General features: G+C 69.9%; 48 protein-coding genes and 1 pseudogene. 23 read left to right on the top strand and 26 right to left on the bottom strand.

Annotated features, from left to right (window positions below):
• Window positions 1–315: 315 nt before the first annotated feature.
• From rpmE to ACFQPD_RS06975, 16 genes and pseudogenes are all read left to right on the top strand, one after another.
• On the top strand, window positions 316–528 hold the full coding sequence (gene rpmE, locus ACFQPD_RS06900) for a 50S ribosomal protein L31 (protein WP_068751283.1): 213 nt from the start codon (window positions 316–318) through the stop codon (window positions 526–528).
• Window positions 529–607: 79 nt separating this feature from the next.
• Window positions 608–1675, top strand: a complete 1068-nt coding sequence (gene prfA, locus ACFQPD_RS06905; protein ID WP_385899663.1) for a peptide chain release factor 1 — start codon at window positions 608–610, stop codon at window positions 1673–1675.
• Window positions 1672–2529, top strand: coding sequence for a peptide chain release factor N(5)-glutamine methyltransferase (gene prmC, locus ACFQPD_RS06910; RefSeq protein ID WP_385899665.1), 858 nt, complete (start codon window positions 1672–1674; stop codon window positions 2527–2529). The genes prfA and prmC overlap by 4 nt, the downstream gene beginning before the upstream one ends.
• A gap of 35 nt (window positions 2530–2564) precedes the next feature.
• Window positions 2565–3155: pseudogene (locus tag ACFQPD_RS06915) on the top strand (L-threonylcarbamoyladenylate synthase); the annotation flags it as partial.
• Between the two features lie 22 nt (window positions 3156–3177).
• Window positions 3178–4317: an MraY family glycosyltransferase gene (locus ACFQPD_RS06920; protein WP_385899667.1), complete on the top strand. Its 1140-nt coding sequence runs from the start codon at window positions 3178–3180 to the stop codon at window positions 4315–4317.
• Window positions 4310–4762 carry a hypothetical protein gene (locus ACFQPD_RS06925; protein ID WP_141680050.1) on the top strand — a complete coding sequence of 151 codons (453 nt, stop codon included), beginning with the start codon at window positions 4310–4312 and terminating at the stop codon, window positions 4760–4762. The genes ACFQPD_RS06920 and ACFQPD_RS06925 overlap by 8 nt, the downstream gene beginning before the upstream one ends.
• A 51-nt stretch (window positions 4763–4813) precedes the next feature.
• Window positions 4814–5035, top strand: a complete 222-nt coding sequence (locus ACFQPD_RS06930) for a hypothetical protein (protein WP_385899668.1) — start codon at window positions 4814–4816, stop codon at window positions 5033–5035.
• 17 nt (window positions 5036–5052) lie between these two features.
• Window positions 5053–5838 carry a F0F1 ATP synthase subunit A gene (atpB, locus tag ACFQPD_RS06935; RefSeq protein ID WP_068751290.1) on the top strand — a complete coding sequence of 262 codons (786 nt, stop codon included), beginning with the start codon at window positions 5053–5055 and terminating at the stop codon, window positions 5836–5838.
• A 55-nt stretch (window positions 5839–5893) separates the two neighbouring features.
• Window positions 5894–6112 carry a F0F1 ATP synthase subunit C gene (locus tag ACFQPD_RS06940; protein ID WP_385899670.1) on the top strand — a complete coding sequence of 73 codons (219 nt, stop codon included), beginning with the start codon at window positions 5894–5896 and terminating at the stop codon, window positions 6110–6112.
• A gap of 8 nt (window positions 6113–6120) precedes the next feature.
• The gene (locus tag ACFQPD_RS06945; protein WP_068751292.1) at window positions 6121–6666 is read left to right on the top strand and encodes a F0F1 ATP synthase subunit B; all 546 of its coding nucleotides are present in this window, start codon (window positions 6121–6123) and stop codon (window positions 6664–6666) included.
• A gap of 38 nt (window positions 6667–6704) precedes the next feature.
• Window positions 6705–7460: a F0F1 ATP synthase subunit delta gene (locus ACFQPD_RS06950; RefSeq protein WP_385899671.1), complete on the top strand. Its 756-nt coding sequence runs from the start codon at window positions 6705–6707 to the stop codon at window positions 7458–7460.
• A 17-nt stretch (window positions 7461–7477) separates the two neighbouring features.
• The gene (atpA, locus tag ACFQPD_RS06955) at window positions 7478–9115 is read left to right on the top strand and encodes a F0F1 ATP synthase subunit alpha (RefSeq protein ID WP_068751294.1); all 1638 of its coding nucleotides are present in this window, start codon (window positions 7478–7480) and stop codon (window positions 9113–9115) included.
• A gap of 4 nt (window positions 9116–9119) precedes the next feature.
• Complete coding sequence (locus ACFQPD_RS06960; protein WP_068751295.1) at window positions 9120–10019, top strand: F0F1 ATP synthase subunit gamma; 900 nt, start codon at window positions 9120–9122, stop codon at window positions 10017–10019.
• 23 nt (window positions 10020–10042) lie between these two features.
• Window positions 10043–11494 carry a F0F1 ATP synthase subunit beta gene (gene atpD / locus ACFQPD_RS06965; RefSeq protein ID WP_068751296.1) on the top strand — a complete coding sequence of 484 codons (1452 nt, stop codon included), beginning with the start codon at window positions 10043–10045 and terminating at the stop codon, window positions 11492–11494.
• Between the two features lie 2 nt (window positions 11495–11496).
• On the top strand, window positions 11497–11904 hold the full coding sequence (locus tag ACFQPD_RS06970) for a F0F1 ATP synthase subunit epsilon (RefSeq protein ID WP_385899672.1): 408 nt from the start codon (window positions 11497–11499) through the stop codon (window positions 11902–11904).
• 84 nt (window positions 11905–11988) lie between these two features.
• Entirely contained in the window at window positions 11989–12450 is a 462-nt protein-coding gene (locus ACFQPD_RS06975) for a DUF2550 domain-containing protein (protein ID WP_385899674.1), read from the top strand.
• On the opposite strand, the gene ACFQPD_RS06980 is transcribed toward ACFQPD_RS06975, so the two are convergent.
• Window positions 12447–13052, bottom strand: a complete 606-nt coding sequence (locus tag ACFQPD_RS06980; protein ID WP_385899676.1) for a cob(I)yrinic acid a,c-diamide adenosyltransferase — start codon at window positions 13050–13052, stop codon at window positions 12447–12449. The genes ACFQPD_RS06975 and ACFQPD_RS06980 overlap by 4 nt on opposite strands.
• Here ACFQPD_RS06980 and ACFQPD_RS06985 point away from each other — a divergent pair.
• Window positions 13051–13737 (top strand): peptidylprolyl isomerase, encoded by a 687-nt coding sequence (locus ACFQPD_RS06985; RefSeq protein ID WP_385899678.1) that lies wholly within the window; start codon window positions 13051–13053, stop codon window positions 13735–13737. The genes ACFQPD_RS06980 and ACFQPD_RS06985 overlap by 2 nt on opposite strands.
• Before the next feature lie 12 nt (window positions 13738–13749).
• On the opposite strand, the gene ACFQPD_RS06990 is transcribed toward ACFQPD_RS06985, so the two are convergent.
• From ACFQPD_RS06990 to mce, 5 genes are all read right to left on the bottom strand, one after another.
• Window positions 13750–14523, bottom strand: a complete 774-nt coding sequence (locus ACFQPD_RS06990) for an alpha/beta fold hydrolase (protein ID WP_385899680.1) — start codon at window positions 14521–14523, stop codon at window positions 13750–13752.
• A gap of 271 nt (window positions 14524–14794) precedes the next feature.
• The gene (gene nucS / locus ACFQPD_RS06995; protein ID WP_068751303.1) at window positions 14795–15490 is read right to left on the bottom strand and encodes an endonuclease NucS; all 696 of its coding nucleotides are present in this window, start codon (window positions 15488–15490) and stop codon (window positions 14795–14797) included.
• Between the two features lie 23 nt (window positions 15491–15513).
• Entirely contained in the window at window positions 15514–16716 is a 1203-nt protein-coding gene (locus tag ACFQPD_RS07000) for an AI-2E family transporter (RefSeq protein ID WP_385899682.1), read from the bottom strand.
• Complete coding sequence (locus tag ACFQPD_RS07005) at window positions 16713–17774, bottom strand: DivIVA domain-containing protein (RefSeq protein WP_385899684.1); 1062 nt, start codon at window positions 17772–17774, stop codon at window positions 16713–16715. The genes ACFQPD_RS07000 and ACFQPD_RS07005 overlap by 4 nt, the downstream gene beginning before the upstream one ends.
• A 97-nt stretch (window positions 17775–17871) precedes the next feature.
• Window positions 17872–18321 carry a methylmalonyl-CoA epimerase gene (gene mce / locus ACFQPD_RS07010; RefSeq protein WP_068751306.1) on the bottom strand — a complete coding sequence of 150 codons (450 nt, stop codon included), beginning with the start codon at window positions 18319–18321 and terminating at the stop codon, window positions 17872–17874.
• Window positions 18322–18458: 137 nt separating this feature from the next.
• Here mce and ACFQPD_RS07015 point away from each other — a divergent pair, with 137 nt between their 5' ends.
• Entirely contained in the window at window positions 18459–18614 is a 156-nt protein-coding gene (locus ACFQPD_RS07015; protein WP_176715194.1) for a hypothetical protein, read from the top strand.
• A gap of 1 nt (window position 18615) precedes the next feature.
• On the top strand, window positions 18616–19176 hold the full coding sequence (locus ACFQPD_RS07020; RefSeq protein WP_068751307.1) for a PH domain-containing protein: 561 nt from the start codon (window positions 18616–18618) through the stop codon (window positions 19174–19176).
• A 3-nt stretch (window positions 19177–19179) separates the two neighbouring features.
• Here ACFQPD_RS07020 and pgm read toward each other — a convergent pair whose 3' ends face one another.
• The 10 genes from pgm to glgX form a co-directional block, all read right to left on the bottom strand.
• On the bottom strand, window positions 19180–20799 hold the full coding sequence (pgm, locus tag ACFQPD_RS07025) for a phosphoglucomutase (alpha-D-glucose-1,6-bisphosphate-dependent) (protein ID WP_385899686.1): 1620 nt from the start codon (window positions 20797–20799) through the stop codon (window positions 19180–19182).
• A 46-nt stretch (window positions 20800–20845) separates the two neighbouring features.
• Window positions 20846–21739: a co-chaperone YbbN gene (locus tag ACFQPD_RS07030; protein WP_385899688.1), complete on the bottom strand. Its 894-nt coding sequence runs from the start codon at window positions 21737–21739 to the stop codon at window positions 20846–20848.
• A 32-nt stretch (window positions 21740–21771) separates the two neighbouring features.
• Window positions 21772–23493 (bottom strand): malto-oligosyltrehalose trehalohydrolase, encoded by a 1722-nt coding sequence (treZ, locus tag ACFQPD_RS07035; protein ID WP_385899689.1) that lies wholly within the window; start codon window positions 23491–23493, stop codon window positions 21772–21774.
• Window positions 23490–26024 (bottom strand): malto-oligosyltrehalose synthase, encoded by a 2535-nt coding sequence (gene treY, locus ACFQPD_RS07040; RefSeq protein WP_385899691.1) that lies wholly within the window; start codon window positions 26022–26024, stop codon window positions 23490–23492. Before treY ends, treZ begins: the two co-directional genes overlap by 4 nt.
• 9 nt (window positions 26025–26033) lie before the next feature.
• Window positions 26034–28856, bottom strand: a complete 2823-nt coding sequence (locus ACFQPD_RS07045; RefSeq protein WP_385899692.1) for a cation-translocating P-type ATPase — start codon at window positions 28854–28856, stop codon at window positions 26034–26036.
• Between the two features lie 23 nt (window positions 28857–28879).
• Window positions 28880–29653: an NUDIX domain-containing protein gene (locus ACFQPD_RS07050; protein WP_385899694.1), complete on the bottom strand. Its 774-nt coding sequence runs from the start codon at window positions 29651–29653 to the stop codon at window positions 28880–28882.
• A 49-nt stretch (window positions 29654–29702) separates the two neighbouring features.
• Window positions 29703–31598 carry a 1,4-alpha-glucan branching protein GlgB gene (gene glgB / locus ACFQPD_RS07055; RefSeq protein WP_385899696.1) on the bottom strand — a complete coding sequence of 632 codons (1896 nt, stop codon included), beginning with the start codon at window positions 31596–31598 and terminating at the stop codon, window positions 29703–29705.
• A gap of 101 nt (window positions 31599–31699) precedes the next feature.
• Window positions 31700–32851, bottom strand: a complete 1152-nt coding sequence (locus tag ACFQPD_RS07060) for a phosphotransferase (RefSeq protein WP_385899698.1) — start codon at window positions 32849–32851, stop codon at window positions 31700–31702.
• On the bottom strand, window positions 32848–34827 hold the full coding sequence (locus tag ACFQPD_RS07065; protein ID WP_385899699.1) for an alpha-1,4-glucan--maltose-1-phosphate maltosyltransferase: 1980 nt from the start codon (window positions 34825–34827) through the stop codon (window positions 32848–32850). The genes ACFQPD_RS07060 and ACFQPD_RS07065 overlap by 4 nt, the downstream gene beginning before the upstream one ends.
• Window positions 34828–34887: 60 nt before the next feature.
• Window positions 34888–37038: a glycogen debranching protein GlgX gene (gene glgX / locus ACFQPD_RS07070; RefSeq protein ID WP_385899701.1), complete on the bottom strand. Its 2151-nt coding sequence runs from the start codon at window positions 37036–37038 to the stop codon at window positions 34888–34890.
• A gap of 212 nt (window positions 37039–37250) precedes the next feature.
• Between glgX and ACFQPD_RS07075 the strand changes: the two genes are divergently transcribed.
• Window positions 37251–38369 (top strand): cysteine desulfurase family protein, encoded by a 1119-nt coding sequence (locus tag ACFQPD_RS07075; RefSeq protein WP_385899703.1) that lies wholly within the window; start codon window positions 37251–37253, stop codon window positions 38367–38369.
• An 87-nt stretch (window positions 38370–38456) separates the two neighbouring features.
• Here ACFQPD_RS07075 and ACFQPD_RS07080 read toward each other — a convergent pair whose 3' ends face one another.
• Window positions 38457–39731 carry a DUF222 domain-containing protein gene (locus ACFQPD_RS07080; RefSeq protein WP_385899705.1) on the bottom strand — a complete coding sequence of 425 codons (1275 nt, stop codon included), beginning with the start codon at window positions 39729–39731 and terminating at the stop codon, window positions 38457–38459.
• Window positions 39732–39830: 99 nt separating this feature from the next.
• On the opposite strand from ACFQPD_RS07080, the gene mnmA reads away from it, so the two are divergent.
• Genes mnmA through ACFQPD_RS07095 form a run of 3 tightly spaced genes read left to right on the top strand, consistent with a single transcriptional unit; the run spans window position 39831 to window position 42078 of the window.
• A complete protein-coding gene (mnmA, locus tag ACFQPD_RS07085; protein WP_385899707.1) occupies window positions 39831–40904 on the top strand; it encodes a tRNA 2-thiouridine(34) synthase MnmA in 1074 nt (357 codons plus the stop codon).
• On the top strand, window positions 40901–41854 hold the full coding sequence (locus ACFQPD_RS07090; protein WP_385899709.1) for a methionine synthase: 954 nt from the start codon (window positions 40901–40903) through the stop codon (window positions 41852–41854). Before mnmA ends, ACFQPD_RS07090 begins: the two co-directional genes overlap by 4 nt.
• A gap of 20 nt (window positions 41855–41874) precedes the next feature.
• Window positions 41875–42078 carry a hypothetical protein gene (locus tag ACFQPD_RS07095; protein ID WP_385899710.1) on the top strand — a complete coding sequence of 68 codons (204 nt, stop codon included), beginning with the start codon at window positions 41875–41877 and terminating at the stop codon, window positions 42076–42078.
• Window positions 42079–42081: 3 nt separating this feature from the next.
• Here ACFQPD_RS07095 and ACFQPD_RS07100 read toward each other — a convergent pair whose 3' ends face one another.
• From ACFQPD_RS07100 to ACFQPD_RS07140, 9 genes are all read right to left on the bottom strand, one after another.
• Entirely contained in the window at window positions 42082–42705 is a 624-nt protein-coding gene (locus ACFQPD_RS07100; protein ID WP_385899711.1) for a prepilin peptidase, read from the bottom strand.
• A gap of 2 nt (window positions 42706–42707) precedes the next feature.
• Entirely contained in the window at window positions 42708–43595 is an 888-nt protein-coding gene (locus ACFQPD_RS07105; RefSeq protein ID WP_385899713.1) for a type II secretion system F family protein, read from the bottom strand.
• A gap of 2 nt (window positions 43596–43597) precedes the next feature.
• Entirely contained in the window at window positions 43598–44542 is a 945-nt protein-coding gene (locus tag ACFQPD_RS07110; protein WP_385899715.1) for a type II secretion system F family protein, read from the bottom strand.
• Window positions 44542–45870: a CpaF family protein gene (locus ACFQPD_RS07115; protein WP_385899717.1), complete on the bottom strand. Its 1329-nt coding sequence runs from the start codon at window positions 45868–45870 to the stop codon at window positions 44542–44544. Before ACFQPD_RS07115 ends, ACFQPD_RS07110 begins: the two co-directional genes overlap by 1 nt.
• A gap of 163 nt (window positions 45871–46033) precedes the next feature.
• Window positions 46034–47200 (bottom strand): CpaE family protein, encoded by a 1167-nt coding sequence (locus ACFQPD_RS07120; RefSeq protein ID WP_385899719.1) that lies wholly within the window; start codon window positions 47198–47200, stop codon window positions 46034–46036.
• Window positions 47197–47937 (bottom strand): Flp pilus assembly protein CpaB, encoded by a 741-nt coding sequence (locus ACFQPD_RS07125; RefSeq protein WP_385899721.1) that lies wholly within the window; start codon window positions 47935–47937, stop codon window positions 47197–47199. Before ACFQPD_RS07125 ends, ACFQPD_RS07120 begins: the two co-directional genes overlap by 4 nt.
• A gap of 25 nt (window positions 47938–47962) precedes the next feature.
• Window positions 47963–48865, bottom strand: coding sequence for a pilus assembly protein TadG-related protein (locus ACFQPD_RS07130; RefSeq protein WP_385899723.1), 903 nt, complete (start codon window positions 48863–48865; stop codon window positions 47963–47965).
• A complete protein-coding gene (locus ACFQPD_RS07135) occupies window positions 48862–49233 on the bottom strand; it encodes a TadE/TadG family type IV pilus assembly protein (protein ID WP_385899725.1) in 372 nt (123 codons plus the stop codon). Before ACFQPD_RS07135 ends, ACFQPD_RS07130 begins: the two co-directional genes overlap by 4 nt.
• Window positions 49234–49309: 76 nt before the next feature.
• On the bottom strand, window positions 49310–49513 hold the full coding sequence (locus tag ACFQPD_RS07140; RefSeq protein WP_385899727.1) for a Flp family type IVb pilin: 204 nt from the start codon (window positions 49511–49513) through the stop codon (window positions 49310–49312).
• Between the last annotated feature and the right edge of the window lie 249 nt (window positions 49514–49762).

Here is a 49762-nt window from a genome sequence, read left to right on the forward strand (position 1 = left end):
ATGACTCCCGTTCCGCAGCGTGGAGGAGGACTCCCAGCGATCTAATGGAGCGAGTGCTCACCCGGACAGCACGACTCGGGGGCACGACATCCCAGCAGCGATCTGCCTCCCCACGACCAGCGGGCGCACGGTCTGCCGCAAGACCTCAAACAGCGATCAGAAGAGGAGAGTGCTGACCCGCCAGCCGCTACAGGACCGAGCCTGCCAGAAGCTCGGCTGGAACCCACTAGAATAGGTAGCTGCGCCGGTTCACGCGTACCTCCAGGCCCGTCTCAGGGCCGGCGACCCGGCCACCTTCACCCGAGGAGATCCATCATGAAGCAGGGCATCCACCCTGATTACGTCGAGACCCAGGTCCACTGCACCTGCGGCAACACGTTCACCACGAAGAGCACCAGCACGAAGGGCACCCTGAGCGCCGACGTCTGCTCCGAGTGCCACCCGTTCTACACCGGCAAGCAGAAGATCCTCGACACCGGTGGCCGCGTGGCCCGCTTCGAGCGCCGCTACGCCAAGAAGTCCAGCTAGCGTCATCCTCGGGCGCCGGGACGGGTTCGCACCCGCCCGGCGCCCGATGCTTTTTCCGCCTCGCCACCGAAGGATCCCCGTGTTCGACAACGCCCAGCCCCTCGTCGACGAGTACCGCGACCTGGAGCGCCAGCTGGCCGACCCTGAGCTGCACGCCGACGTGGCGCGCTCGCGCAAGGTGGGGCGCCGGTATGCCGCGTTACGGCCGGTGGTGGAGGGCCTGGACCAGTTCCGCAGGCTGAGCGAGGACCGGGCGGCGGCCGCCGAACTGGCCGCCGACGATCCGTCGTTCGCCGACGAGCTGGCCGAACTCGACGTCCAGCTCGAGGCCGCCACCGCGCGACTGACCCGGCTCCTCGCGCCGCGCGACCCGAACGACGACGCCGACGCGCTGGTGGAGATCAAGTCGGGGGAGGGCGGCGACGAGTCGGCCCTGTTCGCCGGCGACCTGCTGAAGATGTACACCCGCTACGCCGAACAGGTGGGCTGGAAGATCGAGCTGCTCGATTCCCAGGAGACGGACCTCGGCGGCTACAAGTCGGTGACGGTCGCGGTCAAGGCCGCCTCCGGTCACGAGCACGGGCCGTACGGCCGCCTGAAGTTCGAAGGCGGCGTCCATCGGGTGCAGCGCGTCCCCGTCACCGAGTCCCAGGGCCGCATCCACACGTCGGCCGCCGGCGTGCTGGTGATGCCCGATGTCGAGGCGGACGAGGTCGAGATCAACGACGACGACCTCCGCATCGACGTCTACCGCTCCTCGGGCCCCGGCGGCCAGGGCGTCAACACCACCGACTCGGCGGTCCGGATCACCCACCTGCCCACCGGCACCGTGGTGTCGTGCCAGAACGAGCGCTCCCAGCTGCAGAACCGCGAGTCCGCCATGCGCATGCTGCGCGCCCGCCTGATCGCTCTCGCGGAGGCCGAGGCGGCCTCGGCGGCGTCGCAGGCGCGCAAGTCCCAGGTGCGCACCGTCGACCGCTCCGAGCGCATCCGCACCTACAACTTTCCGGAGAACCGGATCACGGACCATCGCATCGGCTACAAGGCGCATAACCTGGACCAGGTGCTCGACGGCGCGCTGACGCCGCTGCTCGACGCCCTGGCGGAGCAGGATCTCGCCGAGCGCCTCGCCGGGGTCGGCGGGTGACGGAGGCCGCGTTCGAGGTCGCCGCCGTGCTCGCCCGATCCGGCTCCCCGAGCCCCGGCCCCGAGGCACGGCAGCTCGTCGCGCACGTCCTGGGCGTCGACGTCGCGTCGCTGATCCGCATCGACGGCGTCACTCCCGCGCAGCGCGCGGCCATCGACGCTCTGGTGGAACGTCGCGCCGCGGGCGAGCCGCTGCAGCATCTGACTGGCGAGGCGCACTTCCGCTACGAGACCGTCGCCGTCGGGCCGGGCGTGTTCATCCCGCGCCCCGAGACCGAGGTCATGGTCGGGTGGGCGCTCGACCAGCTGGCCGCCCGCCCCGCCGACCGGCGCCGCGTCGTCGAGCTGTGCGCCGGCTCCGGCGCGATCACGGCGTCCCTGGCGCACGAGCTCGGCGGACTGGAGCTGCACGCCGTCGAACTGTCCGACGCCGCGCTGCCCTACCTGCGGCACAACCTCGCCGGCACGGGCGCCGACGTCGTCCACGGCGACATGGCCGACGCGCTGCCCCAGCTGGACGGCCGGGTGGATCTCGTCATCGTCAACCCGCCCTACATCCCGGAGACGCACCGGGCCCTGCTGCCCAGCGACGTCGTGGACCACGACCCCGGGCTCGCGCTGTTCTCAGGACCCGACGGCCTCGACGCCATCCGCACCGTCGTCCGCGTGGCCGGGCGCCTGCTGCGCGCCGGGGGCCTGCTGGCCACCGAGCACGACGACAGCCATGCGGCCGACGTCGTGGAGCTTGTCGCCGGGGCCGGCTTCCAGGGCGTGAGCTCGCACTACGACCTCACGGGGCGCCCCCGGTTCGTGACGGGCGTCCGCGGCGCCGATGGTGGCAGGATTGCCCCGTGACCAACACCTTCGACCTCAGAACCGACGACGCCGCCGCCCTCGAGGCCGCCGCCGAGGCCGTCCGTGCCGGACAGTGCATCGTGCTGCCGACCGACACGGTCTACGGCATCGGCGCCAACGCGTTCAGCGCCGACGCGGTCCAAGGCCTCCTGGACGCCAAGGAGCGCGGCCGTGACATGCCGCCGCCCGTCCTCATCGCCGAGCCCTCGATGCTCAGGGCGATCGCCGACGACGTACCCCCCGCGGCCGCCGCGGTCGCAAAGGCGTTCTGGCCCGGCGGTCTCACGCTCATCGTCAAGGCGCAGGCGCGCTCGGGCATGTCGCTGGGCGAGACGGGCGGCACCGTCGCCGTGCGCGTCCCGGACCACGACGGCGCCCGCGCCCTGCTCCGGCGCACCGGGCCGCTCGCGGTCAGCTCCGCCAACGTGTCGGGGCGTCCGGCGGCCCTCGACTGCGCGGAGGCCCGCGACCAGCTGGGGGACCGGGTCGCGGTGTACCTCGACGGCGGTCCCGTGACCGGGGGAGTGGCCTCCACGATCGTCGACTTCGCCGCCACCCCCGAGGGCCGCGTCCTGCGGCGCGGGGCCGTCTCGCTCGAGGCCCTGCGCGAGGTGGCGCCGGGCGTCGAGGACCTGAGCTAGCCGCCCGATGCGCGAGTACCTGCTGGTCCTGCTGGTCGCGATCGGCACGACCCACCTGCTGGCGGGCCTGTGCCGCAACATCGCGGTCCGCACCGGCGCGCTCGCCAGCGTCCGCAGCCGCGACGTCCACACCCAGCCCATCCCGTACTTCGGTGGTGTCGCCATGTTCGGCGGCCTGGCGATGGCCTTCCTCCTGGCGGTCCAGCTACCCTTCCTGGGCCGGTATACGGCCGTCGAGCACGACGCGTCGGCGGTCCTGTGGGCCGGGCTCGTCATCACCGTCATCGGCGTGCTCGACGACAAGTACGACATGCCCGCGATGGTGAAGCTCGGCGGGCAGGTGCTCGCCGCTGGCGTCGCGGTGCTGCAGGGGGTGCGGATCTACTGGATCCCCCTGCCGAACCGGATCGTCGCGCTCGACGACGCCACCAGCATCCTGGTCACCGTCTTCTTCATCGCGCTGTGCGTCAACGCCGTCAACTTCGTCGACGGGCTCGACGGGCTCGCGGGCGGCATCGTGGCCATCGGATCGGGCGCCTTCTTCAGCTACACCTACGTCCTGGCCTACGAGCAGGAGCTGATCCGGGCCACGACGGCGAGCCTCATCACCGTCGCCACCTGCGGGATCGCGATCGGATTCCTGCTCCACAACGTGCACCCCGCCAAGATGTTCATGGGCGACTCCGGGGCCATGCTCCTGGGCCTGCTCATGGCCATGAGCACGATCTCGTTCACGGGCCAGCTCGACCCCGGCGCCCTGGCCCAGGGGGAGAACCTGCTCCCTGCCCTGCTGCCGATCCTTCTCCCGCTGGCCGCCTTGTCGCTGCCCTTCCTCGACCTCGTCCTCGCTTGGGTGCGGCGGACGTGGAACGGCCAGCACGTCTTCCACCCCGACAAGCAGCACCTGCACCACCGGCTGCTGGCCCGCGGACACTCGCACTGGGGTGCGGTTCTCCTCATGTACGGGTGGACCGCCGTGGTCACGGTCGGGCTGGTGGTCGTCACGCTGTTACCGGGGACGCCGACGCTCTGGGCGCTGGGCCTCGCCCTGGTCGTCGTGGTCGTGCTGACCCTGCGTCCCGTCCGGTCCGCGCCGCCGGAACTGCCTGCGGACACCGACGTCGTCGATCCAGCCCGCCGTGGCTGAGCGGGGGATGGGGCCCGCGAGCCGTCGCGCCCGCGAGATGATGGTCGGCGGGCTCGTCGGCGGGCACCTGGCCGGGCTGCTCGTGATCGGCGGCGCGCTCGGCTTCGGGGGCCGGGGTGCGGCCGTGACCGCGGCCCTCGGTTTCGCCGCGGTCGTCATCTTCTACTCGGTGGGCCAGGCCATCGAGGTGATCGCCGCGGAACTGCCCGACCTGCAAGGCATGGGCCTGGTCCTGGTGAGCTACGCGGTCCGGGTCGTCGGCATCGCCGCCGGGCTGTGGTTCATCCTCGACCTGCCCGCGATCAGGCCCGTCCTGCGCGAGGGCTGGCTCCTCCTCAGCGTGGTCGCGACGGTGCTCGCCTGGGTCACCGGCGTGGTCGTCGTGGCGTCCCGTCAGCGCTATCCGGTGTACGACTCGGAGTACCACCCCCCTGTCGCGGACTGAGTGCCGTGGAATATGATTCGCCGCCCCGTTTCCGCTAGGCTCACTCACGAGATGGGCAACGCACCGACGGGTAATGCGCCAGAAGGACCTAGGCGCGCCGACGACGGCATGCTCGTCCTCAGTTATCTGCTCAGCGGGCTCATCTTCTACGGTGGTCTCGGCTGGGTCGGGGACTACTTCTTGCAGACCTCGTGGTTGTTGCCACTCGGCCTGATCCTGGGTCTGGTGAGCAGCATCTACATCATCATCAAGCGATACGGGAGCGGTACGTGACACTGGGGCTACTTCCGATGGAGACCACCGGCGGAGGCGAATACCATCCGCCGGGCACCGAGGACTTCCTGTGGTACTCGGTCTGGCCGGGCGTCTTTCCGGACTGGGTCAACAAGCCGCTCATCCAGGCCATCATCGGCGCCCTGATCGTCATGGGCCTGTGGTGGTGGGCGTCGCGAAACCTGAAGGTCCAGCCGACCAAGGGCCAGTTCCTCGCCGAGTATGTCTACGAGTTCGTGCGCAACGGCATCGCGCGCGACATCCTGCACCACGACTTCAAGAAGTTCCTGCCCTACCTGCTCGGCCTCTTCTCGTTCCTGCTGGTCAACAACTGGTTCGGCGAGATGTTCTTCTTCATGTACCCGACCTTCTCCAACGTCGGCTACGCCTACGGCCTGGCCATCCTGTCCTGGCTGATCTACGTCGGGGCGGGGTTCAAGAAGTGGGGTGTGGGGGGATTCCTCAAGAAGTCGCTGGTGCCCGAGGGCGTCCCCGGCTACCTGCTCCCACTGGTCGTGCCGCTGGAGTTCCTGGCCACCTTCATCACGCGCCCCATCACGCTGGCCCTGCGTCTCTTCGCCAACCTCTTCGCCGGCCACCTCGTCGTGCTGGTGTTCGTCGTCGGCGGTGGGTACCTGGTGTCGCAGGCCGACAACCTCTTCTACAACGTGTCCGGCGTGGTCTCGATCGCGTTCAGCATCATCATCCTGTGCCTGGAGCTGTTCATCGGCGCCCTGCAGGCCTACATCTTCACCGTCCTCACCGCCCAGTACGTGTCGTCCTCGATCGCCGAGGCGCACTGAGTCCACCGACTCCTCGTCAGTAACCGCTGACGGGCAGCCATCCGAAAGGAAAGCAATGTCCCTCCTGGAAATCTCCGGCTCGCTGAACATGATCGGCTACGCGATCGCCACGATCGCCCCCGCCCTCGGCGTCGCCTGGATCTTCGCGTCGGTCATCAATGGCACGGCGCGGCAGCCTGAGGCCCGCAGCGCCATGATGGGCACCGCCTTCATCGGCTTCGCCGTGGTCGAGGCGCTCGCCATCATCGCCATCGCCCTCGCGTTCGTCCTCTGAGCCCCGCCATGTTCCCCTTCACCGGGGCGCTTCTCGAGATCGATCTGGGGCCCCTGATGCCCCACTATCTCTCGGAGATCATCGCCGGCATCCTGCTGATGCTCGTGATCTTCCTCCTCATGTGGAAGGTCGTCGTTCCGGCCTTCGAGAAGATGTACGAGGAGCGCACGAACAAGATCGAGGGCGGCATGCGTCGGGCGGCCGCGGCGGAAGCCAAGGCGGCGGCAGCGCTGGCCGAGTACAACGACCAGCTCAGCGCAGCCCGCGAAGAGGCCGCGCGCATCCGCGAGGACGCCAAGAACCAGTCGGCCGCCCTCGTGGCGGAGGCTCGGGAGAAGGCGGCCAAGGAGTCGCAGCGGATTCTCGACGCCGGGCGCCAGCAGCTCGAGGCCGAGCGGTCCCAGCTTGTGCACGACCTGCGCGGTGAGGTCGGCGGCATCGCCACGACGCTCGCCGGCAAGATCGTGGGCGAGTCCCTGACCGACGACGAGCGCGCCATGCGCACCGTCGACCGGTTCCTGGCTGAGCTCGAGTCGGCGGGTCAGGCCCGATGATGGCCGTCGGCGCCGCACCCGCTGGACTCGACGCGACCGTGGACGGCATCCCCACCGATGCCACCACGGCCGCAGAGCTGTTCGCCGTCGTCGACCTCCTCGACGGCCAGCCGATGCTGCGTCGCTCGCTGTCGGACCCGTCGGCCTCCGTGGAGGACCGGTCGGGGCTCGCCACGCGCCTGCTGGGGGGTCGCGTGTCGGCCGCCACGCTGGCGGTGCTGACCGAGGCCGTCAAGGCGTCCTGGAACAGTGGCGCGGACATGGTTGCGGGCTTGGAGCGGCAGGCCGTCCGGTTGTCGCTGCTCGACGCCCAGCGCACCGGCGACATCGACCGCGTGTCGGACGAACTGCACACGCTCGGCCTGACCATCGACTCCAACCCGGAGCTCGCGGGCACCCTGCGCAACCAGACGTACCCCGTCGACGCCAAGCAGGAGCTGATCGACCGGCTCATCGCCGACAAGGTGCATCCCGTGACCCGCGCGCTCGCCGCGCGGACCGTGCGGACCCGGCGGCGCAACTACGCCCGCACCGTCGGCGAGATCCTCGAGATGGCGGCCGACCTGGCCGGCGAGAAGATCGCCAAGGTCACCGTCGCCCGGCCCCTCGACGAGGCGCGCCTCGCACGGCTCAGGCGGGCATTGGAAGCCCAGGCCGGCGGCCCCGTGGCGCTGCAGGTCGAGGTCGATCCCTCCGTGCTCGGCGGCATCAACGTCGCGCTCGGAGACGACGTAATCGAAGCAACCGTTGCCGCGCGGCTCGACCAGGTCCGCCGTCAACTCATCACCTCGTAGACGAAAGTAGAAACGCAATGGCTGAACTGACCATCAGTCCGGACGAGATCCGCAGTGCGCTGGACGACTTCGTCCAGTCTTACCAGCCCCAGGCCGCATCCCGGACCGAGGTCGGCTCCGTCGTGACCTCGGGCGACGGCATCGCCCGTGTGGAGGGCCTGCCCTCCGCGATGGCGAACGAGCTGTTGCGCTTCGAGAACGGCACCCTGGGCATCGCCCTCAACCTCGACGAGCGCGAGATCGGCGTCGTCGTCCTCGGCGACTCCGAGGGCATCGACGAGGGGTCCGTCGTGCACGGCACCGGAGACGTGCTGTCGGTGCCCGTCGGCGACGGCTACCTCGGCCGCGTCGTGGACGCCATGGGCAACCCGATCGACGGCCTCGGTGAGATCACCGACCTCGACGGCCGTCGCGCCCTCGAGTTGCAGGCCGCCGGCGTCATGGACCGCCAGGAGGTCCGCGAGCCGCTGCAGACCGGGCTCAAGGCCATCGACGCGATGATCCCGATCGGCCGCGGCCAGCGCCAGCTGATCATCGGCGACCGCAAGACCGGCAAGACCGCCATCGCGATCGACACGATCATCAACCAGAAGGCCAACTGGGAATCGGGTGACCCCAAGAAGCAGGTCCGCTGCATCTACGTGGCCATCGGCCAGAAGGGCTCGACGATCGCCGAGGTGCGCAGCACGCTCGAAGCGGCCGGTGCGCTCGACTACACCACGATCGTGCACTCGCCCGCCTCAGACCCCGCAGGCTTCAAGTACATCGCCCCCTACTCGGGTTCGGCCATCGGCCAGCACTGGATGTATCAGGGTAAGCACGTCCTCATCGTGTTCGACGACCTGACCAAGCAGGCCGAGGCCTACCGCGCCATGTCGCTGCTGCTGCGCCGGCCCCCGGGCCGCGAGGCGTACCCCGGTGACGTGTTCTACCTCCACTCCCGCCTGCTGGAGCGCTGCGCCAAGCTCTCCGACGAGCTGGGCGGCGGATCGATGACCGGCCTGCCGATCATCGAGACGAAGGCCAACGACGTGTCGGCCTACATCCCGACCAACGTGATCTCGATCACCGACGGCCAGATCTTCCTGCAGTCGGACCTGTTCAACGCGAACCAGCGCCCCGCCGTGGACGTCGGCGTGTCGGTGTCGCGTGTCGGTGGCGCCGCGCAGATCAAGGCCATGAAGTCGGTCGCCGGCTCGCTGAAGATCAACCTCGCGCAGTACCGCGACATGCAGGCGTTCGCGATGTTCGCCTCGGACCTCGATGCCGCGACGCGGCGCCAGCTGGACCGCGGCGCCCGGCTCACCGAGCTGCTGCGCCAGGGCCAGTACGCGCCGTACCCGGTCGAGGACCAGGTCGTCAGCGTGTGGGCCGGCATCGAGGGCCACTTCGACGACGTCCCCGTCGACGACGTGCTGCGCTTCGAGCAGGAGTTCCTCGATCACCTGCGCCACAACGCGACCGTGCTGCAGTCGATCGCCGAGACCAACGTCTTCGGCGACGAGGCGAAGGAGTCCACCGCCAAGGCGCTGGCCGACTTCAAGCGGGTCTTCCGCACCTCCGAGGGCAAGCTTCTGGTCGGTCACGAGGAGCACAAGCCTCTCGCGGACGAGCAGATCGGCCAGGAGACGATCGTCCGCCAGAAGCGGGGCTGAGTCCATGGGTAGCAGTCTGCGGGAGCTCCGCGAGCGTCGACGGTCGGTGAGCACGACCAAGAAGATCACGCGCGCCATGGAGCTCATCGCCGCGTCGCGCATCATCAAGGCGCAGAACGCGGCGCGGGCGGCCCTGCCGTACACGCGGGAACTCGTCCGGGCCGTGTCGGCGCTGGCGAGCGTCCACGACATCGAGCACCCGCTGCTCGTCGACGTGGAGCAGCCAAAGCGGTCGGCGATCCTGCTCGTGACCTCGGACCGCGGCCTCGCCGGCGCCTATTCGGCCAACGTCATCAAGGCGGCCGAGCAGCTGCACGCGAAGCTGACGGCCGAGGGCCAGGAAGTCGTGATGTACATCACGGGCCAGAAGGGCGTCGCGTACTACGACTTCCGCCGCCGTCCCGTCCAGCAGAGCTGGACCGGCTTCTCGGACCGCCCGACGTACGACAACGCCCGCGAGATCTCGAAGGTGCTGCTCGACCAGTTCCTCCGGCCGACGGAGGACGGCGGGGTGGACCAGCTCCACGTCGTGTACACGAGGTTCGTCTCCATGCTGACCCAGACGGCGGCGGCCGTGCGCCTCCTGCCGCTCGTGGTGGAGGACGCGCCTGCCGGCCCGGACCGGGGCAGCGAGGAGCTGAACCCGTTCTACGACTTCGAGCCGGACGCCGAGACGGTGCTGGATGCGTTGCTGCCGCTGTTCGTGGCCAACCGCATCCACAGCGCGCTGCTGCAGTCGGCCGCGTCGGAGCTTGCCAGCAGGCAGCGGGCGATGAAGTCCGCGACCGACAACGCGCAGTCGCTCATCGAGCAACTGACGCGCGAGGCGAACCAGGCCCGCCAGGCCGAGATCACCCAAGAAATCACTGAAATCGTCGGCGGCGCCTCGGCGCTGTCCGAATGAGCCTTCGAACGAATGAGGAACTCATGACTGCCACTGTCAATCAGACTCCGCCGGCCGCCACCGGTGGTGTCGGTCGTGTCGCCCGCGTCATCGGCCCAGTCGTCGACGTCGAGTTCGCAGCGGACCAGATCCCCGAGATCGGCAACGCGCTGCTCGTGGACACCGAGGTGATGGGCGAGAAGCGCACCATGACCATGGAGACGGCCCTGCACATCGGCGACAACCTCGTGCGCGCGATCGCTCTGAAGCCCACCGACGGCATGCGCCGCGGTTCCGAGGTGCGCGACACCGGCGCCCCCATCTCCGTGCCCGTCGGCGACATCACCAAGGGCCACGTCTGGAACGTGACCGGCGACGTCCTCAACGTGGACCCGTCGACGATCGAGATCACCGAGCGCTGGCCCATCCACCGCCCGGCGCCGAAGTTCGACACGCTCGAGCCGCGCACCGAGATGCTGGAGACCGGCATCAAGGTCCTCGACCTGCTGACCCCCTACGTGAAGGGCGGCAAGATCGGCCTGTTCGGCGGCGCCGGCGTCGGGAAGACGGTGCTCATCCAGGAGATGATCTACCGCATCGCCCACAACTTCGGCGGCACCTCGGTGTTCGCGGGAGTGGGGGAGCGCACCCGCGAGGGCAACGACCTCATCAACGAGATGGAGGAGGCCGGCGTCCTCAAGGACACCGCGCTCGTCTTCGGACAGATGGATGAGCCCCCGGGCACCCGTCTGCGGGTCGCGCTGTCGGCGCTGACCATGGCCGAGTACTTCCGCGACGTCCAGAACCAGGACGTGCTGCTGTTCATCGACAACATCTTCCGCTTCACGCAGGCGGGTTCCGAGGTGTCGACGCTGCTGGGCCGTATGCCGTCGGCCGTGGGCTACCAGCCGAACCTGGCGGACGAGATGGGTCAGCTGCAGGAGCGGATCACGTCGACCCGGGGACACTCGATCACCTCGATGCAGGCGATCTACGTGCCCGCCGACGACTACACCGACCCGGCCCCGGCCACCACGTTCGCCCACCTGGACGCGACCACGGAGCTGTCGCGAGAGATCGCGTCGCGCGGCCTGTACCCGGCCGTCGACCCGCTGTCGTCGTCGAGCCGCATCCTCGACCCGCAGTACATCGGTCAGGAGCACTACGACACCGCGGTGCGCGTCAAGCAGATCCTGCAGCGCAACAAGGAACTCCAGGACATCATCGCCATCCTCGGCGTCGACGAGCTGTCCGAGGAGGACAAGATCGTCGTCAACCGGGCGCGGCGCATCCAGCAGTTCCTGTCGCAGAACACCTACATGGCGGAGAAGTTCACCAACATCCCCGGCTCGACGGTGCCGCTGGCCGACACCATCGAGGCGTTCCAGATGATCACCCGCGGCGACGTGGACCACATCGCGGAGCAGGCGTTCTTCAACGTGGGCGGCATGGACGACGTCATGGCCAACTGGTCGAAGATCCAGAAGGAAAACTGATCGTGTCGCGACCCCCGCTGCAAGTCGAGGTCGTCGCGGCGGACCGGCTCGTCTGGTCCGGCGAGTCGGTCAACATCATCGCGCGCACCGTCGAGGGCGACATCGGCATCCTGCCCGGCCATGAGCCGCTGCTCGCGGTCCTCGTCCCGTGCGTGGTGGAGATCGTCACCGCCGACGGACGCAGCGAGTCGCTGGCCGTCGACGAGGGGTTCATCTCCGTCGCCCACAACCGCGTCTCGGTGCTCGCCCAGGTGGCGACGCTCGGGCACGAGGTGGGGCTGGAGGAGGCGCGGCGTGAGGCGTCCACCCTGGAGGCCAAGGCCATGCAGGGCGACGCGGACGACGACGAACTCCATCACCTGAGGATCCTCCAGGCGCAGATCCGCGCCGGCGAGAGGGCCACGACCTAGCACGACACCGTTCAGGGCGGCCCCCATGGGGGGCCGCCCTGAACGCATAGTGGGGCAGTGCCCCAGGAGGAGGATCGGGGCAGCATGCCGTGGCAGTTCATCGTCACGACGGTCGTCATCGTCGCGCTGATTCTGCTGCCGTTCGCCCTGCTCTACCTCCGCCGCCGCTGGCTCACCGGCCAGGGCGGACTGTTCGACTGCGCCCACCGGGTGCGCGACGACACGCCCGGCCACGGTTGGGCACTGGGCGTCGCCCGCTACCGTGGCGAGAACCTCGAGTGGTTCCGGTCCTTCTCCCTCGGACTGACCCCCAAGCTGGTTCTGCAGCGGGCGGGGACCACGTATGTGCATCAGCGCAAGCCGGAGGGCCTCGAGGCGATCGCGCTGTTCGCCGACTCCGTCATCGTCACGGTCAAGGACCGGGTGACGGGGCACCTGCACACCCTGGCGATGTCGCGCGACGAGGTCCTGGCCCTGATGAGCTGGCTGGAGTCCGCCCCGCCCGGCAGCCACTATCTCCCGGGCAGCGCGGACTCGCCCCGCTAGCGGGCCCCTTCCGGCTTCTGGCGGTCGGTGCCGGGCACCCAGAGGATCTCCCCGTCGGTGCCGTTGGCGGCGCGCGACATGATGAACAGCAGGTCCGACAGCCGGTTCAGGTAGGTGACGGCGGCCATGTTGACGCCCCCCTCGGGGTCCGTGCCGTGCTCCTCGACGCAGCGCCAGGCTGCCCGCTCCGCGCGGCGCGTCACGGTGCGGGCCACGTGCAGCTGGGCGCCCGCGTGGGTGCCCCCGGGCAGGATGAAGCTGCGCAGGACCGGCAGGCCCTCCTGCAGCTCGTCGCAGAACCCCTCCAGGCGCTCGACGGAGGGCTGCTCGATCCGCAGCGGCGGCCAGGCGGGCGCCGGATGCAGGGGTGTCGAGAGGTCGGCGCCGACGTCGAAGAGCTCGTTGCTGATCAGTTGCAGCATCTCCACGACCCGCGGCGGCAGGCCGCCGATGGCCAGGGCCACGCCGATCGTGGCGTTCGCCTCGTCCACCTGGCCGTACGCCTCGACGCGGAGGTCCGTCTTGCGCACCTCGGAGTTGTCCGAGAGCCTCGTGGAGCCGGCGTCGCCGGTGCGGGTGTAGATCTTCGACAGTGTGACCATGGCCTCAATCTATGCCAAGCTGGACGCCGTGCGCATCCGACCCCTGGCCCTCCTCGCCACCCTGGCCCTGCTCGCGACGGGCTGTCAGAACGCCAACGACTCGGCGGGCGGCGCGGTGGCCGGCGGCGCCGGCGTGACGTGTGAGTACCCGCCCGAGGGGGAGCCAGCGCGGCCGGTGGACCCGCCGCGCAGCGAGAACGTGTCCGACCAGGGGACCGTCGGGGTCACGCTGCACCTCACCGCCGGGGACGTCTCCCTGACGCTCGACCGGGCCACGGCGCCGTGCACCGTCAACTCGTTCGTCTCGCTGGCCGAGCAGGGGTTCTACGACGACACCGAGTGCCACCGCCTCGTTGACTACGGCATCTTCATCCTGCAGTGCGGGGACCCGACGGCCACCGGCACCGGCGGGCCCGGCTACACCATCCCTGATGAGCTGAACCCGCCGCCGACCTACCCGGCAGGGACGGTCGCCATGGCGAAGCGGCAGCCGCCGAACACCGGCGGCTCCCAGTTCTTCCTGGTATGGGCGGACACGCCGCTACCACCGGAGTACACGGTGTTCGGCACCATGGATCAGGCCGGCCTCGACGTGGTGGCCGGGATCGCGGCGCAGGGCGTCGACGGGACGGACCAGACATCGCCCAACGCCGAGGCCCGCATCGAGTCGGTGTCCCTGGGCTGACGGCGGCCCGCCTCAGGCGTCCGTGAGGAGGTGCCGCACCACCGCGACGAAGCCGTCGGGGTCGTCGGCGTGCACCCAGTGCCCCGCCCTCTTGAGCGTCACCTGCAGCACGCGCGGGAACAGCCGGCGCATCGGTTCCAGGTGCTCGGGCTGCACGTAGGGGGAGCGCCCGCCGTTGACCCAGAGCACGGGGCCGTCGAAGTGGCCGTCGATGGCGGGCCAGCCGCCGACGGCGTGCAGGGAGTCGCCCATCAGGTCGAGGTTGGCCTGCCAGAACCAGGTGTCGCCCTTGCGCCGCAGGTTCTGCAGCAGGAAGCGCCGCACGACGTCGTCGGGGATGAGTTCGGAGAGTTCCTCGTCGGCCTGCGTGCGGCTGGTCAGCGAGTCGAGATCCAGCGTCCGCAGCGCCGCGACCAGGTTGACGAACTGCGCGGCCGCGACGTTGCGGGCGGGCGAGATGTCGACCACCATGAGCCGGTCCACGAGTTCGGGCCGCCGCAGCGCCAGCCGCATCGCGACCTTGCCGCCCAGCGAGTGACCGATCAGCGCCACCGGATGGCCGAACCGCTGCTCGAGCCAGTCGCCCACGACGTCGGCCTGGTTGTCCAGCGTGAACGTCTCGGTCCACGACGACCGGCCGTGGTTCGGCAGGTCGACGAGGTGACAGGTGGCCACATCGCCGAGCCGTGCCGCGACGGTGCCGAAGTTCTTGCCCTGCCCGAAAAGCCCGTGGAGGAACACGGCGTGCGCGGGGCCGGAGCCGACGACCATCTCGTGCAGCGTCATCGCGGCAGCCGCCAGCAGTGTGGGTGCCAGTGGCGCCGGACTTCCAGCCCGGACTCCGCACCGAGTGGCGGCGTGTCGGGCCACGCGACCAGGTGCGGGGTCCCCGGAGCAACGCGCTGGTCGCAGCCCGGACACCGGTACTCCTTGACCGCCCGGTGCGCGGGGACGTCGCGGACGATCCAGGTGCGGCCGCCTCGGCTCTCCCGCCGCTGCGAGCCGCCCGAGAGGAGGGGGCGCGGCGCACGGAGGTGCTTGGACGGACGGCGGGCCACTAGAAGAGCCGCTCGTCGGCGTTGTCGAGCCCGCGCAGGGCGTCGTAGTCGATGAGCCGCCACTCGATGCCGCGGTCGCTGGCAAGGGTGCGCGCCTGCGGCTTGATCTGCTGGCCGGCGAAGATGCCGCGGACGGGGGCGAGGTGGGGGTCGCGGTTCATGAGCTCGAGATAGCGGGTCAGCTGCTCGACACCGTCGATCTCGCCGCGGCGTTTGACCTCCACCGCGACGTAGGAGCCCCGGTCGTCGCGCAGGAGCAGATCGACCGGGCCGATGGGGGTGAGGTACTCGCGCTGCACGAGGCTCAGCCCGTCGCCGAGCGTGGCGGGGTGATCGGCGAGCAGCGCCTGGAGGTGGGCCTCCACGCCGTCCTTCTGCAGGCCCGGATCGACACCCAGCTCGTGGGCGGAGTCGTGGAACACGTCGGCCACCGAGATGCGGAGGGTGTCGCCGTCCTTGGCGCGCACCTGCCAGACCTCCGTGACCCCCATGCTCGCGGCGGCGTCCGGGTCAGGTGCCTCCACCTGCAGTGTGCACGGGGGGCTCATCCAGTTCAGCGGCTTGTACGCGCGGTCGTCCGCGTGGACCGAGACCGACCCGTCGGCCTTGACCAGGATGAGGCGCGTGGCCATCGGCAGGTGCGCCGTCAGCCGGCCGACGTAATCGACCTGACACTTCGCAACCACGAGACGCACGCCGCCACCCTACCAAGAGCGGGTCAGGCGGCGTCCAACGCGGGCTGCACGATCTCCCGGTGGAGCAGCAACAGCGCGGCCGTGGTGGGGATGGCGATGACGGCGCCGATGACGCCGAAGAGCATGCCGCCGATGATGGCCGACAGCACGACGAGGGCCCCCGGCACCTTGACGGTGCGCTTCAGCACGGTCGGATAGAGCACGTACGCATCGAACTGCTGGTAGATCAGGAAGTAGATGACGGTGGCGATACCGATGGTGGGGTCGACGGCGAAGCCGACGATCGCGACGCTCGCCATCGCCAGCGAGGAGCCGACGAGTGGGATGAAGCAGAACATCGCCACGACGAAGGCCAGCGCCAGGGAGTAGCTGCCGAGGCCGGCGATGTTCATGAAGATGAACGCGCTCACGGACGCGACCGAGACGATGACGAACATCCCGGTGATGTAGCCGGAGACCCCGCGGAAGATCTCCTCGGCCAGGTAGCGGGTGCGGGGCCGCCGGCTGGCCGGGGCCAGCGAGTAGATCGTCTCCTTGATCGTGGGCAGGGAGGCGAGGAAGTAGATGGTGAGCACCAGGGTGACGATGACCGAGAACACCAGGTTGGCGACCAGCCGGCCGGCGCCCCACAGGCCCCCGAACAGGTTCTCCAACAGGGCGCCCGAGGAGAAGAACTCCGTGATGGTGCTGGTGATCTGGTACTGCTCCTCCCACTGCGCGATCTGGGGCTGCCGCGCCAGGTTCTGAAGCATGCCGGGCAGGTTGCGCATGAGGGTGGCGGTCTGCTCAGTGAGGATGGGCACCAGCGCCGTCACGCCGAGGGCGATGACCGCGAGCAGCGTCACCGCCACGATGGTGACGGCGAACCCGCGGGGGACCCGCCGACGCCGCAGGAACTCGACGGCGGGGCTGAGCCCGAGAGCCAGGAACAGAGCCAGCACGACGAGGATGAGGACGCTCTGGACGGTCAGGACGGCCTGGGCCAGAGCCACGGCCATGAGGACGCCGAGCGCACCCATGAAGCCGAAGAGGAACGGTGACGGCCAGCGCGGTTTCTCCTCGGGTGGGGGCGGCGTGAAGGGGACAGGGACGATCACCGGCTCCGGCGTCGGTGTCATGAGTGTGCGCGCCCCGCGCCGGAGCTTCGTCGCGGCGCGCCCGAGGAGGGAACGGTGTGGCCTCGGCGCCGGCTCGGGGACCGCGGCTGGGGCGCTGGGGTCGGTCACTGGGGTGTGTCATCCTTCCGGATCACGGTGGTGGGGGAGTCCTCGAACTCCGCGCTGGACTCCTCCGCGAGCGCGCGGAGATTTCCGAGCTGGGCCAGGGCGGCGCGACGGCGTCCCTCGAGCGTGCCGATCTCGCGCTCGAGCTGCTCCTTGCGCCACGCGATGCGCTCCTCCAGCGCAGCCTCGGCGTCGCGGGTGCGGGTGCGCAGGATCGCCAGGGTCTCCTCGCTCTCCCGCATGGCGGCGAGCCTGATCTCCTCGGCCGCTGCCACGGCCTCGGCACGGATCCGCTGGGCTTCCTCCCGCGCCGCGGCCACCCGTGCCTCGACGTCTGCGGCGTCCTGCTCGGTGCGCGCGAGGCGCTCCGTGACGACGCGCTCGGCTTCGGCGGCCGCCTGTGCGGTGGCGGCGGCCTGCTCCTCGGCGGCGCGCTCGGCGGCGAGCCGGAGCTCGCTGGCTGTGCGCTGGGCCTCGAGCCGGATGCGCTCCGCTTCAGCGGTGGCGGCATCGACGATGGCCGATGCGCGGGTCGTGGCCGCCTCCACGATGCTGTCGGCCTTGATGCGCGCGTCGGCGACGATGAGATCGGCGTCCCGCCGGGCGGTCTCCAGGGCCTCCTTGCCGGCCTGGGCCTGCTGTTGCCGCAGCTCGCGCAGCCCGGCGAGCCCGGTGAGCCTCACGTCGTCAGCCTCCTGCTGGGCGGACTCACGCAGCGACGCCGCGGTCCGGCGGGCCTCCGTCTTGATCCGCTCGCCCTCGTTCTCGGCCTGGACGACGATGTCGGCCGCCTGCGCCTCGGCCGCGCGGAGCAGCCCGGTGGCGTGGGCGCCGAGGCGCGTGAAGTCGGTCGTTCCCTGCTCGGCGCGGACGAACTCGAGCTCGCGGGTCCGCTCCCGCACCTGAAGCTTCAGCTGGCTGACCTTCGATTCCACTTCACGCACGTAGGTGTCGACGGCGTGGCGGTCGTAGCCCAGCATCGAGTGGGGGAAGCTGCCCGCGGCCGTGGCTCGGTCGTCGAACAGGTTCAGCCCGGTCTCTTCGCTGTCGAACTCAGGCATCGGATGCTCCTTCGGTCAGATCCAGGACGAGCCTAGCCCCTCCCGCAGACACGGCACGGGGCGGAACGCCGCGCGTTCCGCCCCGTGATCGTCAGCCTCAGTGGGCAGCCGGCTCCTTGGGGAGCTCGACGAGCTCCAGCAGCACGCCGCGGGCATCCTTCGGGTGGACGAAGTTGATCCGGGAGCCGCCGGTGCCGCGCTTGGCCTCGGGGTACAGCAGACGCAGGCCCCGCTCGCGGAGCACGGCGCTGACGTGGTCGAGGTCGGCGACGCGGTAGGCCAGCTGCTGGATGCCGGGGCCGTTCTTGGCCAGGAACTTGCCGATGGCCGAGTCCTCACGCAGGGGGGCCAGGAGCTGGATCTTCGCGTTCTCCTCGCCCTGTTCGCCGGTGCCCAGCATCGCCTCGGCGACGCCCTGCTCCTCGTTGACCTCGCGGTGGAGTTCACGCCAGCCGAACGCCTCGGCGTGGAACTTGACGGCCTCGTCGAGGTCCGGGACGGCCAGGCCGACGTGATCGATGCAGATGAAAAGATCAGAGTTGTCCATGGGCACGAGTCTTCCACACGGGGTGCCGCACGAGGACGGCGGGGTGGGATCTCGTGGGCGTCGGTCGGCGCGTCGTCCCGGAGAGTCTGCGCACGTCGGGCAGACTTGCCCGAGACCCTGTGAGGAGGAGGCCGCTCGTGATCGGTTGGGTGAAGAAGGCCCTGTTGCTGCTCATCGCCGCATTCGTGCTGTTCTACCTGTTCACACGCCCTGAGGCCGCCGCGGAGGCCGTGCGCGCGTTCTTCGGGGCCTTCGAGGCGATCGGACGGTTCTTCACCACGCTGGCTGCGTGAGGTGAACGTCTGGCGCGGCCTGGTCGAGCCCGACGTCCAGGGCCACCTGCTGGTGGACGAGGGCGAGGTCATCATCGACGAGGTGCGCAAGCACTGGGCGGCGACGTTCTGGTGGTACGCCCTGGCCGCTCTCAGCATCCCGCTGTTCTGGACGGCCGTGTGGGCCGGCGACTACTACGCGGTGCCGTTGGTCTTGGGCGTCGCCGCGCTCGTCGTGGGCCTGTGGAAGGTGCACGTGCAGCGCATGGACCGGTTCGTGATCACCAACATGCGCGTCTTCCGGGTGCACGGCGTCTTCGACCGGTCGTTGGCGACCATGCCCATGACGCGGATCCTCGACATCTCGATGTACCGCTCGCTCATGGGCCAGGTGCTGGGCTACGGGCACTTCGTGTTCGAGTCGGCCGCGCAGGGGCAGGGACTGCGCGAGATCCGCTACGTCGGTGACCCGGACCGCCGCGACCTCACCATTCAGCGGGTCATCCAGCGGTCCGGGCTGCGTCAGGTCATGCGGATGGATCCCATCGTGCTGGACGACCCGAACGACGCCGACGGCCTCTGAGGCTCAGGCTCCCAGCGCCCGGTCCACGAGGTCCCTGGCGGCCGACTGCACGGCGGCCAGGTGGTCGGCGCCCTTGAGGGACTCCGCGTAGATCTTGTACTTGTCCTCGGTGCCGGAGGGGCGGGCGGCGAACCATGCGCTGGGCGTGGTGACCTTGATCCCGCCGATGGCGGCGCCGTTGCCCGGCGCATGGGACAAGACGGCGGTGATCTGCTCGCCGGCGAGCTCGGTGACGGTGACGTCGTCGGCGCCGAGGCGGCTGAGCCGGGCCTTCTGCTCGCGGCTGGCGTCGGCGTCCACCCGGGCGTAGTAGGAGCGGCCGAACTCGGCTTCCAGCTCCGCGTACAGCCGCGACGGCGTCTTGCCGGTCACCGCGATGATCTCGGAGGCGAGCAGGGCCAGCAGGATGCCGTCCTTGTCGGTGGTCCACGTCGAGCCGTCGCGCGCCAGGAAGGAGGCGCCGGCCGATTCCTCGCCGCCGAAGCCGATGGAGCCGTCGGTCAGGCCGGGCACGAACCACTTGAAGCCGACGGGCACCTCGACGAGGCGGCGCCCGAGCTTCGCCGCGACCTTGTCGATGATCGACGACGACACGAGCGTCTTGCCGATGCCCGCGTCGGCCGCCCACCCCGGGCGGTGGGAGAAGAGGTAGCTGATCGCCACGGCCAGGTAGGCGTTGGGGTTCATCAGGCCGTGGTCCGGTGTGACGATCCCGTGCCGGTCGGCGTCCGCGTCGTTGCCGGTGGACACGGAGAAGGCATCGCGCTTGCCCACGAGCGAGGCCATCGCGTCGGGCGACGAGCAGTCCATGCGGATCTTGCCGTCGGTGTCGAGCGTCATGAAGCGCCACGTCGGGTCGACGGCTGGGTTGACGACCGTGATCGGTAGCCCGAGTTCGGCCAGGTGCTCCCAGTACTGCACCGACGCGCCGCCCATCGGGTCGGCGCCGTGCACGAGCCCCGAGGCCTTGATGGCGTCGAGGTCGATCGCGGTGGCCAGCTCCTGGCAGTACGGCGTGCGGTAGTCGTAGCGGTTGACCTCGGCCGAGGCGTAGGAGATGCGCCGGATGGCGGACGGGTCGGCCATCAGCTCGTTGGCGCGGGCCGCGATGACGGTCGTCGCGTCCGAGTCGGCGGGCCCGCCGTTGGGCGGGTTGTACTTGAACCCGCCGTCACGGGGCGGGTTGTGCGACGGCGTCACGACGATGCCGTCGGCCTGCGCCGAGTGCTCGCGGTTGTAGCGGATGATCGCCCGCGACACCGCCGGGGTCGGGGTGTACTCGTCCTCGCGCTCGGCGCAGATCTCCACCCCGTTGGCCGCCAGGACCTCGATGGCCGTGGTCCAGGCGGGCAGCGAGAGCGCGTGTGTGTCCTTGCCGATGAACAGAGGCCCGCTGGTGCCCTGGGCGCGGCGGTACTCGACGATGGCCTGCGTGGTGGCGGCGATGTGCAGGTCGTTGAACGCCGTGTCCAGCGACGAGCCGCGGTGCCCCGACGTGCCGAAGACCACCATCTGGTCCGGGTTGGCCGGGTCCGGTGTGCGGTCGTGATAGGCGGCGAGAAGCTCGTCGACGTTGATCAGGTCCTGGTCCTGGGCCGGCTGCCCGGCGCGCTCGTGTGCCATGCCGCCATCGTAGTGGCGGGGGCCGGCGCCGGGGAGCCCCCGCCGATCAGAACAGGACGCTGGCCAGCCGGCGGCGCGCCTTGAGGACGACGGGCTCGGCGCGCCCGACGACCTCGAAAAGCTCCAGCAGGCGCACGCGGATGGGGTCGCGCTCGTCGGACGGCAGCTGCCCGGCGAGGCCCAGCAGCCGGTCGAAGGCCTCCTCGTAGCGGCCCTGGATGATCTCGAGGTCGGCCGCGTCCAGCTGGGCCGCGACGTCGGTGGGCCCGGCCTCAGCGCGAGCGACGATCGTCGCGGGGTCGAAGCCGGCGCTGCGCACCAGCAGCGCGGCCTGTGCGCGGCGGGCGAGGGCCTCGGCGTCGCCGGGGGTCTCCTTGAGCAGGGCATCGAACTCCGCGACGGCGGCCTCGAAATCGCCGGCCTCGAGGGCAGCGTCGGCCTTGGCGAACCGCGGGTTGCCGGCGGGGGCCTCCGCAGCCTCGGGGGAGCCGGCTGTTGCGACGGGCTGTGCGCGTCCCGTCATGCCGTTGGCGATGGCCAGCTGGGCGATCTGGTCGAGGATCGCGGAGATCTCCTCGCGGGACTTGGTGCCCTGGAAGAGCGGGGCCAGCTGGCCGCCCACGACGGCGACGACGGTGGGCACGGCCTGGACCCCCAGCGCCTGGGCCACGCGCGGCTCGGCGTCGACGTCGACCCGGCCGAGCAGGAACTTACCGCCGGCCGCGTTGACCAGCTCGGCCAGCGTGTCGGACACGGCCCTCCCGTTGGGGTCGCGCGGCGAGTGGAACTCGAGGATGACGGGGTACTGCGAGGACTTGGCGGCCACCGCCTGGAAGTCGGCCTCCGCCACGTCCATGACGTAGCCGCCCGACGCGGGGGCGGGCTGGGACAGGGACGAGAGGTCGACGGCGCCGGGGCGCGAGAACGCAGCAGAAGTCATGGGTCCCATCTTGGCCCCACACCTGGGCCCGATCAACCGACGACGACAGCTCCGGGCCCGCCGAGCCGGTATCGGCCGCCCCCGAGGTCGGCGACATCGCCCCACGCGGCGAGGATCCGGCCCTCCCCGAGGTCGACCTGCGCGCCGTCACCCCGCGTGGCCGCGACGCGCACGCGCCCGCCACGCGTCATCACCACGGTGTCGGCGTCGACGACCCGCACGTCGACGGAGGTCAGGGCCGGGTCCCGCAGCTCGGGCCGCTCGCGCCGGAGCGCGATGAGCCGGCGGTACCAGGCGAGCATCTCCGCGTGGGCGGACTCGCCGATTTCCTGCCACGGCAGCACGGCCGAGCGCCAGGTCTCGCGATCCTGCGGATCGGGGGTCGGGTCGCTCCACCCCATGGCGGCGAACTCGCGCGCGCGCCCCGCCGTGACGTGCGGGCCGAGGTCGGGTCCCAGGTCGCTGAAGTACGGGAATGGGCTGGAGGCCGCCCACTCCTCGCCCTGGAACAGCATCGGCGTGTAGGGAGAGAGCAGGTACAACGCGGCGGCCGCGGCCTGCAGGTCGGGGGAGGCGTGCCGGTCGAAGCGGTCGCCGAGTGCGCGGTTTCCGACCTGGTCGTGGTTCTGGAGGAACACGACGAACGAGTGCCCGTCGTACAGGTGGCTGGCGGGGTCCACCGGCGCGCCCCACTCCGTGCCCCGGAAGGTGGACGGCCCGCCGTCGTGCACGAAGACGCGGGTCAGCGCGTGGGTGAGGACCTCGGCGGTGCCGAAGTCGACGTAGTAGCCCTGCGTCTCGCGAGAGAAGAAGCTGTGCAGCGCGTGGTGGACGTCGTCGGCCCACTGCGCCGCCATCCCGCGCGCGTGGGGCACCGAGCCCAGCGGCGACACCATGGCCGGCTGGTTGAGGTCCGACTCCGCGATGAGCGTCAGGGGGCGGCCCACCTCGTCCGCCCACGCCGCGACCTCGTCCGCCAGCTCGGCAAGGAAGTGCCGGTCGGAGTCGTCGCGCAGCGCGTGGACCGCGTCGAGGCGTAGAGCGTCCGCGCCGACGTCGACCAGCCAGTGCCGCGCCGAGCCGAGCAGGAAGGCCCGCACCTCGTGCGCGTCGGGGCCGTCGAGGTTCACCGCGTCCCCCCAGGGGGTGGAGTGGCGCGACGTGAAGTACGGCCCGAACTGGCCGAGGTAGTTGCCCTCGGGGCCGAGGTGGTTGTGCACGACGTCGACGACGACGCCGAGGCCCCGCTCGTGGCAGGCGTCGACCAGGCGGGTCAGGCCCGCGACCCCGCCGTAGGCCGGATGGGCCGCGTAGAGCGCCACGCCGTCGTAGCCCCAGCCGCGCTCGCCGGGGAAGGCCGCCACGGGCATGAGCTCGATCGCCTCGACGCCGAGGTCGACGAGGTGGTCGAGTCGGGCGACGGCCGCGTCGAAGGTGCCCTCCTCGGTGAACGTGCCGATGTGCAGCTCGTACAGCACGGCCCCGCGCAGGTCCCGGCCGCGCCAGCCGGTGTCGCGGCGCAACAGCGCGGGGTCGACGACCTCGCTGGGCGCGTGGACGCCGTCGGGCTGCGCCAGCGAGCGGGGATCGGGCCGCGGGTCGCCGCCGTCGAGCCGGAACGCGTAGCGGGCGCCGGGGGCGAGGTCCACATCGGCCTCGAACCAGCCGCCGCCCCGCTGCCGCATGTCCTGCGGATCTCCCGCGACGTCCAGCGCGACGGCGTGGGCGTTAGGCGCCCAGACGGCGGGCCTCATCGGGCGGCCACCAGGAGGGCCACGGGGAGGTCGGCCAGCACGTCGGCCAACGCGACGGCGCCCCCGGTCACCTCGCGTCCGGTGAGGGCGTCGGTGTAGTGCCCGTCGGGGAGGATGAGTTGGTGCTCGCTCCAGCCGCCGCGCTCTGCCAGGGCGGTGGGTAGCCGGGTGGCGACCGCGACGGCCGTGACGCCGTCGTCCCGGATGCCGCGTGCGAAGGCCACCGCGTGGCCGCTGGTGCTCGGCACGGGGGCGTACGTGGCGGTCTCGCCGCGGAACGCGTCGGGGTGGTCGCGGCGGAGCCGTAGCGCGCGGCTGGTGACCAGCAGCTTCTCGGCGTCCAGGCTCTGTTGGCGCGACGCGTCGACGGCGGCGAGCAGGTCGGCCCGGTGCACGTAGTCCACCGGGCGCCGGTTGTCGGGGTCCACCAGCGACAGGTCGACGACCTCGCAGCCCTGGTACACGTCGGGCACGCCCGGCATGGTGAGCTGCAGCAGTTTGGCGCCCAGGACCGCGCAGCGCACGGACTCCTGCGTCACGGCCGTGAAGGCGTCCAGCGCCGCGACGCACCGCTCGTCGGTGAGCGCGAGGTGCGCGAGGTCCAGCACCGCCTGCTCGTAGGCCTGGTCCGGCGCGGTCCAGGTCGTGTGCTGTTTGGCCTCGCGCATGGCCTTGGTGAGGTAGGCGTCGAGCCGCTCGGCGGTGATGGGGGCGGCGCCGGCCAGCGTCCCCGGCAGGCGCCAGGTGGCGGCGAGCGTCTGCCACAGCAGCAGCTCGGTGGGGCCGTCGACGGCGTGGCGCTGGCCGTCGGTCGCCGCGCGCAGCTCGGTGACGCAGGCGTCCCAGTCCTTGGCGTGCTCCAGCAGCGCGGCGAGCCGGGCGCGGACGTCCTCGGAGCGCTTGGTGTCGTGGGTCGACAGCGTGGTCATGGTCGCCGGCCAGTCCGTGGTGAGCTGCTCGCCGAAGCTGTGGAAGTCGTCGACGGAGACGCCGACCAGCGTCGGCTCGCTGCCGACCTCGTTCACGCCGATGAAGCGGGACCACCGGTAGAAGGCGGTGTCCTCCTTCGACTTGGCCATGACGGGGCCGCAGGTCTGGGCGAAGCGAACCATGAACTCGGCGCGCAGTTCGGCGATGTCCTGCTGCGCGTCGGGGAGTTCGGTGGTGACGGGGTGCGTGGCCACGGGCGGCAGCGATTCCGCGCCGCCGGTGCCCGCGACGCCGGTGTCGCCGCAGGCGAGCGCGACGATGAGGTCCAACGTGGCCTGCTCGTCCTCGTCGAGGTCCGCCCGGGCGCGGTCCGCGGCGTCGACGATGACCTGACGCTCCGCGTCGGGGGCCGGCAGGCCGGGCTCGACGTAGGCGCGGTAGCGGTCCATGTGGATGAGCAGGGCGCGGATGGCGCGGTCGAGCTGGCGCCGGGTGTGGTCGCGGAGCCGGACGTCGGAGTCGCAGATGGCCACCGCGATGGACACCAGGCGGTTGACCTCCGCGAACAGCATGGTGCGCACGACCTCCTCCTTCGCGCGCAGCAGGGAGGCGGTGAACCAGCCCTCGCCGGGCGCGACGCGCTCCCACAGCTCGTCGAGGCGGGGCAGCTGCGCCGGGTCGTGGAACAGGCCGGCCACCCGCAGCAGCGCGTCGTAGCCGGTGGTGCCGGCGCAGCGGGAGCCGGCCGGCAGGGTCTCGTGCGGCTCGAGGATCTTCTCGACCACCACCCAGCAGCCGCCGGTGGCGCGCTGCAGCTTCTGCAGGTAGCCGCGCGGCGTGGCGAGGCCGTCGGGGTGGTCGATCCGGAACCCGTCGATCAGCCCCTCCTCGTAGAGGCGGATGAGCAGCGCGTGGCTGGCGTCGAACACGTCCTGATCCTCAACGCGGATCGCGGCGAGGGTGTCGACGTCGAAGAAGCGTCGATAGTTGAGCTCGTCGTTGCCGACCTTCCAGTACGCCAGGCGGTACCACTGCTGGTCCAGCAGCTCGTCGAGCGGCAGGTCCTCGGTGCCGGGGCGGATCGGGAACACGTGGTCGTGGTAGGCGACGACGTGCTGCGGCGTTCCCGCGATGTCGCGCTCCTCGACGACGATGGAGCCGTCGGCCAGTTCGTCGCCGATGCGGCGGCCCAGCACCGGCATGAGGATGGCCCGGGAGCGGCTGAGGTCGATGTCGAACCAGCCGGCGAACTCGGACTCCGGGCCGGCGCGCAGGACGTCCCAGAGGGCGCGGTTGAGCCACAGCGGCGTCGGCACCGCCATGTGGTTCGGCACGACATCGACCACCAGGCCCAACCCGTGCTCGCGGGCGGCGGCGGCCAGCCGGCGGAAGCCGTCCTCCCCGCCGCACTCCGCCGAGATGGCCGCATGGTCGACGACGTCGTAGCCGTGCATGGAGCCCGGGGCCGCCTGCAGGATGGGGGAGCAGAACAGGTGCGACACCCCCAGCGAGGCCAGGTAGGGGACCTGCGCCACGGCGTCGTCGAACGTGAACGCGGCGTTGAGCTGGAGGCGGTACGTGGAGCTGGGAGTCGTCGGCACAGCCCCAGACTAGGTGCGGTCGGCCCTGCGCGTCGACCGTTCGCCGGCCCGCCGGGCGGCCTTGACCGCCTCCTCGACGAGGATCACGACGACGCCCGCGCTGACCGCCACCGCCCAATGCGACCAGGTCAGGGGCGCGGTACCGAACGCGCGTTGCAGCGTAGGTACGTAGACGACGGCGACCTGCAGCGCGGCCGCGCCTGCCAACGACACCCACAGCCAGCGGTTGGTGAACAGGTGGTCCAGCACGCTCGCGCGGTCGGAGCGGCTGTTGAGGGCGTTGGCCAGTTGCATGATCACGAGCGCGGTGAACACGGTGGTGCGGGCGGTGTCGAGCTCGGCGCCCTCGGGGGCGACCCGGTCCAGCCCGCCGAGCAGACCGCCGGGCAGCGTCAGGTCGTAGACGACCAGACTGAGCAGCCCCATGAGGGCGCCGATGCCGAGGATGCGCTGCCACATGTGCCGGTCGATGATGCGGTCGTCGGCGCGGCGCGGGGGCCGGGCCATGACGTCGTCGATCTCGGGGTCGACGCCCATGGCCAGGGCCGGGCCGGAGTCGGTGACGAGGTTGATCCAGAGGATCTGGGTGGCCAGCAGCGGCACCACCGCGGCGCCGGGGTTGGCGGGGTCGGCGAGCCCGATGACGGTGCCGAGCGTCACGCCCAGGAACACGGTGGCGATCTCGCCCATGTTGGAGCTCAGCAGGTAGCGCATGAACTTCTTGATGTTGTCGAAAATCACCCGGCCCTGCCGCACGGCGGCGACGATCGTGGCGTAGTTGTCGTCGCCGAGGATCATCGCCCCGGCCTCCTTGGTCACCTCCGTGCCCGTGATCCCCATCGCGACCCCGATGTCGGCCGACTTCAGCGCCGGGGCGTCGTTGACGCCGTCGCCGGTCATCGCGACGACCTGCCGGTCGGCCTGTAGCGCGTCGACCACCCGCAGCTTGTGCTCCGGCGCCACGCGCGCGTAGACGTTCGCGGTGCGGGCGGCCTCCGCGAGCTCCGCCGGTTCGACCTCGGCGAGGTCGCGGCCGGTGATGACGGCCGTGTCGCCCGGCCGGGTGATCCCCAGGTCGGCGGCGATGCGGGCCGCGGTCACGGGGTGGTCTCCCGTGATCATGACCGTGCGGATTCCCGCCCGCTGGGCCTCGCGGATGGCGGCGGCGGCCTCCTCGCGCGGCGGGTCGAGCAGGGCCACGAGGCCGCCGAAGATGAGGTCGCGCTCCGCGGGCTCGTCGAAGGTGCCGGCCTCGGCCGCGGTCGCGGGCCGCCAGGCGACGCCGAGCGTGCGGTAACCCTGGCTGCTCAACTCCTCGACCATTGCGGCCAGCTCGCGCCGCCTCCCGGGGGTGAGGGGGCGCGCACCGTCGGCGACCTGTTCCGACACGCAGCGCTCCAGCAGCACATCGGCGGCGCCCTTGGCGAACACCGAGTGGCCCCGGGCGGGATGCCGGCTGAGCACCGACATCATCCGGCGCTCGGAGCTGAACGGCACCTCGGCCGCCCGGTCGTGTCCGCTGCTGAGCTCGTGCGCGCCGTCGAGCTTGCGCGCCGCCACGAGGAAGGCCGCCTCGGTGGGGTCGCCCTGGATCTCCCACGATCCGTCCTGCTGCGACAGCTGCGCGTCGTTGGCGATCGAGCCGGCGACCAGGGCCCGGCGGGCCTCGTCGAGCGTGGCCTCGACGTCCCCGTCGACCCGGACCTCGCCCACGGGCGTGTACCCTGTGCCGCCGAGGACGACCCGACCCGACGCGGTGACGATCTCGCGCAGGGTCATCTCGTTCTTCGTGAGCGTTCCGGTCTTGTCCGAGCAGATGACGGAGACCGAACCCAGGGTCTCCACCGAGTGCAGGTCCTTCATCACCGCGTTGCGGCGGGCCATGGCCTGGACGCCGATGGCCAGGACGAGGGAGAGGATGGCGGGCAGCCCCTCGGGCACGGCCGCCACGGCCAGCGAGACGCCCATGAGCAGGACGTCGACGGCGCCCTCGAGCGTGCGGACGCTGTTGACGAGCGCGGTGGTGACCATGACGACGACGGCGATGACGACCACCAGCAGCCCCAGCGTGGTGGAGATGCGGGCGATCTCGCGCTGCAGGGGCGTCGGCTCGGACTCGGTCTCGTCGAGCAGGGTGGCGATGCGCCCCATCTCGGTGTCCATGCCGGTCGCGGTGACGACCGCGCGGCCCACGCCCCGCGCCACGGCGGTGCCCTTGAAGACCATGTTCGCGCGGTCGCCGAGCGCGCCCGGCTCGTCCAGCGGCTGCGGGGACTTCTCAGCGGCCTCGGACTCGCCGGTCAGCGACGCCTCCTGCACGCGCAGCGCCGTGGCGGTGAGGAGGCGGGCGTCGGCGCCGACGGCGTCGCCCTCGGCCAGGACGAGGATGTCCCCGGGCACCAGGTCGGTGGACGCGACGGTGGTGAGCAGCCCGTCGCGCAGGACGGTGGAGCGGGTCGCGGTGAGGTCCGCGAGCGCCGCGACGGCCCGCTCGGCGCGGTTCTCCTGCACGTAGCCGATGACGGCGTTGGCCGCGACGATCAGGGCGATGACGGTCGCGTCGACCGGGAGTCCGACGCCGCCGTCGACGGCCCACGCGATGATCGAGATGACGATGGCCGCCAGCAGGAGGTAGATGAGCGGGTCGGCGAACTGCCGCAGGAAGCGCCGCCAGGCAGGGTCGGGGGGCGTCGCGCGCAGCTCGTTGGGCCCGTGGATCTCGCGGCGGGCGGCCACCTCGGCCAGGGACAGGCCCTCGGCCGGGTCGACGGCGAGGGCGAGGGTGACATCGGCGGGGGGAAGGAGAGTGACGTCGCGCGTCGCGTCGGCCATGTCTCCCATTGTGGACCGCTGGATCAGACGGGGTAGCCGTTCTCGGTCAGACCGCGGTACCCGTCGAGCATCAGCGCGATCCGCCGCGCCGACAGCTCGGTGACGTGCCGGGGCACGTCGTCGGGCTCGACCCAGTGGATCGCGCGGATCTCGCGGTCGTCGGTGCCGAGCTCGGCCGCCACCTCTGGCGGCAGCACGCCGCCGTCGAAGATGAACTCCACGGCGTCCGACCAACCCAGATAGGGCGGCATCCAGTCGATGAGCAGCGGCTGTCCGAACTCGACGGCGATGCCCAGCTCTTCCAGCGTCTCGCGGGCACCGCCGTGCCGCGGCGGCTCACCGGGCTCGACGATGCCGCCGGGCAGTTCCCAGTCCTGCTTGTAGGAGGTTTCCAGCAGCAGGACGCGCCCCCGCTGGTCGCGGAACAGGGCGTGCGCGATGGTGCGCTTGGTGGGCAAGATCGAATCCAGCACGCCCGAGAACCCGGTGGGGCCGTACACGGCGTCCACGGCCAGCCGGGAGTAGACGAGGATGTCGCGGAAGACGCCCGGCTCCGGCTCGATGGCCGAGCGCAGGCGCCCCTCCAGGCGGAACCCGCAGCGGTGCAGCGCCACGCGGGCGGCGGTGTCCCACTCTGGCAGTTCCACCTGGAGGCGCCGCAGGTCGTGGGCGAGGATCGCGTCGTCGGAGGCGAGCGACAGCGCGCGCTGCAGCGTCTCGACGTCGACCTCCTGCTCGTCCCAGCGCAGGGTGCCGACCCCCGAGGCGATGTCCACCGACACCTTGAAGTCGCTCACGCCGTCGACCGTACCCGGCGGCGCCGCGCCGGGCGACACCGGGGCGGGATCACTCCGCGGTGCGACGCAGCCAGATCGAGCCCAGCGGCGGCACCGTGACGCGGGCGCGCGCCGGGAAGTGGCCCCACGGTTCCTCGTGGGCCGTCACCTCGCCGAGGTTGCCGAACTCGCCGGAGCCGTCGTAGATCGGGGCGTCGGTGTTGAGGATCTCCTCCCACGCCCCGGCCTCGGGCAGGCCGATCTCGTAGTCCCGCAGCGGGTCCGGGGAGAAGTTGGTCACGCACGCGATGTGGTTGCCCGACGCGTCGTGGCGCACCCACGACAGGGTGTTGTGCCCGTTGTCGTCGGCGTTGATCCAGGTGAAGCCCTCGGGCGAGTTGTCCAGCTCGTACAGCGGCGAGTTGGCGCGGTAGAGGTGGTTGAGGTCGCGGAACAGGCGCTGCAGACCGCCGTGGCCCCACAGCTCGCTGACCCACCACTCCAGCGACACTGACTCGTTGAACTCCGGCCGCTGCCCGAACTCGCAGCCCATGAAGACCAGCTGCTTGCCGGGGAAGCTCCACATGTAGGAGTAGAAGGCGCGCAGCGTGGCGAACTTGCGCCAATCGTCCTGCGGGACCTTGTTGATCATGGAGCCCTTGCCGTGCACGACCTCGTCGTGGCTGATCGGCAGCACGAAGTTCTCCGAGTACGCGTAGACCATCGCGAAGGTGAGCAGGTTGTGCTCGTACTGCCGGTACACGGGATCCAGCTGCAGGTAGCGCAGCGAGTCGTTCATCCAGCCCATGTTCCACTTGAAGCCGAAGCCCAGGCCGCCCTCGTGCACCGGCTTGGTGACGCCGGCGAAGCTGGTCGACTCCTCGGCGATCATCACGACGCCCGGCTCGCGCTCATACAGGTGGCGGTTGCAGTAGCGCAGGAAATCCATCGCCTCGAGGTTCTCGCGGCCGCCGAACTGGTTGGGCACCCACTGCCCGTCTTCACGGGAGTAGTCGAGGTACAGCATGGAGGCGACGGCGTCCACGCGCAGGCCGTCGATGTGGAACTCCTGCACCCAGTACAGCGCGTTGGACACGAGGAAGCTCTTCACCTCGTTGCGGCCGTAGTTGAAGATGTAGGTGCCCCAGTCCTGGTGCTCACCCTGGCGGGGGTCGGCGTGCTCGTAGAGCGCGGTGCCGTCGAAGCGGCCCAGCGCCCACGCGTCCTTGGGGAAGTGTCCCGGCACCCAGTCCATGATCACGCCGATGCCGGCCTGGTGCAGGCGGTCGATGAGGTAGCGCAGGTCATCGGGCTTGCCGAAGCGCGACGTGGGGGAGAAGTAGCCGGTCACCTGGTAGCCCCAGCTGGGCTCGAACGGGTGTTCCGCCAGCGGCATGAACTCGACGTGCGTGTAGCCCTGCCACTTGACGTAGCTGACCAGCTCCTCGGCGAGGTCCAGGTAGCTCTTGCCCTTGCGCCAACCGCCGAGGTGCACCTCGTAGACGCTCATCGGCTCGGCGTGCGCCTGCGACGTGCGGCGCTTGGCCATCCACTCGTCGTCGGACCACAGGTAGCGCGACTCGTAGACGATCGACGCGTTCGCCGGCGCCTGCTCGCTGAACCGGGCCATGGGGTCGACCTTCTCGACCCACTGGCCGTCGCTGGTCTCGATCCGGTACTTGTACAGCGTGCCCTCGCCGAGGCCCTCGATGAACAGGCCCCAGATGCCGGAGCCAGGAATGAGTTCCATGGCGTCGCCGGTCCACCAGTTGAAGTCGCCGATGACGTGCACCGACTTGGCGTTGGGCGCCCACACGGCGAAGCGGACGCCGGTGATCGGGCCGCGCTCGTCGTCGTCGACCGTCACCACGGTGCTGCCGAGCCGCTTCCACAGCTCGGTGTCGCCACCGCTGTGGAACCCCTCGAAGTCCCATCCGGTCAGTCCACCGAAGCGGTCGTGTGCCATGTCTCGACTCCTTAGGGTCACTATCTGTTGCGTCAATCTAGCGTGCCCGGGTGGGGCCGTGTGAGGCTCCGCGCCGACCCGTCCCGGGCTTGATGGGATGGTTATCGTTCCGTGACCAACGAGGCCAGGTGGGCCAGCGGCACGGTCAGGAGCTCCGGCCGGAACCGGGCCTCGTACACGGCCTCGTAGCCGGCCTTGTCCGTCTCGTACGCGGCCAGGACCGGGTCCTGAGCGTCGGTCGGGAGGCCGTAGCCGGCCAGGAATGCGGCGCGGCAGTCGGCCAGCCAGTCGGCGGACGCGTCGCCGGCGGCGTGCGCGTAGGCGAACGAGCGCAGCATGCCGGCCACGTCGCGCAGCGGAGAGTCGGGGCGGCGCCGCTCCTCCATGGACTTCAGGGGTTCGCCCTCGAAGTCGACGTAGCGCCAGCGGCCCTCCGACAGGAGGACCTGGCCGAGGTGGCAGTCGCCGTGGACCCGCTGGGCGGGCAGCTCGTCGTCGGCGATCTCGGCGAACACCGCGTCCACCGCGTCGGCGAACGGCCGGACCTCCGGGACCTCGGCAGCGACGGTGGCGAATCGCTCGCGGGACTCGCGGGCCAGGGCGGCGCCGTCGATGGTCGCGGTGGGGAGCCGCTCGGCCAGCGTGTGGTGCACCGTGGCCAGGGCCTCGCCCAGGGCGCGGGCGTGGCCGGTGAAGTCGCGGCCCTCGCGGGCGTAGTCGCAGGCCAGGACGTAGCCGTCGGTGGGGTCGTGCAGCGCCTCGAGGAACACCGCAAGGTCCGTGCCGTCCCACACCCACGCGCCGTAGAGCTCCGCCACGACGCCGCTGCCGGCCAGGGCCTCATGCAACTCGACGTCGACGGAGCGGCCCGGTTCCAGACGGCGGAAGACCTTGACCAGGAGCTCGTCGCCGAAGAACACCGACGTGTTGGACTGCTCGCCGGCGTACCGGCGCGCGGGCAGATCGGCGGGGACGTCGCGGTAGCGCTCGAAGCCGGGGGCGCCGTCGTGCAGCGCCCGTAGCAGGACGGCGCCGTCGTCGCACGCGTCGACGGGCTCGCCGTCGCCGTAGAGCAACGGGACGTGGAACCGCTCGCGGTGCCCGTCGCCGAACTCGACGACGAGGACCGCGGGGCGCAGGTCCTCACCGGCCCAGGGACCGAGCTCCACGTCGACCGGCCGACCGCTGCGCCCGCTGAACCAGCGCGACGCGACGGCCAGGTCCCACAGCCGCCGGGTCAGGTCGGCGATCATGGCGCCGTGACGTGGAAGACGTGCGCGGGCTTGCTCGGCCAGAGCCGCACCCAGGCGCGCTGCCCCCACACGTAGGACTCGCCGGTCAGCTCATCGGTCACGCGGACCGACTCGCCGCCCAGGCCGAGGGCCGCCAGGTCCAGCATGATGTCGGACTCGACGGTGTGGTCCGGGTCGAGCGAGCACACCACGAGCACCGTGTCTGCCCCGTCGTTCTTGGAGAACACGATGACCGAGTCGTGGGGCGCGTGGTGGAAGTGGATGTCGCGGAGCTGCTGCAGCGCCGGATGCGCCTCGCGGATCTCGTTGAGCTTGCCCAGCAGCAGGTTGAGGTTGGGCTCGGCGTTGTAGTCGCGGGGCCGGAACTCGTACTTCTCGGAATCGAGGTACTCCTCCTTGCCGGCGGCGACGGGCAGGTGCTCGAACAGCTCGAAGCCCGAGTAGACGCCCCAGGTCGGCGACATCGTCGCGGCGAGGATCGCGCGGATCGAGAACGCCGCCGGGTTGCCCGACTGCAGGAAGAAGGGGTTGATGTCGGGCGTGTTGACGAAGAAGTTGGGCCGGTAGTACGACGCCATCTCCTGCGACAGCTCGGTGAGGTACTCGGTGAGTTCCCACTTGAGGTTGCGCCACGTGAAGTAGGTGTAGCTCTGCTGGAAGCCCACCTTGCCCAACGCCGCCATCATCTGCGGCTTGGTGAACGCCTCGGCGAGGAAGATGACCTCCGGGTTGGTCTCGTGGACGCGCTCCAGCAGCCAGTCCCAGAACTCGACGGGCTTGGTGTGCGGGTTGTCGACGCGGAAGATCGTCACGCCGTGGTCGATCCAGAACCGGACGATCCGCAGCACCTCGTGGTAGAGCCCCGCCGGGTCGTTGTCGAAGTTCAGCGGGTAGATGTCCTGGTACTTCTTGGGCGGGTTCTCCGCGTAGGCGATGCTGCCGTCCATGCGGGTCGTGAACCACTCGGGATGCTCGGTCACCCACGGGTGGTCCGGCGACGCCTGCAGGGCCAGGTCCAGCGCCACCTCCAGCCCGAGCGAGCGCGCCTTGGCGACGAACGCGTCGAAGTCGTCGAAGTCGCCGAGGTCCGGGTGGATCGCGTCGTGGCCGCCGTCGGGCGAGCCGATCGCCCACGGCGAGCCGGGATCGGCGTCGGTGGCGTCGAGGGAGTTGTTCTTCCCCTTGCGGTAGGCGCGGCCGATCGGGTGGATCGGGGGCAGGTAGACGACGTCGAAGCCCATGGCGGCGGCCGCCTCGAGCCGCTCGAACGACGTGCGAAACGTGCCGGAGTGCCACTGGCCGTGCTCGTCCTGCCAGGCGCCCTGCGAGCGGGGGAAGAACTCGTACCACGACGAGTACAGCGCGCGGCGCCGCTCGACCCGGATCGGGTACTCCTGCGTCGGCGACACCAGCTCGCGCGGCCCGAAGCGGGCCATGGCGCGGGTGATGGGGGCCGAGGTGATGAGTTCGAGGATCTCGTCGACGTCGCCGTCGGCCCGCAGCGTCTCCGCGGCGGCGTGCAGCAGGCTCGCCGCGCCCGGGACCCGCATGAGCTCCGCCTGCTGGGCGGACCGGGTCAGCAGGTCGCGGCCCTCCATGCACACCAGGTCGACGTCCTGGCCGATGGGCAGCTTGGCCTCGGCGTGGTGGCGCCAGGTGCCCCACGGGTCGCTCCAGCCCTCGACGCGGAACGTCCAATCGCCCTCGGCGGCCATGCGGACGTGCGCCTGCCAGATGTCGAGGCCGTGCGGCTCGACCTGCTTCATGTCGATGCGGCGCTGCGTCCCGCCCGGCGAGGTCAGGATGACCGAGGCGTTGACGGAATCGTGGCCCTCGCGGAACACGTTGGCCTGGATGAGGATGCGTTCGTGGACCACCGCCTTGACGGGGTACACCCCGCACTCGATGACGGGGCTCACCCCGGTCACGGGGATCCGGCCGAGGCCGCCCTCGGTCCGAACGATGCGCTTACTCATGGCTGGGATCTCCGCACTCACGGGCGCCAGCCTAGCCGCCCGCGCCGAACGGTGCGGAGCTCAGGACAACAGATCGATCGACGAGGGCTCGGCCTCAGCCAGCAGAGCCATCAGTTCCTTCGAGCTGGTGGGGACGTCGACGCGCATCACCACGACGGCGCGGGCCGGCATCTGGATCTCGGCGAGGGCCGGAAGGACGCCGTCGGGCAGTTCGTCGTCGTCGGCGCTGTGCCAGACGATCTCGTAGCCGAAGCCCCACGGCAGCGTCGGCAGCACCAGTGGGACGGGCTCGGCGCCGGAGTTGAACCAGGTGAGGAACGCCTCGCGCTCGTCGGAGACGTACATGCCGAGGAGTCGGCGGCCGCCGTCGTGCCAGGCGTCGGTGCTCATCTCCCCGTAGCGGCCGTCCATCCAGGTGAGGTCGACGCGCTGCAGGTTCTCGCCGTGCTCGGTCAGTACCTCCGTGTGGTAGCCGAAGTCCGTGGGGCGCAGGATGGCGTGCGACTGCCGGAGCGCGATGAGGTCGGCGATTCGGGTCTGCACCCGCTGCCACTCCGGCGCGACGTCCCAGTTCACCCAGGACAGCGGCGAGTCTTGGCAGTACGCGTTGTTGTTGCCCTTCTGGGTGCGGCCGAACTCGTCGCCGGCCGTGATCATCGGCGTGCCGGCGGCCAGGATCTGGGTCGCCATCAGGTTGAGCACCTGGCGACGGCGCAGCGCGTTGATCTCGGGGTCCTCGGTTTCGCCCTCCCACCCGTGGTTCCACGAGCGGTTGTTGTCCGAGCCGTCGCGGTTGGCCTCGCCGTTGTCGAGGTTGTGCTTGACGTCGTAGCTGACGAGGTCGCGCATCGTGAAGCCGTCGTGGGCGGTGATGAAGTTGATGCTCGACTGCGGGGAGCGGCCGGGGGCGTCGAAGATGTCCGGCGAGCCGGCCAGCCGCGTGGCCAGTTCCTGAACGCCGTGGACGGCGCCGCGCCAGTAGTCGCGGATGTGGTCGCGGAAGCGGTCGTTCCACTCGTGCCAGCCGGGACCCCAGGCGCCGACCTGGTAGCCGTACGGGCCGATGTCCCACGGCTCGACGATCATCTTGATGCCCTCGAACGCGGGGTCGGCGGCCACGAGGGACTTGAAGGCGTGGTTTTGGTCCACGTGGTGGTTCTCGTCGCGGATGAGGGTCGTGGCCAGGTCGAAGCGGAATCCGTCGACGCCCATGTCCTGGACCCAGTAGCGCATCGAGTCGAGCACCATCTGCAGCACCATGGGGTGGGCGGTGTTGACGGAGTTGCCGCAGCCGGTGACGTCGTAGTCGTCGCGCTTGTCGTTGGTCAGGCGGTAGTAGGACAGGTGGTCGATGCCGCGCATCGACAGCGTCGGGCCCTCGTGGCCACCCTCGCCGGTGTGGTTGTAGACGACGTCGAGGATCACCTCGATGCCGGCCTCGTGGAGCCGCGACACCATGATCTTGAAGTCGGCCACCTGGTTGCCGACGGTGCCGCGCGTGGCGTAGTAGGCGTGCGGGGCGAAGAAGCCGAGCGAGTTGTAGCCCCAGTAGTTGCGCAGCCCCTTGAAGGCGACGAACGGCTCGGACACGAAGTGGTGCACCGGCAGCAGTTCCACCGCGGTGACGCCCAAGCGCAGCAGGTAGTCGATGACGGCCGGGTCCGCCATGCCCAGGTACGAGCCGCGGAGGTGCTCCGGGACCAGCGGGTGCAGCTTCGTGTAGCCGCGCAGGTGGGTCTCGTAGATGATCGTCTCCGACATCGGACGGCGGCGGGCGATCGGGGTGGGCGGGGGAGAGTCCGCCACCACGACGCTGAGCGGCACGGCCCCGAACGAGTCGGTGCTCGACTTGGTGAACGGGTCGCCCGGCACGTGGTCGAGGATCGGGCCGCGGAAGTCGACGCCGCCGCTGATGGCCTTGGCGTACGGGTCAAGCAGGAGCCGCGCCGGGTTGAACCGGCTGCCCGACGACGGGTCCCACTCGCCGTGGACGCGGAAGCCGTAGTGCTGCTCTGGGCCCGTCTCGGGCACCTCGACGGTCCAGATCCCATCGTCGTCCATCGTCATCTCGACGTTGTGCTGCCGGTTCAGCGGGTCGATGAGGGCGAGCTCGACGCGCTCGGCGCGCGGGGCCCACAGGCCGAAGCGGACGCCGGTGGCGGTGATGCGGGCGCCGAGAACGCTCGTATCAGGGATCGTCGGTGCAGTCATAGTCGGCTTTCGTGGATTCAGTGATGAATCGTTGGGCTGGGGCGGTTCATTCTGCCAGTAACTCGTGCAAAAGCCACAGTCGGCGCGTCGTGGGTGCGGGCGGCTGCCCTGTGCCGGGAACGGATCGCCCCGGGTATCGGCGCTGGTCAGGCCATACCCCGGGTAGCATGACGCCTGCCGATCCATTGTTCCGTCGCACCCGAGGTGGCCTCGTGCAGTCCGTCTATCTCGATCACGCCGCGACCACTCCCATGCGGCCCGAGTCGCTTGAGGCGTTCGTGGCGGCCGCCGGCGTCGTCGGCAATGCCTCGTCCCTGCACCGCTCCGGGCAGCGCGCCCGGCGGGTGTTGGAGGAGGCGCGCGAGGAGCTGGCGGCCGCCGTCGGGGCCGAGCCGGCCGAGGTGATCTTCACCTCCGGCGGCTCGGAGGCCGACAGCATCGCCGTGCTGGGGGGATGGGAGGCCGGTCGGGCGCGGGGACGGTCGCGGTGTCTGGTGTCCGCCGTCGAGCATCCCGCCGTGGGCGGTGCCGTGAAGCGCGGCGCGGAGGTCCTGCCGGTGGACCGCGACGGCCTCGTGGGCCTCGACGCGGCGCGGGCGATGATCGACGGCGACGTGGCGGTGGTCTCCGTCATGGCCGTCAACAACGAGACGGGCGCGGTGCAGCCGGTGGCCGCCGTGCTGGAAATCGCCGCCGGGGCTGGGGCGTGGGTGCACAGCGACGCCGTGCAGGCCCTGGGACACGTGCCGCTCGACTTCCGCGCCGACGGGCTGGATCTGGTGTCGCTGTCGGCCCACAAGGTCGGGGGGCCGGTGGGGATCGGGGCGCTGCTGGCGCGTCGGGAGGTGTCGCCGCTGCCGATCGGCCTCGGCGGTGGCCAGGAGCGCGAGGTGAGGTCGGGGACGCAGCCGGTGGCGCTGGCGGCGGCCTTTGCGCGGGCCGCGTCGCTCGCGGTGGGGGAGTTGGAGGCGGAGTCGACGCGGTTGCGGGGGCTGCGCGATCGGATCTCGGCGTTGGCGGTGTCGCTGGGGGGACGGCTCAACAGCCTGCCCGGCGGCGCGCCGCACATCGTCAACGTGACGTTCGACGGCGTCCGCGCGGACGACCTGTTGTTCCTGCTGGACCAGCGCGGGGTGCATGCCTCGGTCGGCAGCGCGTGCCGGGCGGGAGTGCATCAGCCGAGCGAGGTGTTGTTGGCAATGGGGCGGTCAGAGGCGGAGGCGGTGCAGTCGCTGCGGTTCTCGCTGGGCTGGGCGACCACCGTGGCGGACGTCGACGCGCTGGCGGCCGCGCTGCCGGAGGCGCTGGCGGTGGCCCGTACCGCCTTCTGAGCTCGAGGCGACCGGCGGGCATGCTGCCGGCCCCGCGGGCGGCGCCCGGCGGGGTCAACGGTCAGGAGGGGTCAGGCGGCGTGCGGCTCAGGCCGCGGCCAGTTCGGGTGGGGCGGTGAGTCTGATCGTGCCCACCGCGGCGACGAGGTACTCGTAGCCGGCGGGGGAGCGCCAGTGGTAGGTCCCTGGCTGCGGCTGGCAGACGTGCCATCCGCCGTGTGTCCGCGCGCGATGGGGATAGCGGGCCGTGGGGCCGAGGTTGTCCATCGACGTCTGGCCCGGCCCTCGATCCGTGCGGTAGGGAATCGTGTGGTCGAGGTCACAGGCCCGGGCGACGCGTGAGCCGTAAGGGAACACGTCGACGGGGTTGCGGAGCGTGAGAGCCAGCCGCATGAGGTCCGGCGGATCGTGCTGATCGACGGGCAGGATCTCGTTCGGGTCCAGAACCGGGCGTACCGTGACGCGGGAGCCGGCCAGCAGCTCGCGGAGGCCACTGATGTGCATGGCGCCCCATCCCTCCACGCGGGCGGTGCCGCTGGCGGTGCCGTCGGCCAGGTAGGTCTGCTTCGCCGCCTCTCCGCTCGGCACTGAGTCTGAGGTGATGTGGACGATGAGCTGGTGCGACGGCAGAGACTCTTGGCCGAACGCCCCGCGGGCGAGGATGCCGACGGCGGCGGCGCGGCGCTGGTTCCAGCCGGTCCGCTGATCGACGTCCGCCGTTGCGGGCAGGGTCCGGGCGATGCTGGACAGTGCATGGTCGAAAGCGGCGGCATCATCGGGGGTGAGCCGTCCCCACATGTCGACATGGCCGTCCTCGATCTCACCCAGTGTGACGTGGCGACTCGTGCGGGCCGACGCCTCGCGCGCGATGGCGTTGGCGGGGTCCGCGGCGATGATCCATCCGGGCAGCAGCCGAAGCGTCCGCTGCCAGGGCATCAGCGCCATCGCGTGGGCGAGCCGTCGATCGAGCGTGAGCGCTGCCTCGGCGCTCAGATGAACCGAACGGCGGGCGACGTCGACGGCCTGCCACCACCGGATGCGGCCGGCCAGGACCGCAGCCCACAGGGTGGGGAGGCGGTGGCGGACGTTGAGGACGTCACCGAGGCGGCCCACCGCCGCGCCGGGGGAGACCCCCAGCAGCGGGGCGATCTCCAGCGCGAGGAACTCGGCGACCGCGGGGGTCCCGTCGGCTCCTGGAGTCATGGTGTCCTCGAGGCCGACGGCGATGTCGTTCATGTCCACGTGGTAGGTGTCGATCAGGTGGGCCAGGGCGATGATCTCGGCTGTCTCGGCAGCGACCAGTTGCCGATGGGCGTGGTCCAGCGCGGCCAAGGTGGTGGGCTCGGGCGGGGAGTGATCCATGGACGCCACACTAATCGCCCACACTGACAATTTCCGAGTGTGATCGGAGCTGTTGTGACGGCTGCGTCTAGAGTGGGACGTCGCAAGCAGGAGGAAAGAATGCGCGTCTTGGTCGCCATGTCGGGCGGAGTCGATTCCGCCGTCGCCGCCGCGCGTCTCGTCGCCGACGGCCACGACGTGACCGGCGTACATCTCGCGCTGTCGAAGAACCCCGCCTCCTACCGCTCCGGCGCCCGCGGCTGCTGTTCGTTGGAGGACTCCCACGACGCCCGGCGTGTCGCTGACAAACTCGACATCCCCTTCTACGTGTGGGATTTCGCCGAGGAGTTCCGCGAGGCGGTCGTCGACGATTTCATCGCCGAGTACCGCGCCGGCCGCACGCCCAACCCCTGTCTGCGCTGCAACGAGAAGATCAAGTTCGCGGCCGTCCTGGAGCGCGGGCTGGCGCTCGGCTTCGACGCGGTTGCCACGGGCCACTACGCCGACCTACGCCGGAAGGACGACGGATCGGTGACGCTGCACCGCGCCGCCGACGCGGCCAAGGACCAGTCGTACGTCCTCGGAATGCTGACGCAGGACCAGCTGCGTCGCTGCGTGTTCCCGCTGTTCGACGTCGAGAAGCCGGTGGTCCGCGCCGAGGCGCAGGCGCTGGGCTTCGGGGTGGCGAAGAAGCCCGACAGTCACGACATCTGCTTCATCGCCGACGGCGACACACAGGGATTCCTGGCCCGCTACCTCGACGACGCCCCCGGCCCCATCGTCGACGACGCAGGAGAGGTCCTCGGCGAGCATCGTGGCACGCACCGGTACACGGTGGGGCAGCGCAAGGGCCTCGACCTGCGGGTGCCCGCGCCGACCGGTGAACCGCGGTACGTGCTGCGGATCGAGCCGGCGAGCCGGACGGTGGTCGTGGGGGCCCGCGACGACCTCGCCGTCACCGAGCTCACCGGCATTCGCACCACGTGGACGGGATCGTCGGTCGAGGGTCCGTGGCGCGGCCAGGCCCAGTACCGGGCACACGGGACGCCGCAGGACGCCACCATCGAGGCCGTCGACGGTGGGCTGCGGGTTAGCCTGGACGAGCCGGCGCACGGTGTGGCTCCGGGACAGACGGTGGTCGTCTACGACGGGGACCGCGTGGTGGGCAGTGCTGTGATTGCCGGGGCCCGATGATGCGCATCACCGCAGCCGGGTCGCTGCCGGGGACGGACTTCCGTGGAGCCTTGACCGCGATGGCCGAGGCGCTGCCCGACGTTCTCCCGTTCCCGGAACTGCCCGCCCGTGGGGTCACGTCAGGCATGGTGGGTCGCGCGCTGGGACTGATCGAGGGGCTGGGGTTCGACCTCCAGCCGGCCGGCTGGAGGCTGGTGCCCCACGCGGGCGCCGAGCACCGTCGGGCGAAGGCACAGTGGCGCAACGATCTCGACGACGCCGAGGAACTGCTGCAGGGGTTCACGGGCGTGCTGAAGGTGGCGGTCGCGGGGCCGTGGACGCTGGCCGCGGCGGTCGAGCGGACGATGGGGGACCGGCTGCTGGCCGACCACGGCGCGCGCCGGGAGTTGGCCCAGGCGCTGCACGACGGCGTTGAGCGCCTGAAGGTTGACCTCGCCAGACGGCTGCCGGGCCGCGAGGTGTGGGTTCAGGTGGACGAGCCGTCCCTGATTGCAGTCGCGGAGGGCCGGATCCCGACGGCGAGTGGGTTCAGCCGGCACAGGCGGGTCGACCCGCCGGAACTCGTCGCGGCGCTGCGTCCGATGGCCGACGGTGCATGGCTCCACTGCTGCGCGCCGGGGCGGTGGCTCGACGTCGCCCGCCGTGCGGGGTTCACCGGGGTCTCGGTCGACGCCTCGCTGGTAGATCTCGACGAGCTGGCCGAGTGGCGCGACGAGGAGCGCGGCCTCATCCTCGGCGTGGTGGATACGAGTCGCGGACCGCAGAGCACCGACGAGCTGGTGCGGTCCGCGCTGGGGATCCTGCGACAACTCCAGGTCGATGACCTCGACGGTGTCCTCCTCGGCACCGCGTGCGGGATGGCTGGCTGGCGTCGGGAGGACGTCGTGCCGCAGCTGCAGTCGCTGGGGAAGGCGGCGGAGCTGGTGGAGGAGGCGCTGGCCCGCGGCTGATCCTCGCCTAAGCTGGCGGGGTGCGGATCTTCTCGAACCTTGACCTCAACGGCCATGCGCCCGTGCGCGCGCAGGTGGGTCGAGGGCCGTGGGGGCCGGTCGGTGTGCCGAGCACGCGGTGGAAGAAGGCTCAGCGGATCCTGATCCCGGTCGTCGCGGTGGGCGTGGCGGTTGGGCTGTTCTTCCTCGGGCGGATGTTCTACCTGATCCTCACCGGCGCCTGAGCCTCACCAACCGAGGAGGCTAGCCGCGAACGGCGCGACCAGCACTCCGAGAATCATGAAGGGGCCGAACGGGATCTCGCTGTCGCGTCTGATGCGTTTCGTCACCAAGAGCATGGCGCTGATCAGCGCCATGAGGATGAAGGCAGCCCCGACGCCGAGTAAGGCAGTGCCGATGCCGAACCACCCGAGCGCAGCCCCCGTCGTCAGCCCGAGCTTGACGTCCCCGAGGCCGAAACCGCTGGGGTTGATGTAAGCCAACACGAAGAGAATGGTTGAGGTGAGCAAAGACCCCAGGAAAGCGGCCCCGAGACGCCCCCATCCGTCCGAGAGCCACGCGTAGGGAACCTGTAGCGCGAAGAACAGCGGATAGGGGATCAGCGTCAGCGGATCAGGCAGCCGATGTTCTGCGAGGTCGACGGCTGTCGCAGCTCCCCAGAATGCGGCTAGGACGAGGAATCCGAGGGGCTCCAATGTCCCCCTGTATCCGACCGACGACCAGACCCATGCCACCAGCAGCGCGCTTGTCGCTGCAGCAACTATCCACCGAGAGCGGACGCCGAAAGAACGCGACAGCAGCGGTGATGACACAGTGGCACCGACCGCCATGATCGCAACAAGGATCGCCACGATCAGAGCGCGCCGAACAGGGTTTCCATGATGGAGATCACGGCGGGTCCGAGGATGACGATGAAGATCACTGGCAGGATGCAGATGATGAGAGGGAAGACCACCTTGACAGGGATCTCCATGGCCTTGCGTTCGGCGCGCTGCCTACGAGCCAGCCGCATTTCGTCGGCCTGCGCATTGAGCACGTCGGCCAGCGGGATGCCGTAGGCCTCCGCCTGGATCACCGTGCGGATGAACCGCCGCAGCGGAATGGACCCCGTCCTCTCGGCAAGATCCTCGTAGGCATTGCGCCTCGATTGCCCCACTTGGATGTCCTGCATGGTCCGAACGAGTTCGCGCGCCAGGACGCCAGTCCCGTTGCGCGCCACGCGCAGCATGGCGGCGTCGAAGCCCAAGCCTGCCTGCACCGCGATGCTCATCTGATCCAGCGTGTCTGCGAGCTCGAGGTCGACCTGCTCCCTGCGCTTCTGGAACGCGTTAAGTAGGAGGACGTCGGGGAGGAAGAAGACACCAACCGTGACGGCGAGCCCGAGAAGCACCACCAACGAGGAGCGGCTAGACATCCACAGCAGGAAGAACAACACCGCAGAGAGAAGCGTCCCGAGAACCTTGATGGACAGGAGCTGGTCGACGGTCCAGCCCCCGGGGAAGCCGGCCTTTGCGAGGGCACGCTCGAGGCGGCCTCGCCGCTCGGGGCTGTCAATGACCCGGGCCACACTCAGGTGTCCCTGCTGGTGCCGAGGACGATCCTGGGCCGGGGTGTGGCCTCGTTGAAGGTTCTGGACGGCCCGCACCCGGGCCTGGTCGGGTCCAGCGAGCAGGAGCCACAGCAGCACACCCAGCCCTGCGGCCAAAGCCAGCACTGGAAGGAGGAAATCAGGCAGGTACATGGTCAGAACTTGATCTGCACGGTGCGGTGGAGCCACAAGGACCCGACTGCGAGCAGGACGATCGCTGCCGCAATCATGGCCCAGCCGACCGGGTGTGTGAATAGCGTGGACAGATATGCCGGATTGGCGAACAACAGGAGTGCGATGATGACGAACGGCAGGGCGATCAGAATGATGGCGGATAGCCTGCCCTCGGCGCTCAGTGCAGCCACCTGCCTGCGCAGCTGGGCCCGCTCGCGGATCGTGTGTGACACCCCGTCGAGAACGTCGGCGAGGTTGCCCCCGACCTCACGGTTGATCGCCACCGCCTGCGCAATCCAGGAGAAGTCCTCGCTCTGCATGCGCGTGGCGGTGCGTTCCATCGTCTCGCCCAGGGGCCGGCCGACCCGAAGCTCGTTGGTCATGCGGGCGAACTCCTCGGCGGTCGGGCTCGCGGCCTCCCGGCCGACCATGGACATGGCCTGGGTGAACGAGTATCCCGAGCGGAGGCTGCCTGCCAGCATCTGGGCGGTCTCATCCAGCTGAAGCCCGAAGGCCGCGCGTTTACGGCTGGTCTTCACCGACACAACCGCGACGATAGTGAGGGGCATGAGGACGGGCAGCAGCACGGCGAGTAGCGGTGAACCCAGCAAGACTCCGAGAGCCGCCGCGACGAGAACGGCGCAGACGCCCAAGATGACAAGCTGGCCTGGCGTCATCGTGATCCCGGCGATGTCTAGGCGGTCCGACAACGTCAGGTTGCGGTTCGCGAGCAGCCGATCCACTCTTCGGGTGGCAGCATCGGCCACCCCGGCCAGGGCAGTGCGCCGCTCCTGCTGCGTTGGGCGGCGCCGATGGAGCGGGATCTCATTCGCGTTGGGGCGCAGCCAGAGGGCCATGAAGATCACGAAAGCCAGTCCTATGGCCAGGGTGGCGATCGCCAGAACCGGGGGCGTCTGTCCGAGCATTAGCGCATCCGGAGGTCGGTGCCGAACACGCGTGGCGACAGCTGGATGCCCAGGTCGGCGAACCTGTCGGTGAACTGTGGCCGAACGCCTGTCGGCATCACGTGTCCGAGGAACCGTCCATCCCTGTCGACTCCGGCTGAGTAGTCGAACAGGAAGACGTCTTGCATCGTCACGGTTTGACCCTCCATGCCGTGCACCTCGGTCACCGCGACGATGCGACGGGTGCCGTCTCGCAACCGGGCCAGCTGGACGATGAGGTCGATTGAACTGGAGACCTGCTCTCGAATCGCACGGAGGGGCAGCTCCATGCCGGCCATGAGGACAAGGGTCTCGAGGCGGGAGAGCGCATCTCGCGGCGAGTTGGCATGGATGGTGGAGAGCGAGCCGTCGTGGCCGGTGTTCATGGCCTGCAACATGTCGAGGGCCTCGCCGCCACGCACCTCACCGACGATGATGCGGTCGGGGCGCATACGCAGCGAGTTCTTCACCAGGTCGCGAATGGTGACCTCGCCCTTGCCCTCAATGTTGGCCGGCCGCGACTCGAGCCGCACCACATGATCCTGCTGGAGCTGGAGTTCGACGGCGTCCTCGATGGAGATGATCCGCTCGCCGTCAGGGATGAACGAGGACACCACATTGAGGAGCGTGGTCTTTCCGGTGCCCGTGCCGCCGGAGATGATGATGTTCAGCCGCGCTTTCACGCAGGCCTGGAGCAGTTCCGCGATCTCCGGCGACATGGTGTCGAGCTTGATCAGATCGGCGACGCTGAGGGCATCGTGGCTGAACTTTCGGATGGTCAGGGTGGACCCGCTGAAGGCGAGCGGAGGGATGATGGCGTTGACGCGAGACCCGTCTTCCAGACGGGCGTCCACCAACGGCGACGCCTCGTCGATGCGGCGCCCGATGCGTCCCACGATGCGATCGATGATCTGACGCAGGTGAGTCTCGTCGCGGAACACCACATCCGAGCGGTAGATGCGGCCGGCGTGCTCCACATAGACCTTGTCGGGCCCGTTGACCATCACCTCGGTGACCGACGGATCGGCAAGCAGCCCTTGGATCGGGCCGAGGCCCAAGACGTCGGCCTGCACTTCCTCCAGCAGCCGGCGCCGCTCCGAGCCGGTCATCGCGAGGCTCTCGCCCTCGATGATGGCCGCGAGTTCCTTCTGGACCAGCTCCTGGAGTTGCTCGTCGGTCAGCGACGCGTCGTTCAGCCGGTTGCCCAGCCGCTCGTACAGGGTGGCGGTGGTTCTTTCCTTCAGCGCCCTGACTGCATCCTGACCGGCCGACCGCGCGGGTCCGGAGCGCTGGGCGAGGGAGGTGGGCACAGACGTGGCGTCCGTGTCTGCCCGAAGCCTGGGAGAGGACTGCTGCACTGCAGGCTGGGGCGGTGCTGCCATGCGCGCCGCTGTGACGGGCTGCTGGTCCGCTTCAACAGGACTCGGCTCCTGAATCGAGGCAGCGGTCTCTCCACGCGCGGCGCGCAGGCGATCAGCGAGTCCCATCGGTGCTCCTTGCTCGCCCGAAGAGGCGGCCGCGGGGGCGGGAGGCCTCCGATCGGCCCGCGATCCGTGCGACGAGGCCCGAGAGTTCCCGCGTGAGGGGATCCTTGCCGCGCGTCTGGAGCAGGGGAATGCCCTGGTTCACAGAGATCGGAACCACCTTCGCTGTAGGGAGAGTCACGTCGACCTTGGCGTTGATGGTCGCCTCGACATCGGCGACCGTCAGCCCTCGAGAGGCGTCCGCGAAGTTCAGCACGACGTGACGTGACTCGAGCAGCAGTGCCAGTTGGCTCAGTGTCTCGATCTCCTTGCGCAGCCCCCGGACTCCCGGCACGTCGAGCCCCGTCACGAGCACAAGTTCCCCGGTCAGGTCGAGCGCCGCGAGAGTGTGCTCCGAGAGCCCCGGGGAGGTGTCGACGACCACATAGTCAAAGGCCTGGGACAGCGTCTTCAGAAGGGCGGTGATCTCCTCGGACGTGATCGCATCAGCAGCGGCGGGCGATTCGGAGCCGGCGACAACCCAGAGCCCCGTCTCGTGTCGGGTGAGATAAGTCTTAAGTGCCAACAGGTCGCCGTTCAGGGCTGGCCGGATGGTGTCGGGCAGCGTATACGTCGGTGTGAGGTTCAAGGCACTGGCGACGTCGCCGAAATGGAGGTCCAAGTCCACAAGCACGACCCGCTCGGGGGCCACCTGCGTGAGACCGACCGCCAGGTTGGTGGCCACCGTGGTCTTGCCAACGCCCCCTTTGGGAGACGCCACCGTGATGATCTGGCCCCGCGTCGGCGCTGCGCTCTCGATGACGGCCGCGCGCCGGTTGCGCGCGATGGCATCCCGAAGTTCTTCCACGCTGCCCAAGGGCGAGATCATGTCCCGCACACCCGCCCGCATGGCTGGGAGCGCTAGGGCTGGGGCTTCGTCAGTGATCAACACGACGGGCACAGCGTAACGCTGCTGGGCCCAGTCGGCGATGGCGATTGCGCCCTGCGGGTCCGGTGCGGCATCGATGAGGAGCAACTCTGCCGGGGGCGAGGCTGCTAGAGCGCGAGCGAGCGCGTCAGAATCCTCTCCCGAGAGGACGTTGACCTGACCGCCTGTGGCCAGCGTGACTTGATCGATGATGTGAGCTCCCCGCCCGAGGAGTATGACAGCGCTCATGACTGAGGCGTCCCCTCGGTCGTCCACACGTTGTCGTACAGCACACGGCGTGTCCCGTCGATCACCGAGGTCTCGCGCTCAAGGGTGAGCCACAGAGTGCCGTGCTCGGCTCCCCAGACCACGCGCTCGGCATCGGGGGCAGGCAGGGCGAGCGTGATGAACTGCGCGCCCGGGGCAGCTGCCGGCGCGGCCTCGCCGTCGTCGGTCGCCTGGACGGGCTCCACGTCCTGCACGCGGCTCACCAGGATCCGGTGGAGGATGGTCTCGGATTCGTAGGGGCCTACATCGGGCTGTACCGACACGACGATGCCGACGGTGTTCCCGGCGATGAGTTTCCCGCCCAGCACCCGCTCGGGCTGGAGGACGATGGTGACCTGCACGAGATCCTCTGGCACCACCACCTGGTCTCCGGTGATGGTCTCCCGACTGACGAAGCGTTGGGGGACGATCTGCTCGCCCGGGAGGATGGGGGCCGCCGCAACCAGGCCCGACACGGGCTCCGCGTCGGTGAGCGCACCGGTTACGACTGCGATCTTCGGGAGGGCACGCAGCTCGGCGTTCTCGCCGGCGGTCAGCGTGCCGCCGGTGGGGATCTCCACGGTGGCTACGAGCACCTCGGTGGGGTCGAACTGGGCGAGCGCTCGTTCGTCTGCCCGCACGACGTAGACCGCCACCATCGCGGCGCCGATCAGGGTCAACAGCGTCGCCGCGATGGCGGCGATGACACGTCTTCTCATGTGTGGTTGTCTCGTCCTCGATGGGTCACTGGGTCAACTGGACTGCGGTGGCGCCGTAGTTCGGCCCGCCCACCTCGCTGGCGAGGTTGACGCGCTTGACGAATGTACCAGTCACCGAGCGCTCCGCGCCGGTGCACTTGTCCGCGCCGCCATACCACCCAAAGCCCTTGTTGAGGCAGTAGTCCGAGACGAGAAGGACGGCGAATCCCACGATGTGATAGGAGCCGCCACCGGTGCCCTTGGCTTCGTCGAACAGCGGAATCAGGATCTCCTCACCAACCATGTTGGTGAGGAGAGAATTGCAGTTGGAGTTGTTAGGGCCATCGTTGCCCGCATTCCCCGGAGCCCAGCCGTCGACGCTGGTCATGACGGTGCAGTCGGCGCTGCCCGCGGTATCCAGCCAGTTCATGCCGCCAGGCACTGTGTGCGGTGGGTTGCCTGCGACGCAGTCCACCTTGTCACCCTTGATGATCATCTTGACGCTCGTGCCACCGGTGACGTCCGCGAGATGGCATATCGAAACGGTGAATGGCGACACCAGACCTGCGCCGATTCCGCCCCATGAAGCGGTGGCGGAGGCCGTGACTTCCAATGAATCATGACCGATGATCGGTGCGAACCAGTGGTTGCGCTCGCTGGCCACGTCTACGGTCACTGATGAGCTGCCGTGGGTGATCCCGGTGACCGTGACGTTGTCATCGCGCTTGTTCCCCGTGGCGTAGCTGGACGCCATGCCCGGCTCGTCCGCCTCGCACGCGCCTTCGGCGCAACTCTGGGCCAACGCGAGTGCGGCGGCGTCGGCACCGTTTTGCAGTTCTTTGCGGTCCATCCAGAGCGCACCGACATCAACGGCGATCGCGGTGAATCCGACCAAAGAGACCATCAGAAGTGCCACCGTGATCGCCACAGCGCCGCGTTCGGATATCATCCTCCGCATCGCATTTCCCCTGTTCCACTCGCAGTGAAGTTCGGCACGAAAAATCGCGTCAAGGTCGGATACGAATAGGTCACGGTCACTATTACTGGGGCTCCGGCGCTGCACGTGCCCGGAACTGTCACAAGAGTGGGTGGGCGGCCGGTCGTGTTCGCGAATGCCGATGACGCGACCCCTTGCGCCTGGCCCTGGTTCTGCGAGATAGCCATCTCTCGGGCTCCCTCACGGGCGGCACCCGCGGCAGAGGCGTTAAGGAAAGTAAGGAAGCCGAACTCGACTATGCCGAGAACCAACACGAGAAGTATGGGCACGACAAGGGCGAACTCCACGGCCGCCGCACCGGATTCTCTCATCGACTTCATGCTCCCCCGTTTGATATCGACTCAAGTGCTTTGTGGGCCCCCGGGACGAGGGCCCACAAAGCAGCGCTGGACTAGATCAGGCGTTGGCGAGCCCGTCTTGGACGTCCCCGAACAATGTGTTGAGTTCGTCGCCGACGAGGCCGACGGCGGCGATGATCGCGACGGCGATCAGGGCGACCATGATGCCGTACTCGACGGCGGTGGCGCCCTTGGTCTTGTCCGCGAAGCGACGGCCGAGCACCGAGAGCAGTGCGGTGAGGTGGGCGTAGATAGCAACCATCGTGGTTGCCCCCTTTCCAGGAACATGCCAAAGGGGGAAGTGATTCTGCCCCCGTGGGGACCGCTCTACGCGTGCCCCCTAGCGCGAAACGTAGCGCGTCCCAGGCTCTTGCGTCAACGCCTCGAGTTGACTCATCAGAAACCTCCGCTTGTGCGGGGTCGTTGCCTCGGGTAGAAACCTCCGGTTAGGTGTGTCGTTGCCTCGGGTGAGGACCTCCGCGTGAGCACCATCACGGATGGAGCTGACGAT

The organism is Tessaracoccus sp. O5.2, from assembly GCF_964266725.1.
Lineage (GTDB): Bacteria > Actinomycetota > Actinomycetes > Propionibacteriales > Propionibacteriaceae > Arachnia > Arachnia lapidicapta.

What these genes read in the sequence shown, in the direction of transcription:
- rpmE (WP_068751283.1), top strand. Translation starts at nt 316, where the DNA reads ATGAAGCAGGGCATCCACCCTGATTACGTCGAGACCCAGGTCCACTGC.
- ACFQPD_RS06920 (WP_385899667.1), top strand. Translation starts at nt 3,178, where the DNA reads ATGCGCGAGTACCTGCTGGTCCTGCTGGTCGCGATCGGCACGACCCAC.
- ACFQPD_RS06930 (WP_385899668.1), top strand. Translation starts at nt 4,814, where the DNA reads ATGGGCAACGCACCGACGGGTAATGCGCCAGAAGGACCTAGGCGCGCC.
- atpB (WP_068751290.1), top strand. Translation starts at nt 5,053, where the DNA reads ATGGAGACCACCGGCGGAGGCGAATACCATCCGCCGGGCACCGAGGAC.
- ACFQPD_RS06940 (WP_385899670.1), top strand. Translation starts at nt 5,894, where the DNA reads ATGTCCCTCCTGGAAATCTCCGGCTCGCTGAACATGATCGGCTACGCG.
- ACFQPD_RS06945 (WP_068751292.1), top strand. Translation starts at nt 6,121, where the DNA reads ATGTTCCCCTTCACCGGGGCGCTTCTCGAGATCGATCTGGGGCCCCTG.
- atpA (WP_068751294.1), top strand. Translation starts at nt 7,478, where the DNA reads ATGGCTGAACTGACCATCAGTCCGGACGAGATCCGCAGTGCGCTGGAC.
- ACFQPD_RS06960 (WP_068751295.1), top strand. Translation starts at nt 9,120, where the DNA reads ATGGGTAGCAGTCTGCGGGAGCTCCGCGAGCGTCGACGGTCGGTGAGC.
- atpD (WP_068751296.1), top strand. Translation starts at nt 10,043, where the DNA reads ATGACTGCCACTGTCAATCAGACTCCGCCGGCCGCCACCGGTGGTGTC.
- ACFQPD_RS06975 (WP_385899674.1), top strand. Translation starts at nt 11,989, where the DNA reads ATGCCGTGGCAGTTCATCGTCACGACGGTCGTCATCGTCGCGCTGATT.
- ACFQPD_RS06985 (WP_385899678.1), top strand. Translation starts at nt 13,051, where the DNA reads ATGGCCTCAATCTATGCCAAGCTGGACGCCGTGCGCATCCGACCCCTG.
- ACFQPD_RS06980 (WP_385899676.1), bottom strand. Translation starts at nt 13,052, where the DNA reads ATGGTCACACTGTCGAAGATCTACACCCGCACCGGCGACGCCGGCTCC.
- ACFQPD_RS06990 (WP_385899680.1), bottom strand. Translation starts at nt 14,523, where the DNA reads ATGACGCTGCACGAGATGGTCGTCGGCTCCGGCCCCGCGCACGCCGTG.
- ACFQPD_RS07005 (WP_385899684.1), bottom strand. Translation starts at nt 17,774, where the DNA reads ATGCCTGAGTTCGACAGCGAAGAGACCGGGCTGAACCTGTTCGACGAC.
- mce (WP_068751306.1), bottom strand. Translation starts at nt 18,321, where the DNA reads ATGGACAACTCTGATCTTTTCATCTGCATCGATCACGTCGGCCTGGCC.
- pgm (WP_385899686.1), bottom strand. Translation starts at nt 20,799, where the DNA reads ATGGCACACGAGCGCGCCGGGCAGCCGGCCCAGGACCAGGACCTGATC.
- ACFQPD_RS07030 (WP_385899688.1), bottom strand. Translation starts at nt 21,739, where the DNA reads ATGACTTCTGCTGCGTTCTCGCGCCCCGGCGCCGTCGACCTCTCGTCC.
- treZ (WP_385899689.1), bottom strand. Translation starts at nt 23,493, where the DNA reads ATGAGGCCCGCCGTCTGGGCGCCTAACGCCCACGCCGTCGCGCTGGAC.
- ACFQPD_RS07045 (WP_385899692.1), bottom strand. Translation starts at nt 28,856, where the DNA reads ATGGCCGACGCGACGCGCGACGTCACTCTCCTTCCCCCCGCCGATGTC.
- glgB (WP_385899696.1), bottom strand. Translation starts at nt 31,598, where the DNA reads ATGGCACACGACCGCTTCGGTGGACTGACCGGATGGGACTTCGAGGGG.
- ACFQPD_RS07060 (WP_385899698.1), bottom strand. Translation starts at nt 32,851, where the DNA reads ATGATCGCCGACCTGACCCGGCGGCTGTGGGACCTGGCCGTCGCGTCG.
- ACFQPD_RS07065 (WP_385899699.1), bottom strand. Translation starts at nt 34,827, where the DNA reads ATGAGTAAGCGCATCGTTCGGACCGAGGGCGGCCTCGGCCGGATCCCC.
- glgX (WP_385899701.1), bottom strand. Translation starts at nt 37,038, where the DNA reads ATGACTGCACCGACGATCCCTGATACGAGCGTTCTCGGCGCCCGCATC.
- ACFQPD_RS07080 (WP_385899705.1), bottom strand. Translation starts at nt 39,731, where the DNA reads ATGGATCACTCCCCGCCCGAGCCCACCACCTTGGCCGCGCTGGACCAC.
- mnmA (WP_385899707.1), top strand. Translation starts at nt 39,831, where the DNA reads ATGCGCGTCTTGGTCGCCATGTCGGGCGGAGTCGATTCCGCCGTCGCC.
- ACFQPD_RS07090 (WP_385899709.1), top strand. Translation starts at nt 40,901, where the DNA reads ATGATGCGCATCACCGCAGCCGGGTCGCTGCCGGGGACGGACTTCCGT.
- ACFQPD_RS07105 (WP_385899713.1), bottom strand. Translation starts at nt 43,595, where the DNA reads ATGTACCTGCCTGATTTCCTCCTTCCAGTGCTGGCTTTGGCCGCAGGG.
- ACFQPD_RS07110 (WP_385899715.1), bottom strand. Translation starts at nt 44,542, where the DNA reads ATGCTCGGACAGACGCCCCCGGTTCTGGCGATCGCCACCCTGGCCATA.
- ACFQPD_RS07120 (WP_385899719.1), bottom strand. Translation starts at nt 47,200, where the DNA reads ATGAGCGCTGTCATACTCCTCGGGCGGGGAGCTCACATCATCGATCAA.
- ACFQPD_RS07125 (WP_385899721.1), bottom strand. Translation starts at nt 47,937, where the DNA reads ATGAGAAGACGTGTCATCGCCGCCATCGCGGCGACGCTGTTGACCCTG.
- ACFQPD_RS07130 (WP_385899723.1), bottom strand. Translation starts at nt 48,865, where the DNA reads ATGATATCCGAACGCGGCGCTGTGGCGATCACGGTGGCACTTCTGATG.
- ACFQPD_RS07135 (WP_385899725.1), bottom strand. Translation starts at nt 49,233, where the DNA reads ATGAAGTCGATGAGAGAATCCGGTGCGGCGGCCGTGGAGTTCGCCCTT.
- ACFQPD_RS07140 (WP_385899727.1), bottom strand. Translation starts at nt 49,513, where the DNA reads ATGGTTGCTATCTACGCCCACCTCACCGCACTGCTCTCGGTGCTCGGC.